Annotated in this window: 45 protein-coding genes and 5 tRNA genes (2 of these 50 only partly in view); 13 read left to right on the top strand and 37 right to left on the bottom strand. The window is 42.2% G+C overall.

Annotated features, from left to right (window positions below; genetic code table 11):
* A protein-coding gene (locus Q1A86_RS10795; RefSeq protein ID WP_299806350.1) for a uracil-xanthine permease family protein crosses the window boundary here: on the top strand, window positions 1-131 show its final stretch. It extends 1,126 nt beyond the left edge of the window; the window shows 131 of its 1,257 coding nt (coding positions 1,127-1,257); its start codon lies off the left edge, out of view; its stop codon occupies window positions 129-131.
* Between the two features lie 82 nt (window positions 132-213).
* On the opposite strand, the gene Q1A86_RS10790 is transcribed toward Q1A86_RS10795, so the two are convergent.
* Complete coding sequence (locus Q1A86_RS10790; RefSeq protein WP_299806348.1) at window positions 214-555, bottom strand: Grx4 family monothiol glutaredoxin; 342 nt, start codon at window positions 553-555, stop codon at window positions 214-216.
* A 225-nt stretch (window positions 556-780) separates the two neighbouring features.
* Here Q1A86_RS10790 and sodB point away from each other — a divergent pair, with 225 nt between their 5' ends.
* The 4 genes from sodB (at window position 781) to Q1A86_RS10770 (ending at window position 6,370) form a co-directional block, all read left to right on the top strand.
* Complete coding sequence (gene sodB, locus Q1A86_RS10785; protein WP_299806346.1) at window positions 781-1,365, top strand: superoxide dismutase [Fe]; 585 nt, start codon at window positions 781-783, stop codon at window positions 1,363-1,365.
* Between the two features lie 227 nt (window positions 1,366-1,592).
* Window positions 1,593-3,527 carry a PrkA family serine protein kinase gene (locus Q1A86_RS10780; RefSeq protein ID WP_299806344.1) on the top strand — a complete coding sequence of 645 codons (1,935 nt, stop codon included), beginning with the start codon at window positions 1,593-1,595 and terminating at the stop codon, window positions 3,525-3,527.
* A 50-nt stretch (window positions 3,528-3,577) separates the two neighbouring features.
* Window positions 3,578-4,846 carry a YeaH/YhbH family protein gene (locus Q1A86_RS10775; protein WP_299806342.1) on the top strand — a complete coding sequence of 423 codons (1,269 nt, stop codon included), beginning with the start codon at window positions 3,578-3,580 and terminating at the stop codon, window positions 4,844-4,846.
* A gap of 9 nt (window positions 4,847-4,855) precedes the next feature.
* Window positions 4,856-6,370: a SpoVR family protein gene (locus tag Q1A86_RS10770; RefSeq protein ID WP_299806340.1), complete on the top strand. Its 1,515-nt coding sequence runs from the start codon at window positions 4,856-4,858 to the stop codon at window positions 6,368-6,370.
* Between the two features lie 79 nt (window positions 6,371-6,449).
* Here Q1A86_RS10770 and rplY read toward each other — a convergent pair whose 3' ends face one another.
* The 11 genes from rplY to Q1A86_RS10715 form a co-directional block, all read right to left on the bottom strand.
* Window positions 6,450-6,737, bottom strand: coding sequence for a 50S ribosomal protein L25 (gene rplY / locus Q1A86_RS10765; RefSeq protein ID WP_299806338.1), 288 nt, complete (start codon window positions 6,735-6,737; stop codon window positions 6,450-6,452).
* Window positions 6,738-6,882: 145 nt separating this feature from the next.
* Complete coding sequence (locus tag Q1A86_RS10760) at window positions 6,883-7,434, bottom strand: DUF882 domain-containing protein (protein WP_299806336.1); 552 nt, start codon at window positions 7,432-7,434, stop codon at window positions 6,883-6,885.
* A 117-nt stretch (window positions 7,435-7,551) separates the two neighbouring features.
* Entirely contained in the window at window positions 7,552-8,805 is a 1,254-nt protein-coding gene (locus Q1A86_RS10755) for a L,D-transpeptidase family protein (RefSeq protein ID WP_299806334.1), read from the bottom strand.
* Window positions 8,806-9,081: 276 nt separating this feature from the next.
* Entirely contained in the window at window positions 9,082-9,654 is a 573-nt protein-coding gene (locus Q1A86_RS10750; protein WP_299806332.1) for a type II secretion system protein, read from the bottom strand.
* Between the two features lie 654 nt (window positions 9,655-10,308).
* Window positions 10,309-10,394: transfer RNA gene (locus tag Q1A86_RS10745), tRNA-Leu, on the bottom strand.
* Between the two features lie 82 nt (window positions 10,395-10,476).
* Window positions 10,477-10,550: transfer RNA gene (locus Q1A86_RS10740), tRNA-Cys, on the bottom strand.
* Between the two features lie 15 nt (window positions 10,551-10,565).
* Window positions 10,566-10,641: transfer RNA gene (locus tag Q1A86_RS10735), tRNA-Gly, on the bottom strand.
* Window positions 10,642-10,793: 152 nt separating this feature from the next.
* The gene (gene pgsA / locus Q1A86_RS10730; protein WP_299806330.1) at window positions 10,794-11,342 is read right to left on the bottom strand and encodes a CDP-diacylglycerol--glycerol-3-phosphate 3-phosphatidyltransferase; all 549 of its coding nucleotides are present in this window, start codon (window positions 11,340-11,342) and stop codon (window positions 10,794-10,796) included.
* A 47-nt stretch (window positions 11,343-11,389) separates the two neighbouring features.
* Window positions 11,390-13,219 carry an excinuclease ABC subunit UvrC gene (gene uvrC / locus Q1A86_RS10725; protein ID WP_299806328.1) on the bottom strand — a complete coding sequence of 610 codons (1,830 nt, stop codon included), beginning with the start codon at window positions 13,217-13,219 and terminating at the stop codon, window positions 11,390-11,392.
* 20 nt (window positions 13,220-13,239) lie between these two features.
* A complete protein-coding gene (gene uvrY, locus Q1A86_RS10720) occupies window positions 13,240-13,884 on the bottom strand; it encodes a UvrY/SirA/GacA family response regulator transcription factor (RefSeq protein WP_220769668.1) in 645 nt (214 codons plus the stop codon).
* Window positions 13,885-14,099: 215 nt separating this feature from the next.
* Window positions 14,100-14,190: transfer RNA gene (locus Q1A86_RS10715), tRNA-Ser, on the bottom strand.
* A 237-nt stretch (window positions 14,191-14,427) separates the two neighbouring features.
* Between Q1A86_RS10715 and Q1A86_RS10710 the strand changes: the two genes are divergently transcribed.
* Both Q1A86_RS10710 and fabA read left to right on the top strand, forming a co-directional pair.
* Window positions 14,428-16,140: a S16 family serine protease gene (locus Q1A86_RS10710; protein WP_299806324.1), complete on the top strand. Its 1,713-nt coding sequence runs from the start codon at window positions 14,428-14,430 to the stop codon at window positions 16,138-16,140.
* Window positions 16,141-16,207: 67 nt separating this feature from the next.
* On the top strand, window positions 16,208-16,723 hold the full coding sequence (gene fabA, locus Q1A86_RS10705; RefSeq protein WP_299806321.1) for a 3-hydroxyacyl-[acyl-carrier-protein] dehydratase FabA: 516 nt from the start codon (window positions 16,208-16,210) through the stop codon (window positions 16,721-16,723).
* Between the two features lie 134 nt (window positions 16,724-16,857).
* On the opposite strand, the gene rmf is transcribed toward fabA, so the two are convergent.
* The 5 genes from rmf to rlmKL all read right to left on the bottom strand — a co-directional run bounded on the left by rmf (window position 16,858) and on the right by rlmKL (window position 23,414).
* Window positions 16,858-17,034 carry a ribosome modulation factor gene (rmf, locus tag Q1A86_RS10700; RefSeq protein WP_012155190.1) on the bottom strand — a complete coding sequence of 59 codons (177 nt, stop codon included), beginning with the start codon at window positions 17,032-17,034 and terminating at the stop codon, window positions 16,858-16,860.
* A gap of 196 nt (window positions 17,035-17,230) precedes the next feature.
* The gene (locus tag Q1A86_RS10695) at window positions 17,231-19,102 is read right to left on the bottom strand and encodes a DUF3466 family protein (RefSeq protein ID WP_299806317.1); all 1,872 of its coding nucleotides are present in this window, start codon (window positions 19,100-19,102) and stop codon (window positions 17,231-17,233) included.
* Between the two features lie 29 nt (window positions 19,103-19,131).
* A complete protein-coding gene (locus tag Q1A86_RS10690; RefSeq protein ID WP_299806315.1) occupies window positions 19,132-21,051 on the bottom strand; it encodes an ABC transporter ATP-binding protein in 1,920 nt (639 codons plus the stop codon).
* 1 nt (window position 21,052) lies between these two features.
* Complete coding sequence (locus tag Q1A86_RS10685) at window positions 21,053-21,289, bottom strand: glutaredoxin family protein (protein WP_299806313.1); 237 nt, start codon at window positions 21,287-21,289, stop codon at window positions 21,053-21,055.
* Window positions 21,279-23,414, bottom strand: coding sequence for a bifunctional 23S rRNA (guanine(2069)-N(7))-methyltransferase RlmK/23S rRNA (guanine(2445)-N(2))-methyltransferase RlmL (gene rlmKL, locus Q1A86_RS10680; protein WP_299806310.1), 2,136 nt, complete (start codon window positions 23,412-23,414; stop codon window positions 21,279-21,281). The genes Q1A86_RS10685 and rlmKL overlap by 11 nt, the downstream gene beginning before the upstream one ends.
* A 269-nt stretch (window positions 23,415-23,683) precedes the next feature.
* On the opposite strand from rlmKL, the gene Q1A86_RS10675 reads away from it, so the two are divergent.
* Window positions 23,684-23,760, top strand: a tRNA-Met gene (locus tag Q1A86_RS10675).
* Between the two features lie 451 nt (window positions 23,761-24,211).
* Complete coding sequence (locus Q1A86_RS10670; RefSeq protein WP_299806308.1) at window positions 24,212-24,817, top strand: peptidylprolyl isomerase; 606 nt, start codon at window positions 24,212-24,214, stop codon at window positions 24,815-24,817.
* A gap of 725 nt (window positions 24,818-25,542) precedes the next feature.
* Here Q1A86_RS10670 and Q1A86_RS10665 read toward each other — a convergent pair.
* The 13 genes from Q1A86_RS10665 to Q1A86_RS10605 form a co-directional block, all read right to left on the bottom strand.
* A complete protein-coding gene (locus Q1A86_RS10665) occupies window positions 25,543-26,082 on the bottom strand; it encodes a cell division protein ZapC (protein ID WP_299806306.1) in 540 nt (179 codons plus the stop codon).
* Window positions 26,083-26,255: 173 nt separating this feature from the next.
* Window positions 26,256-27,275 (bottom strand): quinone-dependent dihydroorotate dehydrogenase, encoded by a 1,020-nt coding sequence (gene pyrD, locus Q1A86_RS10660; protein WP_299806304.1) that lies wholly within the window; start codon window positions 27,273-27,275, stop codon window positions 26,256-26,258.
* A 59-nt stretch (window positions 27,276-27,334) separates the two neighbouring features.
* On the bottom strand, window positions 27,335-32,179 hold the full coding sequence (locus tag Q1A86_RS10655; protein WP_299806302.1) for an NAD-glutamate dehydrogenase: 4,845 nt from the start codon (window positions 32,177-32,179) through the stop codon (window positions 27,335-27,337).
* Between the two features lie 261 nt (window positions 32,180-32,440).
* Window positions 32,441-34,744, bottom strand: a complete 2,304-nt coding sequence (locus Q1A86_RS10650) for an MMPL family transporter (protein ID WP_299806299.1) — start codon at window positions 34,742-34,744, stop codon at window positions 32,441-32,443.
* A 12-nt stretch (window positions 34,745-34,756) separates the two neighbouring features.
* Window positions 34,757-35,773 carry a YCF48-related protein gene (locus Q1A86_RS10645; protein ID WP_299806297.1) on the bottom strand — a complete coding sequence of 339 codons (1,017 nt, stop codon included), beginning with the start codon at window positions 35,771-35,773 and terminating at the stop codon, window positions 34,757-34,759.
* A 52-nt stretch (window positions 35,774-35,825) separates the two neighbouring features.
* Window positions 35,826-37,190 (bottom strand): DUF1329 domain-containing protein, encoded by a 1,365-nt coding sequence (locus tag Q1A86_RS10640; RefSeq protein ID WP_299806295.1) that lies wholly within the window; start codon window positions 37,188-37,190, stop codon window positions 35,826-35,828.
* A 19-nt stretch (window positions 37,191-37,209) separates the two neighbouring features.
* Complete coding sequence (locus Q1A86_RS10635) at window positions 37,210-39,258, bottom strand: DUF1302 domain-containing protein (protein ID WP_299806292.1); 2,049 nt, start codon at window positions 39,256-39,258, stop codon at window positions 37,210-37,212.
* Window positions 39,259-39,575: 317 nt separating this feature from the next.
* On the bottom strand, window positions 39,576-39,806 hold the full coding sequence (locus Q1A86_RS10630; protein ID WP_299806288.1) for a DUF2835 domain-containing protein: 231 nt from the start codon (window positions 39,804-39,806) through the stop codon (window positions 39,576-39,578).
* An 87-nt stretch (window positions 39,807-39,893) separates the two neighbouring features.
* Window positions 39,894-42,455 carry an aminopeptidase N gene (pepN, locus tag Q1A86_RS10625; protein ID WP_299806285.1) on the bottom strand — a complete coding sequence of 854 codons (2,562 nt, stop codon included), beginning with the start codon at window positions 42,453-42,455 and terminating at the stop codon, window positions 39,894-39,896.
* Between the two features lie 72 nt (window positions 42,456-42,527).
* Window positions 42,528-44,573 carry a carboxy terminal-processing peptidase gene (prc, locus tag Q1A86_RS10620; RefSeq protein ID WP_299806282.1) on the bottom strand — a complete coding sequence of 682 codons (2,046 nt, stop codon included), beginning with the start codon at window positions 44,571-44,573 and terminating at the stop codon, window positions 42,528-42,530.
* A 32-nt stretch (window positions 44,574-44,605) separates the two neighbouring features.
* Window positions 44,606-45,244, bottom strand: coding sequence for an RNA chaperone ProQ (proQ, locus tag Q1A86_RS10615; protein ID WP_299806279.1), 639 nt, complete (start codon window positions 45,242-45,244; stop codon window positions 44,606-44,608).
* Between the two features lie 288 nt (window positions 45,245-45,532).
* Window positions 45,533-45,991 (bottom strand): GAF domain-containing protein, encoded by a 459-nt coding sequence (locus Q1A86_RS10610; RefSeq protein ID WP_299806277.1) that lies wholly within the window; start codon window positions 45,989-45,991, stop codon window positions 45,533-45,535.
* An 84-nt stretch (window positions 45,992-46,075) separates the two neighbouring features.
* Window positions 46,076-46,366: a YebG family protein gene (locus Q1A86_RS10605; RefSeq protein WP_299806439.1), complete on the bottom strand. Its 291-nt coding sequence runs from the start codon at window positions 46,364-46,366 to the stop codon at window positions 46,076-46,078.
* 184 nt (window positions 46,367-46,550) lie between these two features.
* Here Q1A86_RS10605 and Q1A86_RS10600 point away from each other — a divergent pair, with 184 nt between their 5' ends.
* From Q1A86_RS10600 to Q1A86_RS10590, 3 genes are read left to right on the top strand one after another with little or no spacing between them, the layout of a single operon-like run.
* Window positions 46,551-47,180: a paraquat-inducible protein A gene (locus tag Q1A86_RS10600; RefSeq protein WP_299806275.1), complete on the top strand. Its 630-nt coding sequence runs from the start codon at window positions 46,551-46,553 to the stop codon at window positions 47,178-47,180.
* Window positions 47,170-47,811: a paraquat-inducible protein A gene (locus Q1A86_RS10595; RefSeq protein WP_299806273.1), complete on the top strand. Its 642-nt coding sequence runs from the start codon at window positions 47,170-47,172 to the stop codon at window positions 47,809-47,811. The genes Q1A86_RS10600 and Q1A86_RS10595 overlap by 11 nt, the downstream gene beginning before the upstream one ends.
* Window positions 47,789-50,419, top strand: a complete 2,631-nt coding sequence (locus Q1A86_RS10590; RefSeq protein WP_299806270.1) for an MlaD family protein — start codon at window positions 47,789-47,791, stop codon at window positions 50,417-50,419. The genes Q1A86_RS10595 and Q1A86_RS10590 overlap by 23 nt, the downstream gene beginning before the upstream one ends.
* A 125-nt stretch (window positions 50,420-50,544) precedes the next feature.
* Here the strand turns inward: Q1A86_RS10590 and Q1A86_RS10585 are convergent, their stop codons facing one another.
* Window positions 50,545-51,771, bottom strand: coding sequence for a nucleoside recognition domain-containing protein (locus tag Q1A86_RS10585; protein WP_299806268.1), 1,227 nt, complete (start codon window positions 51,769-51,771; stop codon window positions 50,545-50,547).
* Window positions 51,772-52,024: 253 nt separating this feature from the next.
* Here Q1A86_RS10585 and rsmF point away from each other — a divergent pair, with 253 nt between their 5' ends.
* Complete coding sequence (gene rsmF, locus Q1A86_RS10580; RefSeq protein WP_299806265.1) at window positions 52,025-53,482, top strand: 16S rRNA (cytosine(1407)-C(5))-methyltransferase RsmF; 1,458 nt, start codon at window positions 52,025-52,027, stop codon at window positions 53,480-53,482.
* A gap of 231 nt (window positions 53,483-53,713) precedes the next feature.
* Here the strand turns inward: rsmF and Q1A86_RS10575 are convergent, their stop codons facing one another.
* The 6 genes in view from Q1A86_RS10575 to pabC are tightly spaced (at most 45 nt apart) and all read right to left on the bottom strand, a layout consistent with a single transcriptional unit that may run on beyond the window.
* On the bottom strand, window positions 53,714-54,502 hold the full coding sequence (locus tag Q1A86_RS10575; RefSeq protein WP_299806262.1) for a TatD family hydrolase: 789 nt from the start codon (window positions 54,500-54,502) through the stop codon (window positions 53,714-53,716).
* Between the two features lie 45 nt (window positions 54,503-54,547).
* Complete coding sequence (locus Q1A86_RS10570) at window positions 54,548-54,874, bottom strand: PilZ domain-containing protein (RefSeq protein ID WP_299806260.1); 327 nt, start codon at window positions 54,872-54,874, stop codon at window positions 54,548-54,550.
* A 6-nt stretch (window positions 54,875-54,880) separates the two neighbouring features.
* Window positions 54,881-55,798 (bottom strand): DNA polymerase III subunit delta', encoded by a 918-nt coding sequence (gene holB, locus Q1A86_RS10565; RefSeq protein ID WP_299806258.1) that lies wholly within the window; start codon window positions 55,796-55,798, stop codon window positions 54,881-54,883.
* Between the two features lies 1 nt (window position 55,799).
* On the bottom strand, window positions 55,800-56,435 hold the full coding sequence (gene tmk / locus Q1A86_RS10560) for a dTMP kinase (RefSeq protein ID WP_299806256.1): 636 nt from the start codon (window positions 56,433-56,435) through the stop codon (window positions 55,800-55,802).
* Window positions 56,432-57,439 carry an endolytic transglycosylase MltG gene (gene mltG, locus Q1A86_RS10555; RefSeq protein WP_299806254.1) on the bottom strand — a complete coding sequence of 336 codons (1,008 nt, stop codon included), beginning with the start codon at window positions 57,437-57,439 and terminating at the stop codon, window positions 56,432-56,434. The genes tmk and mltG overlap by 4 nt, the downstream gene beginning before the upstream one ends.
* A protein-coding gene (pabC, locus tag Q1A86_RS10550; protein ID WP_299806251.1) for an aminodeoxychorismate lyase crosses the window boundary here: on the bottom strand, window positions 57,436-57,671 show its 3' end. It continues 667 nt past the right edge of the window; the window shows 236 of its 903 coding nt (coding positions 668-903); its start codon lies off the right edge, out of view; the stop codon is at window positions 57,436-57,438. Before pabC ends, mltG begins: the two co-directional genes overlap by 4 nt.

Raw genomic sequence — 57,671 nt, 5'->3', positions numbered from 1 at the left:
GTATTGGTTCATTCAGTCTAACGGGTATCAGCCTGTGCGGTATCCTAGCAATCGTAATGAACCTGCTGCTTCCTGATAACGCGGCCTCACATGAAAAGATTATCAGTGAGAAGATTAATCCTCCTTCATAATTGATAATCCCGACAAAAAAAGCCCCTATCGGTAAACCTATAGGGGCTTTTTATTCGCTAAAATTTATAACAAGAGAGAAGCTTACGCTTGATCCTCTTCAGTCTTAAATTTAGCAGCAGTTTCTTTGATAAGAGTTTGTAACTCACCCTTCTGGTACATTTCAGTCAGAATGTCACAGCCACCTATCAATTCACCTTCAACCCATAGTTGAGGAAACGTTGGCCAATTAGCATATTTTGGTAGCTCGGCACGGATATCTGGGTGCTGAAGGATATCAACGAAAGCAAATTGCTCTTCGCAGTTAATCATGATCTGCGCGACCTGAGATGAAAAACCACAGCTTGGTAACTTTGGTGAGCCCTTCATATAAACGATAATTGGATTTTCGGCAATTTGCTGCTTGATTTTTTCTACAGTTTCCATTTTTCATTCCTGATTAAAACATCATTACAATCGCCCCATTGTACGTCAGTATTTAGCAGAACAAAAACCTACTTTTTAAAGGGGTAATGAGTAATAGAAATAATCGATTAAGATAATCGCTCATTTTGAATAAACAATGATACACTTCACAAGTTTATTAGGTAAAATGTCTCGCAGTGAGCAAGAACGCACAAAATAACAAACCAGAGTTAACGGAGAAAACAAATGGCTTTTGAATTACCAGCATTACCTTACGCAAAGAACGCACTTGAGCCACACATCTCGGAAGAAACAATTAATTTTCATTACGGTAAGCATCACAACACATACGTTGTAAAGCTTAACGGTTTAGTTGAAGGTACTGAACTTGAGCAAAAGAGCCTAGAAGAGATCATCAAGACCTCTACTGGTGGTATCTTTAATAACGCAGCTCAAATCTGGAATCACACATTCTACTGGAACTGTCTATCACCAAATGGTGGCGGTGAAGCAACTGGTCCAGTAGCAGACGCAATCGTTGCTGCCTTTGGTTCATTTGAAGCATTCAAGGCACAGTTTACCGATGCAGCAGTCAACAACTTCGGTAGCGCTTGGACATGGCTTGTAAAAAATGCAGACGGCAGTGTTGCAATCGTGAACACTAGCAATGCAGCGACTCCGCTAACAGATGAAGGGGTTACACCTATCATGACTGTTGACGTATGGGAACACGCTTATTACATCGATTACCGTAACGTGCGCCCAGACTATCTAGCGCACTTCTGGGAATTAATTAACTGGGATTTTGTGAACGCAAATTTCACAGCTTAATCAGTTAATATCGTAGAAATTAAAAAGGAGCCTTGTGGCTCCTTTTTTATTACATATTTAAAATCCTCAGTTTCATCTCAACTGCAACTATTGCAAATGCAACTATTTCTTATTGTTTTTATTTAGTTTTTTACAACACAGCTCTCATTTAACGTCTAACATTAAAGGTAGGAGGTGAAGATTATTTACCTCCAATCTTACCAATTTTGCGTTTCAGGGGGCCGATTATGAGCATATTTGAGCATTACCAACAGCGCTATGAGAAGAAGCTTGATGAAGAGTATTCGTTAGAAGACTTCTTAGCAATCTGTAAAAAAGACAGAAGTGCATACGCTTCGGCGGCTGAGCGCTTATTAATGGCGATCGGTGAGCCCGAACTCGTCGATACGTCGAAAGATCCTGTTCTCAGTCGATTATTTTCCAACCGTCTTATCTCACGTTATCCTGCATTTAAAGATTTTTACGGTATGGAGGAAGCCATAGAGCAGATAGTCGCTTATCTTAAACACTCCGCTCAAGGCCTAGAAGAATCAAAGCAGATCCTTTATTTACTAGGACCAGTCGGTGGTGGTAAGTCATCTCTTGCTGAAAAACTCAAGGCATTAATGCAGAACGTCCCTATCTATGTGCTTACCGCCGATGGAGTTCGCAGCCCAGTTAACGACCATCCATTCTGCCTATTTAATATTGATGAAGATGGAGACATTCTAAAACAGGAATACAACATTCCTGACCGTTACCTCAAGACCATCATGTCACCCTGGGCAGTTAAGCGCCTGCATGAGTTTGGTGGTGATATTTCCAAGTTCAAAGTGGTCAAAGTATATCCTTCTATTCTCGATCAATTAGCGGTCGCAAAAACAGAACCTGGTGATGAAAATAACCAAGATATCTCTTCGTTAGTGGGTAAAGTCGATATTCGACAACTAGAGCACTTTGCCCAGCATGATGCCGACGCTTACTCCTATTCAGGTGCCTTGTGCCGTGCAAACCAAGGCATGATGGAATTCGTCGAGATGTTTAAAGCGCCTATTAAAGTATTACACCCTCTGTTAACCGCAACCCAGGAGGGGAATTATAATGGTACCGAGGGACTATCCGCTCTACCCTTTAGTGGTATTATTCTCGCTCACTCTAACGAGTCAGAGTGGACTACATTCAGAAATAACAAAACTAATGAAGCATTTTTAGACCGAGTCTACATCGTTAAAGTCCCTTATTGCCTCAGAATGTCTGAAGAAGTAAAAATTTACCAAAAGCTACTGGCAAATTCTGAGCTTGCCAATACCCCTTGTGCACCTGGCACATTAGAAACCTTGGCTCAATTTAGTGTGTTGTCTAGAGTCATCGCACCAGAAAACTCATCCATTTATTCCAAAATGCGGGTGTACGACGGTGAAAGCTTAAAAGATACCGATCCTAAGGCTAAATCCTACCAAGAGTACCGTGATTATGCGGGTGTAGATGAAGGCATGCAGGGCTTGTCTACTCGTTTTGCATTTAAGATCCTCTCAAGAGTATTTAATTTTGACCATACCGAGATTGCAGCGAACCCAGTTCATTTGTTTTATGTCTTAGAGCGTCAAATCGAACAGGAACAGTTCCCAAGCGAAATGGCTGAGCGATACCTTGAGTTTTTAAAAGGCTACCTCATCCCCAAGTATGTCGAATTTATTGGTAAAGAGATCCAAACGGCCTATTTAGAATCTTATTCTGAATATGGACAAAATATTTTTGACCGCTACGTTACCTATGCAGACTTCTGGATCCAAGATCAAGAGTACCGCGACCCAGAAACTGGTCAGCTTTTCGATAGAGCAGCTCTTAATTCAGAGTTAGAAAAAATTGAAAAACCCGCAGGGATCAGTAATCCAAAAGACTTCAGAAATGAAATAGTTAACTTTGTACTACGCGCTCGTGCAAATAACGAAGGAACAAACCCCTTATGGACAAGCTACGAGAAGCTCAGAACTGTCATCGAGAAGAAAATGTTCTCTAATACTGAAGATCTTTTACCTGTCATCTCTTTCAATGGCAAAACCTCTACAGACGATCAACGTAAACATGATGACTTTGTCAATCGTATGATGGAAAAAGGCTACACCCAAAAACAAGTAAGGCTACTTTCAGAATGGTATTTGAGAGTAAGAAAGTCTTCTTAAAAAGCCCAAAGGGGAGCTCCTCTCCCCTTCTTTTTGGCTAGGAGGTGCGCATGACAAGTTTCATTGATAGAAGGCTTAACTCTAAGGGCAAAAGTACCGTAAATAGACAGCGCTTTATTAACCGCTATAAAAAGCAGATAAAAAAAGCCGTTAGTGACGCCGTCACCCGTCGAAGTGTTACCGATGTCGATAAAGGTGAAAAAATCAGTATTCCGACAAGAGATATCAGCGAGCCCACTTTTCACCATGGTAATGGTGGTGTACGCGAACGCGTCCATCCTGGTAATGATAAGTTTGCTCGTGGAGACCAAATTGAACGCCCACCATCGGGTCAAGGCCAAGGTGCTGGCCAAGGTGAAGCTTCTGATTCCGGTGAAGGTCAAGATGACTTTGTGTTTCAAATCTCAAAAGATGAGTATTTAGAACTGCTATTTGAAGATCTAGAGCTCCCTAACCTCCAAAACAATCGCTTAAACAAATTGGTTGAGTATCAAGTGTATAGAGCTGGTTTCACCAATGATGGCGTGCCTGCCAATATTAATATTGTTCGCTCACTCCGTTCATCTCTTGCTCGTCGAACGGCGATGACCGCCACCAAGAAGGCAAATTTAAAAGCCCTTGAACAAGAGCTTTCACAACTTGAAAATACTCCTGGTTCACAAGCGGAGCGGATCTTGGCGCTCAAGGAGGAAATCGCCGATTTAAAACAGCGTATTAAAAAGGTACCGTTTATCGATACCTTCGATCTACGTTATAACAATTTCGCCAAACGTGAAGTCCCCTCAAGCCAGGCTGTTATGTTTTGCTTAATGGACGTATCTGGCTCTATGGATCAAGCAACTAAAGATATGGCAAAACGCTTCTATATTTTACTCTATCTATTTTTAACTAGAACCTACAAGAATCTAGAGGTTGTGTATATCCGCCATCATACACAAGCTAAAGAAGTTGATGAGCACGAGTTTTTCTACTCTCAAGAAACGGGTGGCACTATAGTATCGAGTGCTCTTAAATTAATGCATGAAATACAAAAGAAACGTTACCCAGAGAATGAATGGAATATTTATGCCGCTCAGGCATCAGATGGGGATAATTGGGCCGATGACTCGCCGTCTTGTCATGAGATCCTAGAAAAGCAGTTACTCCCAGTTGTTCGCTATTTTAGTTATATCGAGATCACTAACCGCGCCCATCAAACGCTTTGGCGGGAGTATGAAGATTTACAAAAGTCTCACAGCAATATTGCCGTACAACATATAAAACAAGCTGAAGACATATACCCTGTATTTAGAGAGTTATTTAAAAAGCAGGCTGTTTAGGGGGTGATTATGGATAATCTAAACAAGAGAACACCATTAGACGATGGCCCAGATTGGAACTTCGACTTATTACAGAGCTACCTAACCGAAATAGAGCGTGTCGCAGACTTTTATCGCTTAGATGCTTACCCTAATCAAATTGAAGTCATTACAGCAGAGCAGATGATGGATGCTTATGCAGGCATAGGTATGCCAATCGGCTACACCCATTGGTCTTTCGGTAAACGTTTTATTGAAACAGAACAAGGGTATAAGCGCGGCCAGATGGGATTAGCGTATGAAATTGTAATTAATTCAGATCCCTGTATTGCATACTTGATGGAAGAGAACACCATCACTATGCAAGCTCTAGTGATGGCCCATGCCAGCTTCGGCCATAATAGTTTTTTTAAAGGTAACTATCTATTCAAGACTTGGACCGATGCCAGCTCAATTATTGATTATCTCGTATTTGCCAGAAATTATATCAGTGAGTGCGAGGAGCTTTACGGGATTGATAAGGTTGAGAGTATTATCGACTCTTGTCATGCGCTCATGAGTTACGGCGTCGATCGATATAAGCGCCCCAGTGAGATCTCATTCAAAGAAGAGAAGATGCGCCAAAAGGACAGAGAGGCTTATCTTCAGAGTCAAGTGAATGAACTATGGCGTACGATTCCAGATCTCCCACAAGAGGAAGCACAGGAAGAAACGAAACACTTTCCATCAGAGCCACAGGAAAATATTCTGTACTTTATCGAAAAGAATGCGCCACTACTTGAACCTTGGCAGCGTGAGATTGTGCGCATAGTAAGGAAAATGGGTCAATACTTCTATCCGCAAAAACAAACTCAGGTAATGAATGAGGGGTGGGCAACTTTTTGGCACTACACCATCCTCAACCACCTTTATGATGAAGGGTTAGTGACAGACCGATTTATGCTTGAGTTCTTGCAAAGCCACACTAACGTTGTGGCGCAGCCTAGCTACAATAGCCCTCATTACAGTGGTATCAACCCTTATGCTTTGGGCTTTAATATGTTCGTTGATATTAGGCGGATCTGTGAAAACCCAACGGAAGAAGATAAGGAGTGGTTCCCGGAAATTGCCGGTAGTGATTGGCTCACGACACTACACTTTGCTATGGAAAACTTTAAAGATGAAAGTTTTATTAGTCAATATTTGTCACCGACTATCATAAGGCAATTTAAACTTTTCTCAGTCTTAGATGATGACAGAAAAAACCATATAAGTGTTTCGGCGATTCACGATGAAGAGGGATATAAAGAGATAAGACAAAAACTTTCCCAGCAGTACAACCTGTCAAACTTGGAACCTAATATTCAGGTACAGAATGTTGAAGTCACGGGTGATCGTTCTATTACTTTAAGATATGTTCCTAACGCTAGGATCCCTTTAGCAGACACTTGCCATGAAGTCGTTAAACATCTACATCGGCTATGGGGCTTTGATGTAAAGCTTGAACAAAGTGATGATAATAAGTCGCACATCATTGCATCTTGCCCAGAAAAACCCGATACCTAAGCGAAAACACTAAACCTGTTTTACCGCTGACATAAAAAAAGCGCCTAATTTAGGCGCTTTTATCAAATCAACTTAAAAATTAAGCGAATTTGAAGTCAACGTGTTCAATCATTGGCTTGAACGCGTGGCGTTGCATGTCTTGAACGCGAACTTTAACATCTTTACCTTCTAGAGCGATAGTTAGCTCAGAAGTGTAGAAATCTTGGTTCTCTTGAATGTTGATGATGTCTTTGTGATCAAAAACAATAGAGATAGCTTCTTTACCTGGACCATAGATAACGCCAGGAACTTTGCTCGCGTGACGTAGGCGGCGGCTCGAACCTTTCCCGATTTCAGTACGAACTTGTGCAGCGATAGTGTAAGACATATTTAACTCACTTAATAAGAATATATAAAATAAATAGTCACGATTTTCGACCAACCATGACTTGCCAAAAGCGGACGGATTCTAACACAGAACTTATCGAGGCACAAAGCTTATCACATCACCAACGATAACTTTGTTACTTAGACTATGACCAAGATCTTACTGGGCCTGTATCGATATGGATAAAACCAGATTTAGGGTAATAGCCGACGCCACCGAGCTTTAACTCCATTGCCGCTTCTCGTATATGAGCGAGCTTTACTCCTGGAAGGGCTAGATCTAATGCCATACCTTTCATATGATAACTTTTCTTCGCAACCCCATTACTTCGATTAGCAAGCATGGCATTAGTTTTAGGGGAACGATAACCAGATATGACGTGTAAGTCTTCTTTAAAGCTCAGCGACTCTGTTAATTGATAAGCAAAATCGAATAAGCGCTTATCCATAGGCGCAGCTTCATTTTGACGATGATCACGAAGTACCTGGCTAAAGTCGGTCAAAATTTCGCTTTGATAATTTCCATCTACCCAATAGCTTCCCTGCCCGCGTTCACCTGTATGGCGGTTATAAAAACCTAGACTCCTAACCCCTTTAGTTGAACGACTTGCTTGAGCTTTAGATGGCAACATAGAAAACATTGCGACGCCACCTAATCCTAATAATAACTGCCTACGCGAGGAACATACTACTGACACACTTACACCACTGACTACTTTTCCAACAACTGGCAGGCAAATTACCCCGTCAAATTAAAGAAAGCAAGTAACTAAGTTAAATTAGCGAAAACTACTTTATAAGTCGTTGATTTTTGCTTATCCCCGTGTATAAGCGTCTTCCTGCAATTGATAGATGTCGTTTCTATACTGTGCTTGGTTAGTGTCATCTATCCAAGCGGTCCAATAGACTAGATGGACGTTAAGCGACGACTCTAGGGCGAACCACTGAGTCCGCTTTCTATCCGCATGCCTATCGACCCATGTTTGCTTGTCTTTTACTAAATTTGCAGCCATCCAATTGGCTAAGCCTTTAACATTCTCAATTCTAATACAGCCTGAAGAAAGCGCCCTATTACTACGCTGAAACAATTTGGGATCTGAGGTATCATGCAGATAGACGCTAAAATCATTTGGGAAGTAAAACTTATACCTCCCTAACGTATTATTAGCTCCTGGCCGCTGCACGAACCTAAATGGAAATGGGCCTTTAGCTAAATCACTCCACTGCTCAGCAGTTCGCATCACTAAATTATTATTACGGTCAAACACATCAAAGTTACGTTGTGAGATGTAGTTACCATCTTTTCTCACCTGTGGCAATAGATCGTTATACATAATTTTTTTGGGTACACGCCAGCTGGGATTAATCACCACATTAGAAATTGAACTACTCAGTATGGGCGTAGGTCGATAAGGCTTACCGACTATCACTCTTGAAACTAATTCAACTTCACCATGATCGAACAACTCCATCTCAAAGGCAGGGATATTTATAACTAGAAAACGATCATCTCTGTGCGCCATGAATTCGGCTCGTTGAATAAAATTATTAGCAAGAATTGAGGCCCGCTGCTCAGGAGTAACATTTAACCACTTAAGTGTTTCTGGACCGATTATCGCATCAGGCTTAAGTCCATGACGCCTTTGAAAACGTTTAAGTGCATCGGCAATAGGTGGACTTAACTTATTTGAATCTGTTGCAGCACTGCTCGCATCTCCTAAAAGCCATAAACGCCTTAAAACATTTGGTATATTAGGATCACTCTCTCCAGGACGGATCAAGCGTTCGAATTTAATTTCCTGCCACCAATCTTGCTCAGCCAACCACTGTAAATGACGAACACGATTCTGCAGCTCTAGATAACCAGCCAATTGCGGTTCAATAGCCATGGCTCTTCTCAAAGGGTCTTTTTGCTGGGTTAACTCTAGACTTCGAATTGGAATGTTTCGATGCAGCCAAAAAGTGGTTATATCCGCCTCAATGCTCGACAACTCAGATGTTGATAAGTGATACTGAGATAATGATTGCTTGTATTGATTAAACTTCTCATCTGTATCGACCAGGGCCATCAGAGATACCTGCTGGTATAACATATTTTGTGCACGAGTTAGCCGCTCAGTAGCGTGACTTGCTAAGCAAACAAAACACAAACAAATGCAGCATATCAGACTACAAAAACGCATCCTGCCCCCTCTCAATATTTCTATTTCAAGTATGGCAAACAATTATGCTTTGTATATGACAGAGGAGATAATTAAATAGCTAAGGACTGGAGTAAGTCAAAGAGATAAGGTACAAAAAAGCTCCTTTCCTAAAGGAGCTTATTACTCAGATGGGGAGTGTTACTAACTACTACCACCGAGTATGCTTCTAACTATTTCAGTTTCACCCGAACCTGGATGATATTGTAACTGCCAGTTCTCACTGCCTTTAACAGGGTTATCAGCAATATAGTTATAGTAACAATAACCGTTAGGAAGACTGAGATCACCTCCTCGATACCAATAAACAATATCATTACCTTTTGCAAAAGCTTCATCAGACTCACTAACTAAATTATAGTCGTTATCGAGTAAGCCTTGCCAAACCTCCTTGCAATACGCACCTTGTAGCTTTGTACCATTATCGCTCTGTGAAGTATCTATCCCTAATGGGTATCCTGTCACTGAAGAGTCTAGCGTGCCATCACCATAACAGGCTAAATCCAATTGATAGCCACTCTTACCCGATGCCAGCCAGCAACTATGATAAAGTTTTACCCCGGAGCTGAAGCTTCCAAACGCGCTTTTAATCGTTGCGTCATGGGCATCTTGACTCAAATTGATAAATTTAGGCGCAGCAATAACGGCTAAAATTCCCAATACAATAATCACCACGACGAGCTCAATTAGAGTAAAACCTTTAGCAAGAACTTTCATTTCAAATACCACTGTAATGAGTTGAGCAATAACTGTGTTTACAATATACAGCTAGAGATATGTTTAGTCACTTGAGAATGTCCACTCTTGGACAGGAATCCCTTGTACTTATCTTTCAAGCATCAAAATTCAGACGTAAAAAAAGTATCCCTTGCGATTTTATCGTTAACGGCAGATACAAAAAAGCCCCTGCTTATGCAAGGGCCTTAATGATGTTACCCGTGGCCAGACTTGAACTGGCACGCCTTACTTTGTGAATAGTGTGAGGCATCTTTTATAAAAAGAAATCCATTGTGTTGATATCATAAACGTTAGATACAAAAAAGCCCCTGCTTATGCAAGGGCCTTAATGGTGGTACCCGTGGCCAGACTTAAGCTGGTTAGCTTGTTCAGCAAGGCATCTCTAAAAAAAGGAATCCATTGTGCTGCTATCAATGAACGTTAGATACAAAAAAGCCTCCACACGTTTTAGACGTAAAAAAACCAGCTCGATGGCTGGTTTATTTACTCTTCATAAGAAGATGGTACCCGTGGCCAGACTTGAGCTGACACGCCTATTTTATCAAGTGTGCGAGGGATTTCTTGCCCAGTTTAAATAAGGGCTCATATCAGAAACAAAAAAGCCTCCGCAATTTAATGCAGAGGCCTTAATGATGGTACCCGTGGCCAGACTTGAACTGGCACGCTTATTCAGCGAGGGATTTTAAATCCCTTGTGTCTACCGATTCCACCACACGGGCAAACTCTTTGACTTTGACGATACGCATTGTCGGTACCAATACTGCTTCTCTTTTCAGAAAAACTCATCAAATTCGCAATTTGTGGAGGCGCGACCCGGAGTCGAACCGAGATCGACGGATTTGCAATCCGCAGCATAGCCATTCTGCCATCGCGCCACATGTTCTATAAATTGGAGCGACATATCGGGTTCGAACCGATGACCTATACCTTGGCAAGGTATCGCTCTACCAACTGAGCTAATGTCGCATTTCAATCTATACCGTTTTCAAGTTCTTGCTTAATTCGCCTCCCCTTGACTACGGAATGGCATTCTACCGATTTACTTCGCAGAGTCAACGCTATATTTATCGATAAATGTCTGTTTGCCCACTTATTGATCTCATCGTTGTTTTTACGAGCTATTCGGCTGTTAAATCCTTCCACGCTGCCAAAATATAGCTCATCATTGACCAAAACGTCAGAACAGCTGCGATATAGAACAAACCAAAGGCAGCATAAGTTAAAAGCTCGTTTGGTTGCCAAATTAAACCTGTGATAGCCACCATCTGGGCCGCAGTCTTATACTTACCAATCCAAGAGACAGCAACCGCACCACGCTTACCAATTTCAGCCATCCACTCTCGCAGTGCCGAAATAACGATTTCACGACCAATCATGAAGAGCGCTGGAAGTGTTAGCCAAATATTGCTGTATTCAGAAATAAGTAAGACTAATGCCGTTGTTACCATAATCTTATCGGCAACGGGATCAAGAAAAGCGCCAAAACGTGTCGATTGCTTTAACTTTCGCGCGGCATAACCATCTAGTGCATCCGTAACGGCTGCAAGCCAAAAAACAAATGCAGCGGCAAAAGGAGACCAAGGTTCTGGTATATAAAAAAGTACAACAAAAACAGGAAGCAGGGCTAACCTGAAAAGTGTTAACGCAATAGGAATGTTAAACGGCATTTTAGAACCTAATATTCAAAAGCAGCGCCAATCTTGCCTTAATTTTGTTACCCTCGCAATGCATCATGTATCGTTTGTGCCATTTCTAAGCTAATACCTGGTACTTTTGCCAATTCAGATACACTTGCACCTTTAACTTCTTGCAATCCGCCTAAATATTGCAATAAAGCTTTACGACGTTTAGGTCCCACACCAGCTATCGACTCTAGAGTGGAGGTGTTACGTGTTTTCTGTCGTTTGTTTCTATGCCCAGTAATCGCAAAACGATGAGACTCATCGCGAATATGTTGGATGAGGTGTAAGGCCCCTGAATCGGCAGGCAGTGTAAATGACTCTTCATTTTCACCATAGATAAGTGTTTCGAGTCCAGGCTTACGCCCTTCTCCTTTCGCCACTCCTATTAATGTCGGTGCGTTGTCCAGCACCACAAATTTTTCATCCACCACTTTCTGAGCGATTCGTAACTGGCCGATGCCACCATCAATAAACAAAATATCGGGGATCTTCCCTTTCTCATTAATTTTGTCGAAACGTCTTGTTATAGCCTGTTTCATTGCAGCGTAATCATCACCTGGGGTGATCCCTGTAATATTATAGCGTCGATAGTCTGCTTTGCTTGGCCCTTCTCGATTAAACACCACACAAGATGCCACGGTACTTTCACCCATGGTATGGCTAATATCGAAACACTCCATCCGCTGGATTTTATTAGTCGACTCGATAGCTTCCTCTAACAATAAAAAACGCTGCTCGATAGTATTCTTATGCGAAAGGCGAGTATTAACCGCATTCGTTGCATTGGTTAAGGCTAAGCGTAAAAAACTTGCTCTTTCACCACGAACCTGAGTCTTAATCTCTACTTTCTTATTTTGTGCGGTTTGAATTGCATCAGCAAGCTCAGCTTGTTCCTCAAATGCATCGCTGATCAAGATCTCTTTCGGTGTGAGTCGTTGACTATCAGAATTAAGATAAAACTGCAGCATGAATGAACGAAGCACTTCGGACACTTCTGTATTGACTGGGACTTTTGGATAGTAGCTTCGACTACCAAATATTTTGCCCTCTCGAATAAACAATAGGTGAAAACAGGCAACACCAGACGCATAATAAGCTCCAATGACATCCATGTCTCCTGATGCATTCGATACTTCCTGTTGCTCTGATACCCGTCTTAGGGCGGTAATTTGATCGCGATATAGCCCAGCTTGTTCATAACGCATTTCACTGGCTGCTTGTTCCATTTTTTGTACAAGCACCGACATCACTTGCTGATTCTTACCTTTCAAGAACAATGTCGCGAGCCTTACCTGTTCTTGATAGTCTTCCTCAGACACTATGCCAACACAAGGCGCACTACACCTTCCTATCTGATACTGCAGACAAGGGCGTGAACGAGACTTATAGTAAAGGTCATCACATTGTCTAATCGGGAAAATTTTCTGCATAAGATGCAGACTTTCTCGCACCGCCCCGCCATTTGGATAAGGTCCAAAGTACAGCCCTTTATCGCGTTTGGGACCGCGGTGATACGCTAAACGAGGATGTTGATGGTTACTCAGAAGAATATATGGGTAAGATTTATCATCACGAAGCAGTACATTATATTTAGGCATGTACTGCTTGATGTAATCATTTTCTAGGATCAGCGCATCGGTTTCACTGTGTGTCACCGTGACATCGATATTTGCAATATGGGACACCAATGCCTGAGTCTTAACATTGGTTAAATTTTTACGAAAGTAGGATGAAAGCCGTTTCTTTAAATCTTTTGCTTTCCCCACATAAATGACAACATTTTTGTCATCGTACATCCGATATACACCGGGTGATGATGTTACTGTCTTTAAAAATTGATTGGCATTAAACTCATCAGACATAAAAGTTTGGGGCTAATTATTTAGAATTGTCCAGTATCTAACATTTTATACCGAATTGCTAAACGAGTCAGCTCTACATCTCCGCCTATGCCTAACTTAGCAAACAAACGGTAACGATAACTGTTGACGGTCTTAGGGCTCAAGTTCAACTGCTCAGAGATCTCACTCACTTTTTCACCATTAGTGATCATCAGCATGATCTGTAACTCTCTTTCTGATAACGATTTAAATGGATTATCTTCTGATTGATTGAATTGACTCAATGCCATCTGTTGAGCAATCTCAGGCGACAAATATCTTTGTCCATGAGCCACTTGTCTAATCGCTTGTAGCACTTCTGGAGAGGTGGCACCTTTGGTTAAATAACCCGATGCCCCTGCTTGCATAACTTTTGTAGGAAAAGGATCTTCAGTATGAATGGTTAGCACAATAATCTTAGCATGGGCCTGAAAACGTAAGATCTTACGTGTCGCCTCTAAACCACCAATGCCTGGCATATTCATGTCCATCAAAATCACGTCAGCTTCGTTTTTGCGGCACCACTGCACAGCAGTTTCGCCATCGCCAGCCTCACCCACGACTTTAATGCCTCGTTCATCTTCGAGGATCCGTCTAATTCCGGTTCTTACTAACTCATGGTCATCAACTAAATATACTGAGATCAAAGTCGCCTTACCTTTCGCCGCCAACTTAAAGCATGCTATTGCACAGACTTAAGTTGATAATGTTATAAAGGTTAATTTATCGCATCTAACTGCATATAGAAAGTAAAATATCCTAAGAATCAACATGATGGTTTATTGAGTATAATGAAGAAATTCAATAAGTTACGATGGGTAAAACGCAAAAAGGCAGCCGTGTAGGCTGCCTTTTCTAAATATGGCGGAGAGATAGGGATTTGAACCCTAGATGGGCTATAAACCCATGCCGGTTTTCAAGACCGGTGCATTCGACCACTCTGCCATCTCTCCGAACGCCATAAATATTATGCGTTTCCATTATTGATGTAAACCCATTTCACACAAAAATATCGTCCCACCCGCCTTAGTGACCAACTATTGGACAATAAGTACAGTCTTTAAACGACTAAAGCTGATTCACTAGCACATACTTAGTTACAACAGCCAAATACGTAGCAGATCGTTATCTGTCAAAGCCTGTCGAAAAATGTGCTAGTATCACCCTACTAAAAATAGACATACACTTTTATGAACTCAAATGTTATTCCTGCTTCGGCTCTTGTTCCAATTTTCAATATTCCAGCTGAACAGGCGTTCATCCCTAGCGAAAAAGCCGATTTACTGGGCCAAGAGCGCAGTCTAGATGCATTCCGATTACTCACTGCAACTGATAATCAGCACATGTATTTGGCTGATTATTTCGGTTGTAACAGAAAACGTATTATCGATGCATTGGTTAAGGAACAAGGTCAGTTTCCAACGCTAAGCTTAGCCCTCAATGAAGATAAAACCACCGCTTGGGTTGATCAGGGTACTGCCAACTTAACTGCGCAAATTGCGTCGAAAACTCACCAATATCAATACCTGTCAGGTTCAATACGAAAAGTCGATCTCATCGGACGTTATCACAGTGAAACTCAAACCTATGAGGCGGGTCTTCTGGCCAGCTGTCATTATCTGTTCATCTGTGCCGATTCCTTGTGGAAGAAAGAGAACCTTTGGGATCTACTACTTGAAATTCTCGACAAGCAAAGTTATCAGGTGCACTCGCAGTTACCGCCTTTGTCGTTAAAATGTAAAATCGTTCTCATTGGCTCGAGTAACCAATATGGCCATTGCTGGCTAGGTGAGCCGAGTTTTTCGCGTCACTTCCCACTGCTTGGGGAATTGATCAATGAGATGGATTTATCAGAGCATTCACCCGTTGACTACTGCCAATGGTTAGCCCGTATATTGAATGAACTCAATATAAGCTTAACCAGCTCGGCATTACTGTTATTACTACAATATAGCGCCAAGCTCGCCGATCATCAGCAACGCTTAAGCTTAATGGCAACGAACTTAGAACACTTGTTAGCCCAAGCTAAAGTCTATGCGCAGAGCTCTGAGATCTCGACTCAATCGCTATTACACAGTATTAGCATGACTAACCAACGACACAATGCTTCAGAGCGACTCTCTGAGCAGAACTTTGATGATCTATTTATCAACTTACCGACTCAAGATGAGATCGTTGGCCAGATAAACGGTTTAACCGTGATAGAAAACGCTGAATTTAGCTATGGAGAGCCTGCTCGAATTACAGCATCGGTTCACTATGGTGACGGTGAAGTTGCCGATATCGAACGCAAATCTGAGTTAGGCGGCAATATTCACGCTAAAGGAATGATGATCCTTTCAGCATGCCTTTACCGAATTTTTGGTAAAGATGCCCCACTCCATCTCAATGCCAACATAGTATTTGAGCAATCCTATCAAGAAATTGATGGCGATAGCGCTTCTCTTGCGGAATATTGCTGTTTGATTTCAGCTATTTCAGAAAAGCCAATCAAACAGAGTTTAGCTGCCACAGGCGCAATAGATCAATTTGGTAATGTGCAAGCCATTGGTGGCGTAAACGAAAAAATTGAAGGCTTCTTTAAACTGTGTAAGCGCCGAGGACTGACTGGACAACAAGGAGTCATTATTCCCGCCTCTAACATGCAACAGTTAAATTTGCATCAAGATGTCGTGGAAGCCATCAGAGCTGGCCAGTTCACTTTATATCAGGTTAAGCATATTGATGAAGCTGTCGAGATTTTAATGCAAACCCAGGCAGGCATCGCCGATGAGGACAACCAGTTCCCAGACGAAACACTATATGGCTTAGTGCAATCTCGTTTAGAAAACTTGGCTGGTTATCAGGAAGAAGAAAAGAGTCTTTTTGCAAGACTCGTCGATAAATTGAGATTTTCTAGCTGATCGGAGTTGTTTAGCGTACACGTGTTCGCTAACCTTGGCAGCTCAAATTGCTGGAGTATCAAAAATAATGAGTAACGCAAATAGTTTTACCAAAGAAGATCTTATTGCCTGTGGACTAGGCGAATTATTCGGACCTAATTCTCCGAGACTACCAAAAGACAACATGTTGATGATCGACCGCGTGCTAAAAATCAACTCGGATGGTGGTGAGTACGGTAAAGGTGAGATTGTTGCGGAACTCGATATTAATCCAGACCTATGGTTTTTTGACTGTCACTTCGCAGGTGACCCTGTTATGCCGGGCTGCTTAGGCCTTGATGCTATGTGGCAGTTAGTAGGGTTCTTCCTTGGTTGGGAAGGCGCTGAGGGCAAAGGAAGAGCACTTGGTGTAGGCGAAGTAAAATTTACTGGTCAAGTATTACCTGAGGCTAAAAAAGTCACCTACAAGCTGACAATTAAGCGTAAGGTTTACCGTAAATTAGTTATGGGTATTGCCGATGCCACGATGGAAGTCGATGGCCGTGAAATCTATAGTGCGAAAGATCTTAAGGTCGGTATTTTCACCGATACCACTAGCTTCTAATTGACACTCATTTTGCTAGCTTATGCCGCAATAAAATGCCCTCTTACATAGAGGGCAAAATTGTTTCTCAACGATTGTTTACTTCAAGATAATTCTTAGAATTAAGGTTACTGAGTCTTGTTTATCGAACAGTTTTACTTATTAAATAAACCGCTCAGCCGACCATCAATGCCTTCACGCCAACCTCCAAGCCATTGTGATTTTGAATCAAGTGTCGAATATGGACATATCTCCTTCGACCGGCCACCAATTCCAGCTTGAAAGCCTTTCGAAAAAGCTCTATCTAATCGATCTCTTTTTTGTCTTTTCATGCAAGCATCCTCTCTGAGATAACAAAAGAAGCTAACGCTTCACTTCCATAAATAATGCTTTTTAGACTAGAGATCAATCTATAAAAAACAGCAAACAGACGCTTAAATTTTAAGCTATTGAGAAATATTACAAATTTAATTCAAAAAAAATCGAGGCTGTTAGCCTCGATTCAATTCTTTTACATCATGGATAAATTTACTTAACTCGGCGTCTAAACCAGAGCAAAGGCAAAGCTAACAACCATGCAAAACTTGCAGCACCTTTACGCTCATAGTTGTCGTTACTGCCATCATCATCGATGACGGTACAAGCTTCTGCTCCAGAAGTGCTCGGCTGTAGTACGACCATACGTGGCAAGAATGATGTTACAGGCTCCCCATAACCGTTGAGTTCGAAGAATGGTAAACCATTATCACCAATGACGATATTTCCATCATCATCAAATTTGTATGAAGGCTTACGAATAAAGGCTGTACCCACAATCGTACCATCTTCATTGATACTGTTACCCTCGACAACGAGGATCTCACTCTTGTAAGTTAACGTTTTACCCGAACCATCTTGAACTTCGACTAAATTACGCTCCCATTGTCCCTCAGCATTTTGCTTATAACCTTTAGACTCACAAGTTAGCAAATCATTAACGTTATTGAACTCATTTGATGGTAGATCATACAAGAAAGCCGCTTTGGGACGTGGTTTCTCTTTATCATGGGTTGTTTCAATATAACCCACAACCTGTCCTTGGTTATTGATATCACGACCACGGCTACTTAAGTCAGAAATCCCGCCATAGAAATCGTTTGGTGTAACAAGCGCTGTTTCTGGATTGTTCGTATCGAAGTAGAAGAATTTGTCACGTCGGTAACCATCGATGTACTTATTATAACTACCGACTAAGATACCATTATCGTTGATATCATAAGCAATGGATGAATAGACATCTTTTGCTCTATCAACATCCACCCAGTGATATTTATATTCTTCAACCCCGTTTTCACCTAGCTCTTTTTTCCAATAGGCCGCATCGTAGTACAATCTATCTTTATCGCCTTTGCGATAAACATAAGAGCGACCCGCTACGACACCATCATCGTTAAGCCCAAGGCCCTGAGCGCTGTAAACGCTATCATTAGTCACTTCTAGCCCTAACGGCAACATAGTCGCTGTAGGAGTGTCATTTCCCGCTTCATATTGCCAAACATAGCCACGGATCTGGTACTGAATATCGCTAAAGCCATACTGATTTGGGAACTGAGCAGCCTGAATACAGATCTCTTGTGGTGCAGTGTCGCTGTCGTTGTCAACACAGGATTTTACGATATTGGCGCTGTTATCACTGATATCAATACTGGCATAACCAGTGACTAAACCACTCGTATTAACGGCCGAGGCACTAGAAAAACCACCGACGTTAATAGTCTGTTCACTTGACTCACCTTCCTTATAGATATACTCAGTATAAGGTGGCTTTAATGGGATTTCGGTATCGGTGCCAGACTTAACGAAGCCACGCTGCTCATATTCTCGGTAATACCAAAACTCTTGAGTATCACTGCTGCCATCGTAATCAACCGTCTGCTGAAGTGCCGTCATTGCCCCCACTTTTAAGCCAGCGTCATTGATATCATAAAAAAAGGTATCAACAGAATTGACCGTCGATTCATCTTCAGGAAACGTTGGCGCAGTGGTGCCATTAACGCTTTCAAAAGCTGGCATCCACTCATTACCCACAGAATTAAAAGTGAAGTTGTTAGCTATGATAGGAAGATTAACCGAGAAGTTAATTGTTTCGAAATCTGCGACCCCATCTTCAATGTCGATGATACCATCATCATCTTCTGACACAGTGAGCTTCTTTTTACCTTTAGCAGCACCAACCGCCTCATTATTAGCGTTAACGGCCATACCATAACCGTTACGGGTATTGTCAATGGTGCCATTTAAATTATAAGTATCTAAGTCGATGTTTATAATTTCATAAACAGGTGCGGCTTGCACACCTTGAAGTACGCTTAATACACCAACGGCTACTAATGATAGGGTTTTATCCAACTTAAACTTCATTAACTCGCTTCCTATTTCTTATTTTTAGCTTACTTCAATGATTCGAGCTCTTCCCATCGCTCAAAGCAACTTTCAAGCTGACTTTCCTTATCGGACAATGCTTTCAAGTTTTCATTCACTATTTTTTGCTCCTGAGCATAAAACTCTGGTGAGCTAACAACAGTTTGCAATGCTTCGATATCTTGCTCTAACTGTTCCATTAAGGCCGGTAAAGACTCTAACTCACGTTGCAATTTGTACGAAAGTTTTTTCTCGGCTTTCTTGACTACATTCGGTTTAACAGCAACAGGTTCACTCACCGGAGCTTGGACAGCGTTTGCGGCTTGAGGTTCCTCAGAGTAAAATCTTGCCCCTTGAGAAACGGCATCCTCGTAACCACCCACATACTCACTCCAGCCACCATTGCCGGTAAACCACCAACTACTGGTCACTGTATTGTCGATAAATGCACGGTCGTGGCTCACTAGCAATAGCGTACCTTTGTAATCTGCAAGCAGTGACTCTAACAACTCTAGGGTCTCAATATCAAGATCGTTAGTTGGCTCATCGAGAATAATCAGGTTTGCAGGTCTTAATAATAAGCGTGCTAACAACAGACGGTTCTTCTCACCACCAGACAATGCCTTCACCGGCGTTCTAGCGCGCATTGGAGAAAACAAAAAGTCCTGTAAATAACTCAAGATATGGCGATCTTGACCGTTGATGGTTACCGTTTTCTTACCTTCGCCAACGTTATCTTCAACCGTCTTTTCTGGATCTAGCGCTTCACGATATTGGTCAAAGTAGGCGATTTCAAGTTTTGTACCCACTTTTACGCTACCAGACTGCGCTTCTAACTGACCAATCAACAATTTGACAAGAGTCGATTTACCGCAGCCATTAGGACCAATCAGTGCGATACGATCACCACGCATTACCGTAGAACTAAAGTTCTTAACTAAGTTCTTCTCTGGTAAATTGTACTCAAGGTTTTCAATGTCAAACACTAACTTACCCGAACGCTCAGTATCGGCAACAGCCATCTTGGCGCCACCTTGGCGATTAAGACGCGCCATACGCTCTACACGTAAGTCTTTAAGCGCACGTACGCGGCCTTCGTTACGAGTACGTCGAGCTTTTACGCCTTGACGGATCCAAGCTTCTTCCTCGGCGAGCTTCTTATCGAAGTGAGCGTTTTGCTCGGCTTCAACACGAAGCCATTCCGCTTTACCATCTAGGTAAGCTTGATAGTTACCCGGCCAAGATGTCACCACACCACGGTCTAAATCAACGATTCGAGTCGCCATGCGCTGAATAAAACCACGGTCGTGACTGACAAACACGATAGCGCCGCGGTAACTCAATAGAAATTGTTCTAACCACTCAATTGTGTCGATATCTAAATGGTTGGTAGGCTCATCAAGTAGCAGAAGATCGGGATCGCTAACTAAAGAACGCGCCAAAGCCACTTTACGTTGCCAACCACCCGATAGTTCAGACAAAGGCGCATCGGCATCGAGGCCGAGTAGCTCACAGTTTTGATTAATGCGATTGTCTAACTGCCAGCCATTGAGGTGGTCAATATCTTCTTGCAAACGCTCCATCTGCTTAAGCATGCGCTCCATCTCATCAGGAGAAGCCGTGCCTATATCGTGAGAAAGCTGATGATAACGTTCCAGCTTTTCACCCACCTCTTTGAGTCCCGCTGCAATATACGCATACACAGTGCCCTGCTCAGCCTTTGGTGGATCCTGCTGTAATCGGCTCACTTTAACGTCGGTAGCGATGTTAAACTCACCTTCATCAAGTAACACGTCACCACTTAAGACTTTCATTAAGCTAGACTTACCAGCACCATTACGACCAACGATACAGACTCGTTCACCGGGTTCAATGGTAAAATCAGCATTTTGTAATAATGGGGTATAGCCATAGGCTAAAGAGCCGTTATTAATACGTACAAGACTCAACTTACGCTCCTAAAAATTCTTCTAATGCTTCGAGATCAAACGGCCAATTAAGTTCACTTTGACTGTCGACAATTTTGACGACCGGAATTCGAATGCCATATTGTTCAGCTAAGTTTTCATCATCACAGATATCCAAGGCATCATATTTGATACCACTCTGTATGAGTAACTCAGCTGCTAACTCACACAGATGACACGCATCTGTGTGATATAAAATAACCGAGGCGTTAGCCTGCATGGGTGATTAACCAAGTATTATGGATGTGTGGATTACGCTTGTAATCCAGCGGCAATGTTTGGTTATCGATGTTTTTAACCGACATACCTAGCGCTTCTAAATCTGCAATTTCCATCTTAAACTTACGTTTATTGTTAGAGAAGATGATTTCTCCACTAGGATTAAGCAACTTGAACACATCAGTCAACATAGCGACGTGATCGCGCTGCACGTCAAACGAGTCTTCCATACGCTTTGAGTTCGAGAAAGTCGGTGGATCGATGAAAATCAGGTCAAATCTATCGTGAGTTCGTTTCATCCACTGCAGGCAGTTAGCTTGGACGAACTGGTACTTATCACTATTTAAGCCGTTTAGTGCAAAGTTTTCTTTTGCCCAATCTATGTAAGTATTTGACATGTCGACAGTTGTTACTGAAGTCGCCCCACCTAATGCCGCATGTACTGATGCTGAACCAGTATAAGAGAACAAGTTACAAACACTGCGACCTTTAGATTTTTCACCAACAAGCTTACGCGTTAAACGGTGATCAAGGAACAGTCCAGTATCTAAGTATTCTTTAAGGTTTAATTTGAACTTAGCACCATATTCTGTGGTGATAAGTTCAAGTTTATTGGCAACTAACTTCTCATACTGATTGGTACCCTTCTTTCGTTCACGGGTTTTCAAAATAATATGGTTAGGATCGATGCCAATTGCACTAGGTAAAGAGATTAGAACGTCTGTAAGACGACGCTTAGTCACAGCTTCTGGTATTTGTGATGGCGCTGAGTATTCTTGAATAACCACATAGTCTAAATACTTATCAACGGCCACATTGTATTCAGGTAAGTCCGCATCATATAGTCGGTAACTATCGATACCCTCTTTCTTAGCCCACTTTTCTAACTGCTTAAAGTTCTTTTTAATACGGTTAGCAAACGGCACGGCAATATCACTGACATCTCCTTCAATTTTAATATTCGCAGGATCGACGCGACGTGTATTTTCAGCATGAACCGTATAAAGATTAAACGCACATTCAAGGGCGCCGTTATTCATCTTCATCTGCTTGTCAGCTTTTAGCTTTAATGCAGACAGCAGTTCAACATCACTATTTAAAATAGCAATGCTCCAACCGCCGAACTCAGCCTTAAACTTGTCACCTAACTGGTAATACAATTGCAGTAACGAAGTAACGTTACCTAGGCGCTCGCCGTATGGCGGGTTAGAGATCAAGAAGCCTGACTCTACTGGCACATCAATAGTTAATGCATTGCCAACACTGAAATCGATCAACTCAAGTACGCCTGCATTTTCAGCATTACGCTTTGCTAGCGCAACTAAGCGAGAGTCAATGTCTGAGCCAAAGAACTTAATTTCACAACGGGTTTTACCAATCGATGCACGGGCTTGAGCTTCATTTAATAGCTCTTGCCATACTTTCTTGTTATGCGGTAGCCAATGGTCAAAACCAAAGCGTTCACGGTGAATACCAGGCGCGATATCACAAGCCATCATGGCCGCTTCAATCAAAATAGTGCCACTACCACAGAAAGGGTCAAGTAAATCAACTTTATCTGCCTGCCAACCACTTCGAACAAGCATGTTTGCAGCTAAGTTTTCTTTTAGTGGCGCCTCACCCGTTGTAGAGCGATATCCACGCTTATGCAGCGCTGGACCGGAGAAATTAAAACCGATAGTGATCTCACCACGTCTAAAGTGTGCATCGATTCTAAAATCTGCATCCACTCTTTCTACGTTTGGACGGCTAAAGTCGTCATCACGAAAACGGTCAACAATCGCATCTTTAATTTTTAGCGCACCAAATTGAGTGTTTTTGATAAAACCACCCAAACCATGGAAATCGATGCTAAAAGTACTGCGATTTGAGAACTGCATTTGCCAGTCAATACCATAGGCAGCGTTATACAGTTGCTCGGGAGACTCACAAGGTCCTTTATAAATGACAAAAATGATTCTGCTCGCTAAACGCGACCACAGCGTTATACGATATCCAAGCTCCAACGGAGCAGAAAAATAGACCCCGGCAACACTTTCTTTAATTTCAGAAGCGCCTAGCTCGGCAAGCTCAAGTGATAACGCGTATTCATAGCCCCGTGGAGCTGCAGCAAAAAAATTTAACATTGATAGTCGACACACAGTAAAAATTAGTTAGACATTATACCTGCTAGCGGCAGCAAAAGATAAAAGTTATTGGTTTAAGCTTAATTAAAAACCAGTAATAGAGATTTAAGTACCAACAAATTGATAAGCGTGCAATAAACAGGCACCTAAACAATTAATAATAAAAGTTTCTTGCAATGTCTGTAAGCCATCGCTATAGTTCGCCACCTCTTCGGGACAGGCACAGACTTTACCTTAAGTTGTAGTGTTTTCGGAGATGCAAAATCGGACGCGGGATGGAGCAGTTTGGTAGCTCGTCGGGCTCATAACCCGAAGGTCGTTGGTTCAAATCCAGCTCCCGCAACCATTTTTTACGAATCAATGAAAATCAGTGTTATGTAGGCCAGCGAAAGCTGGTTTTTTTGTGCCGGAATTTTGCACTCTGGTTCCTTGATAGCACCAATAGCTAATTAAATTCAGGCTAGGATGGAGTAGTTTACCCGCTCATCGGGCTCAAGTTTTTATAAAGCTAGTTCCGTAGAAATCGTACGAAAGTCGCTGCCACTTCTTTCATTAAGAAGTATGACGAACCTTTAGAACACGCAACATTCCATCAAGTTTCAATGCGCGGCTTCAACTTAACAACATTTAACAGCTATCGAAAAAATCCTACCTAAACCTGCATCAGTTTGTATCCATTGCCACTGCCTTATTGCTCCACTGTTATAAAACGTTAAAATTGCCCGGCAACATAATAAAAACATAAAAACACACGCGGTTAACAACATTCTTGTTAACGCTATAACTGTGAGAACAAAATGAATAAAGCAACCCCTCTCCTACTCTGTATCACTTTGAGCGCTTGTGGTGGCAGCGATGCAGACAATAGTGAAATAACCCAACCTCCTATTCAAGCACCGGAATTACAAGCTGATATATGCTACCTGATGTCGACGACTATGGGTGATATAACACTAGCAATCGACTTGACCAATATGCCAATTACAGGTGAAAACTTTAAAAGTTATGCAGATGACAGCTTCTACACTGGAACTATATTTCATCGCACTATCAATAACTTCGTAATACAAGGTGGAGGCTTTACGAGTGGCTTAGTACACAAGCCCGCTAACGACCCCATCGTTAATGAGGCAGATGTTGGGATTAGTAATGAACGCGGTACAATTGCCATGGCTCGAACGAATGCACCAGATTCTGCAACCACTCAGTTTTTCATCAATGTCTTAGATAACCCGCAACTAGATTCAACAGACACTAACTTTGGCTACGCTGTTTTTGGCAAGGTGTTACAAGGTATGGACATAGTGGATCAGATAAGCATCGTCGATACAAATAGTAATGATGTTCCAAAAGTAGAAATCGTTATTAACTCACTCACAGAAACTAGCTGTGCAGTCAATTAACCATTTTATACTAGTGTCGTGCCTTAATTTTTAAGGTGCGACATAATTGCAATTAATACAAAATACAATCTACTCAAGGCATTTGCAGCAAACTCAATCAAGCCGAATGGATGAAGGAATAGTTATTCGGTTATGAATTAGTTCAATACAGAAATAGGTCGCAACATACTCCTATTTAAGACAAGTGATAGCACTTGCTATGCTAACGATCCCCCCCAGTTTTGACTATGCTCTTTACACGTTACGAACAGCATGGTTAATCCCGACATACAGAAGACATTTCCTACATTCCTATAGCTCAGGTGCAGTGAAGGTCATTAATTCAAGACTGAGTGAATTCAGTTGATACGGAGCGGTTAATTACCTTATCTTAAATCGCTCAGACTAACTCTTTATACTGATTGGTATAATACTGGTACCTTTTTATTTTGTTAAAAAGGCTCTTCTACTAGATGATATTAACGAGCAAGACGCTACCCACCAATAAACTGTTGTAATGGATTTCTACAGTTAAGTTATGAATCACTTTATCAAAAGTGTGTTTATTGATAGAGATGAGTGACAGGTATAGCGAATTAATTACGGGATAGATATACAAAAATTGAGTGAACAACGAGTGCTAAACATGTTCAGCCTTATAAATATATTTATATCGGAAGGTTAAACATGTTCTAAGAAGCATTGTTTAGACAACAAGGTCTACCAGGGTTTTATAAACTCAAATTTTATGCAGCATGGATCTGCTGCTGGGTCTGTGTTGAGAGTGGTGCTAACCTGTCATGCATCACTTTTATCGTTTCAAACTGCCCCAGTTTTTTTGAATCAGTTAATCGGCATTCTGCAGACATAATCATGACTAAGGATGCTTGTAAGCCCGACTCTATCACCATTGCAAGGACAGTGTGCTCATTTGTCGTCAATTGAAATAGTTTTCCGACCTCACTATAAACGCATTGATGAGAAGTATGGAAAAACCATGATTTGGGCATCTGAGGTTTTAATAAAAAATGAGCGGCAGTCGCATTTAATGCGATTTGAACTATTAACGCATCGTTCAAGGAAAGTGTTTTTGATAAACGATCAACCAAGTCTATATAAAACTTAGCGTGTTCTACACTAAACTCCATTGTGTCTTTGGCATCTGGTATTAGGGACTTTAATTTATAAGGTGACAAAAACTCCATGTCATCCCCTAATGAAACGCTTAAAACTCCATGCGTTTCACTATATCCCCACTGCCAATCCCTTTTTGGCATTAATAACATAACGTTTACCTTTATTTAGATACAAACCGATAATAGATGATTATTTCATCAATATCAAAATAAATTTTATTCGATATGATATTAAAATTATTAAATAAAAACGATCATTACGATCCTATTAAGATCCTAATGATCGTTTAATGATCTAAATAACAAGTTTAGATCGTTAGGGCTTATTTAATTCGGTATGCTTCTACGATATCTTTTATTAACTTCGGCCCCTGATAAATAAATCCAGAATAAATCTGTACCATTTCAGCACCAGCGTCTAACTTATCAAGTGCGTCTTCTGCACAGTTAATACCACCGACACCAATAATTGGGATCTGGCCTTTTAAACAATCAGCAAGCTGCTTAATAACTACTGTTGACAATGAATTCAATGGTTTACCACTTAGTCCACCAGCCTCATTTGCATTAAGTAAACCGCTTACGCCATCGCGAGTTAATGTTGTATTGGTTGCGATAGCCGCATCAAATTCACTTCGAATTAACGCGTCAGCAATTTTTTCAATCTCTTCACTAGATAAGTCTGGCGCAATTTTCAGAGCAATAGGCACGTACTTACCGTGTTTTTCAGCCAGTTCTTTTTGCTTCTGCTTTAGTGATCCAAGTAGATCATCTAATAGATCGCCATACTGAAGCGATCGTAGACCAGGTGTATTCGGAGATGAAATATTTACTGCGATATAGGCGGCGTATGGATAAACCTTGTCCATACAGATCAGGTAGTCGTCTTTACCCTGCTCTACTGGTGTGTCTTTATTCTTACCAATATTGACACCAACCATCGCATTTGACTTAACCGCTTTCAGGTTTGCAACTAAATTATCAACACCTTTGTTGTTGAACCCCATACGGTTAATAATTGCTTTCGCAGGCTTGAGTCTAAAACAACGCGGCTTATCATTACCTGGTTGAGGACGTGGTGTAACCGTCCCCACTTCAATATGACCGAAACCCATTGCATGGAATGCATCAATACATTCGCCTTCTTTATCCATGCCAGCAGCAAGACCCACTGGATTTGGAAAAGTCAGTCCCATGATGGTCACTGGGGCTGGCTTAATATTTTGCGCATAAAAGCAATTTAAAGGTGAATTACCAGTAGATTTTAAACTGCCGATAGCAAAATTATGGGCCAGTTCTGGATCCATCTGAAACATGAACTTTTGTGCGATTTTATAAAACATGTTTTCTCCTAGACCGAAAAAAGCCCCGGCAATTGCCAGGGCTGCTGATGTTAATCAGATTACTTTTGACCTTCACAATGAAGGATCAAAAGATTAAGTTCACGTAAGGCTACAGAGAACTTTGCAAACTCGTGGCTTTGCGAAGTCTTGAAGTCAGCTAGCATATGGAACCAACGTTCCAATAGGCTCTGATTCGACTCAATCCATTCTGAAATGATCTTATTCGCATCACAGGTTTCTGTACAAGTTCTCAACACGACAGAGCTAAGTGAACGCTGCTGCCAATCGAGCTCTTCTCTGAAGGCCGCTCTAGCCAGTGCTTGCCAATGGTTCGAAACAGGTTGCGCGCTAATCTGTTCAAGGAACCAATGTAAATCGACACTTGCGCCTAGCTTAAAGTAAGTTTCAGCGACTAACGGAACCGGCTTGCTTTCAAGATCACAGATTTGTGCGATATCCAATGCCGAGAATAAAGTACTGACATTTGCCACAACCATGGCAACATCTTCTGGTACCCCTTCTTTAATTAATGCATTCGATTCTGCGCGAATTCCTTCAACTTCATCATTCACCATGTATTGATGGACGCTTACTTTCAAGTCATCAAACACAGGCTTAAAGAACTCGATTGTCTGTTCAATATTCAAGTTACGATTACGATGGCGTAGGAACCAACGACTCGCACGGCGAATATTGCGACGTAACTGGTGCAACATTTCACACTGTACAACAGCAGGAATAACGCCATTCAAATCAGTAATAGACTTAGTTAAATCAGCTAAACCAAACACTTCGCGTGCCATAGTATAACAAATGGCAGCTTCCGCTACTGAGGCACCTGTCTCATCTTGCATACGTTGAACGAAATTAAGTCCCATATCATTGACCAATTCGTTGGCCAAAGAAGTTGCAATAATTTCACCACGTAGTGGATGAGACGCCATATTTTCGGTGTACTTCTCTTGTAATTGTTTAGGGAAGTATTCAATCAATAGCTGGCTTAAGAAGCTATCTTCAGTAATTTCTGATGTTAATAGCTGCTCTTTCAAAACCATCTTAGCGTAAGCAACTAGCACAGAAAGTTCTGGTCGTGTCAGAGATTTACCATTAACTAAACGGTCAGCTAATTCATCTTCGTTAGGTAAGAATTCCAGCGCTCTATCAAGCTTTCCTTCTTTCTCAAGATAATGAATGAATCTAACTTGCTCTTTAAGCTGCTCTGCCCCGCGAACCTGTGTAACTGAAATGGTTCTGGTTTGATCTTTACAGTCTTGAAGAACAATACGGCTCACTTCATCTGTCATCTCTTCAAGTAGGCGGTTACGTTGCTTAACCGTCATCTCACCGTCTGCGACTAACGAATTAAGTAAAATTTTAATGTTTACTTCGTTATCGGAACAATCAACACCACCCACGTTATCAACGAAGTCAGTGTTCATACGTCCGCCACTCGCACAGTATTCAATACGCCCAAGTTGGGTACAACCTAAGTTACCGCCTTCACCAATAATCTTGGCTTTAACTTCGTTGCCATTAACACGGATAGCGTCATTAGCGCGATCCCCAACTTCTGTATGTGATTCGCTCGTCGCCTTAACATAGGTACCAATACCGCCATTCCAGATCAGATCCACTTGCATCTTAAGCAGCTCTTTGAGCAACTCAAGCGGTGGCATAGAGGCTTTTTGACTTCCTAGCATCTTTTTCATTTCAGGTGACAATGGAATCGACTTAGCAGAGCGCAAGAAGATACCACCACCTTTAGAAATAAGTTCTTTGTTGTAGTCTTCCCAGCTAGAGCGTGGCAGTGCAAATAAGCGTTCGCGCTCTACATAACTGGTTGCTGCATCTGGATTTGGGTCGATGAATATATGCATGTGGTTAAATGCAGCGACTAATCGCGTATGTTTCGACAACAACATGCCATTACCGAATACATCACCAGCCATATCACCGACAGCTAAACAGGTAAAATCGGTAGTTTGGCAGTTAACGCCCATTTCACGGAAATGACGTTTAACTGATTCCCATGCTCCGCGTGCGGTAATGCCCATCTTCTTATGGTCATAACCGTTACTACCACCCGATGCGAATGCGTCCCCTAACCAGAAGTTATATTCGATAGCAATTTCGTTGGCGATATCAGAGAAGGTTGCCGTGCCTTTATCGGCAGCAACAACTAAATATGGGTCATCTTCATCGTGTCTCACCACATTTTCAGGAGCAATGACTTCACCATTGATGATGTTGTCACTGATATCGAGTAAACCACGAATAAATAAACGGTAGCATTCTTGTCCTTCGGCGAAGAAGGCCTCACGACCGCCATCTGTTGGCAGTTGCTTACAAACGAAACCACCTTTAGCACCGACAGGAACAATTACCGTATTCTTAACTTGCTGAGCCTTAACAAGACCTAAAACTTCGGTACGGAAATCTTCTCGTCTGTCTGACCAGCGCAAGCCACCACGGGCCACTTTGCCACCACGAAGGTGTACACCTTCAACACGTGGAGAATAAACAAAGATTTCATACTTCGGCAGTGGCTTTGGCATTTCAGGGATCAATTCAGGTTCAAACTTGAACGAGATATATGATTTTGGTAAGCCAGAATCTGCTACTTGATAGAAGTTAGTTCGATTCGTTGCATTAATTAAATCAAGGTAACGACGAATAATTCGGTCATCATCTAGGCTCGAAACATCATCAAGGCGAAGATCGATTTGTTCGATAAACTTGTTTAACGTACGAGTTTTCAACTTAGGGTTGAACTTGCGAATGTACATTTTAACAAGCAAGTCAGCAATTTGCGGATAGCTTGAGAAAGTTTCTTCAATATAGGCTTGGCTAAACGTAGAGTCTATTTGGCGCATATATTTAGCATATGCTCGAAGTACAGAAACTTCTCGACCAGTTAGACCTGTAGAGAGAACTAAACGGTTAAAACCATCATCTTCTAACTCTTTTTTCCAAACCTGAGACAATGCAGTTTGAAAGCGTTCTTGGCTGTCAGCAAGATCATCTGATGCCACATTCTGAGTGGTCATCAAGAAGTCTAGGATCCAATAAGTGGCACCATCGACTGTTTTAACTTCATAAGGTCTTTCATTAATCACTCTAAGACCGAAGTTTTCAAGCATTGGTAACACATCTGAAAGATGGATTGGTTCATCTTTATGGAATAACTTTAGACGTACCTTGTTATCGTTCAATGCCGTTTCTTGTGGCTGATAGAACAACATGCCAAGCTTGTGATCGTCGTCAAGTTCCTCTAGATGCTGAATATCAACTACTGATGAGCTTGGAAGCACATCTTCTTTATAGCTACGTGGAAATGCATCTACGTAACGCTTAATCAAGCTGTTACCTAACTCTTCACCTTGAGCACTGAAAACTGCACTAGCAAGTTTGTCTTCCCAAGAGCGAGCCGCTTCGGTCAAATTATTCTCAATCGCTGCCACATCGACGTCCATACTATTATTGTCAACTTTGATGATGTAATGCGTTCTAGCCAAAGTAGACTCTGAGAAATATGTGGTGAACTCCACATCTTCACTACTATTGAAATGCTGCGCAAGAATGCGCTGGGTGTCTTCACGTAACTTAGTGTTATATCTATCTTTTGATACATAAACTAAGCAAGAGAAGAATCTACCAAAGCCATCTTTACGAACAAACAATTTCAATTTGTCACGGTCTTGCATCTCAAGTACACCATGAGCGATTGATGCAAGCTGTTCAACACTCGCTTGGATCAACTCATCACGTGGTAAAGTCTCGAGAATATGCATTAACGCTTTATAGTCATGAGATCGCGGTGCTAGACCTGATCGGTCTAATACTCGTTGCACTTTTTGAGCAAGTAAAGGAATTTCACGAGGACTACGGTTATACAGATTAGAGGCATATAAACCGATGAATCTGTCTTCACCAATCACATTCCCTTGCTCATCGAAGCGTTTAACACCGATATAATCTACGTAAGCTGGGCGATGAACACGACTTTTCTCACTGCTCTTAGTTAACACTAAGAGGCTTTTATCAAGCGCCTCTTTACGTGCATTTTCTGAGAAGCTTGACAGTAAGAGACCAGTTTCAGTTTTGCTTTTACTTGACTTGGTCATCAGACCTAAGCTGGTCGATTTGTCGGCAACGAGTTCTAAGTCACCTTCCACTTTATGCAGGTCGTATCGGCGGTAGCCAAGTAAAGTGAGGTGGTGATCGTTTAAATAAGATAGGAAATTTCTAGCTTCATTGAGCTCTTCCTTTGTACCGGGATAAGGACGGTCCTCCAACTCGGCTATTGTATCACCAAGTTTTGTCGACATTGCTTCCCAGTCATTAACGGCAGCAGCGACATCGCCAATCACAGACTCAATCTCTACCGTTAGGGCTTTAATGTCGTCATCGCTACTTTGACGATCAATCTCAATTAAGAAAACGGCAACCTTGTCAGCATTTTGTTGTTCATCAGAACTATAACTAACATGCGTGACCACACCATCTTGACGCTCTATAACCATTGGTGTGTGCAGCATCATATGTGCCGTTATGCCCAAACGATTAATCGCCATGCCAACTGAATCGACCAAGAAAGGCATGTCTGGTTGGATAATTTCAATAATTGAGTGGCTTGATTGCCAGCCATGTTTAGACTGACTCGGGTTGAAGACTCTAATATGACCTTCCCCGACGGAGGTCTTATTCAGTGCGTTCCATTGACTCAAAACAGCGCCATAAAGATCACTGTCGTTACGCGCATTAAGATCGTCTTTAGACATGTGCGCATAGAGGCAAGTGGCAAACTGTTCTACTTGTTTAGCTTGTGAATTGGGTACTTTAGAGTGAATTAGGTTGACTACGTTTTCGAGCAGTACTGAAGGCATTGCATCTTTCAAGGCCATGTTGCTATTTCCTTAGGGGCTATGGCAGCGCTTTTTAATTTTTATGGATGCTTCTTAAACTGACCTGAGCCTATTTCTGTGACCTAGGTCATAGCGCGAAGTTTATTACTAAATCCCCTATATTTCGAGAACTATTTTAGTGGTACATCCTCATTGATATTAACCTCACACTGATTTTATTCACACTGTTGACATAACAACCGTATATAACGTGTTTTTATTCAAAAAAAAAGAGGAGCTAATGCTCCCCTTTCGTTGATTCTACTTGGGCTGCCGCCAAAACATGGCAGCTATGGCTGGTAGGATAATTATTGCACCCAACATATTTACCAAAAACATGAAGGTAAGCAAAATCCCCATGTCCATTTGGAACTTAAGTGCTGAGAAGAACCAAGTGCTCACACCAATCGCTAATGTAAGCCCCGTAAAGATCACTGCGCTACCACGTTCAACCAGTGCCTCATAATAAGCTTTTTGTACCGGCATTCCGTCTCGTAAACGTACAGCCATGGTCGATAAAATATAAATACCGTAATCAACACCAATACCCACACCGAGTGCAATCACAGGTAAAGTACTCACTGCGAGACCAATATCAAGCTGAGTCATTAACGCCTGAGCTAACGTCGAAACCACATAAAGGGGCAAAATTACCGCTATCGTTGCTCTTAGTGAACGGAAACTGATGAGACATAAAATAAACACAGCACCGTAAACATAAAGCATCATTGGAAGCTGTGCTTCAGCAACAGCTTCATTGGTTGCCGCCATAACACCAACTGGACCCGATGCTAACTTAAATTGGATTTGGTCGTTATCAAGCTGTTTTTGTAACTGATTAACTTTAGCAATAACCAATTCGATAGTTTCGGCTTTGTGATCTTTAAGGAACAAATAGACCGGCATCACAGAGCAATCACTATTTAGTAACCCCGATGTTGTCGGTACACGACCAACGGCCTGAACCAAGCTCGCTGTTGTGCGTGGCAATACACTCCACTTTGGATTGCCTTCATTAAAGCCTGAATTCACACGCTTTGCCACCGAAGCCAAACTCGCCGTTGCCTCGACTCCTGGCGTGTTACTGACCTGCCATTCAAAATCATCAATTTGCGTCAACACCGAGTGATAAGTACAGGCTTCCGGAAATGCTTCAACAATCACAGTCATCACATCGGTGGTAATAGAGAACTTATCAGTAATAAAGAAAGTGTCTTGATTATAACGAGAGTCTAAATGTAGCGCGGGGGCTCCACCTTGTAAGTCGCCTATTTTCATCTTATTCGCTTGTTGTAAACCAACCGCATAAAGCAATCCTGTCACCACCAATACCCAAATCGCGTACTTTGGCGTAGCGAAGTTAGAGAGCTTAAGCCAGATATTATTAACAGGGTTTGGCTTATTGTCTTTACGAGGCTCTACCGTTGTAAAAGAGATCACCAGAGGCAATAACACTAGGTTAGTTAAAATAATGACTGCTACACCCAGAGATGCAGAGATAGCAAGCTCTCTAATAATACCGATGTCGATGGCCAATAGCGTCATAAAACCTATGGTGTCAGATAACAGCGCAACACCACCAGGAATAAGCAGACTTCTAAATGCCAGTGCAGCAGCCGCTTTTGTCGTTTGTCCATCGGTGACCCGTCGCCTTACCGCGTTGATCATCTGTACACTGTGACTCACACCAATGGCGAACACCAAAAATGGAATAAGTATCGACATGGGGTCTAAGCCAAAACCAATAACAGTTAATAAACCTAACTGCCACACTACGGCTATCAAACTACATACTAACGGTAAAATTGTCAGCGCGACTGACTTAGAGAAGAAGTAAACCATTACCGCGGTCACTAAGATAGCGATAAGGAAAAACAGCAATACTCCTTTAGCACCGTCGGCAACATCTCCAGCCATCTTAGCAAAACCTATGATATGAATTTTTATCTCATCGGTTTCATATTGCTCACGCAACTGCTCTTCTAACTGCGCAGCAAACGCCAACGTATCAAGGGCCTCTCCCGTTTGTGGATCAAAGTCCATTAACTGTGCACTGACCATTGCCGCCGAATAGTCTTCAGCTATCAAACGGCCAACAATACCTGCTTTTTCGATATTGCCTCGAACGGTTTTTAAGCCTTGCTCAGTAGTAGAAAAATCCGCGGGGATAACTGGACCGCCAGCAAAACCGTCTTCAACAACTTCAGTAAAGCGAGTCGATGGTGAGAAAAGTGATTTAACTTGGGCCCTGTCTACGCCAGGAATAAAAAACAGCTGATCATGTACATTTTTGAGTGCATCAAAGAAGTTCGGATTAAAAATATTACCGCTAGTATCTTCTACTGCCACCATGATGCTGTTCGCACCACCAAACTGTTTCTGGTGCTTTAGGTAAGTTTGCATGTAGCTGTGGTTAAGCGGGATATTTTTAACAAAGGCGGCATCCATTTTCAGGTTACTCGCTTGGATCCCAAGAAAGATTGTCGTTACCGCAAACAAGAATATGACGAAAGCTCTATGACGGAATAGATAAGATTCGAATCCATTAACTAATTTATCTAACATAGTAAGGTCCTATTATTTTTTTTCTAATTTGATGAGACCTTTATTGCCTGCAACCCATAAGTTTCCTTCTGAGTCTTTGGCAATAGCGACTAGGTTTTCACCCTGTCGCTGCTCTACAAGTTGGCTTTCACCTGTGGCAGAAATATCGATAATAACGCCGGCATTTCCGACTAATCTCAATGCGCCCTCTTTGATTCCGATCCCTGCATTAATAGTTGAATCTGTGGGGAGGCTAACCTTTTTCCAATTTATTAAACTCAGATCCGACTTAAAAACATTCCCTCTAAGTCCCATTACAAAAGCGGTTTCATCGATAACAACCGCATTAAATAAAGAGCCTTCATACATAAAATCTTGTTTTAGCCAGTTCTGACCTTGATCTGTCGAAGTGGCAAGCAAACCAAGCTCCCCCACCATAATGAGAGTGCCATCAGTTGCTTCAATAATACGGTTAAAATGCGGTAGTAAAGTGCTTCGCTCTGAGAGGTAAAGGGCTTCATCTTCAGCCTTTAATTCTTCCAAATACTCGACATCTTCTTCAAACAGTAGCTCTTGATGGTATTCACTATTCCATGTCTTCCCCCCATCATGGGTGCGGTAAAATAGACCATAGGCACCAACCGCGACCCCATGCTGCGGAGTAAAGAAAAGGATGTCTAATAAAGGCTTTTCAATTTCTTCTGACTGCATTTGCACTGACCAAGTCTGACCACCATCTTTTGTATGAAGGATGGTGGCGTCATGACCTACAGCCCAACCTAGAGCAGGTGTGACAAAAAAGAGCTTAGTGAGTAAGGCTTGTGTTGGGGTATTAACCTGTTTCCAGGAATCTTGATAAATGAATGCGTGTCCTCGCTCACCAACGGCAACCAAGGATTGTTGATTATTTACGATATCTAAAACTAATGAGTTTGCAGCAAGAGGCTGAATTTGTTGTTCGAATATGTTCTCTTGTGCCAGTACAGGTAATGACTGAAAAAGACTAAATATACTCAATGTTGAGATAAATCGAAGCATGCTAAACGACATACAGACTTCCTTAAAAAAATAGTGAGGGGCCTGAGCCCCTCAACAAGCTGGTTTAACGAATACCTGCACGGCGTAATGCGGCTGGAGTAAAGTTTGCTTCACTCAATTTTGCATCGAAGTCATACATACGGCCTTCATTATCGAGTCCCATCGCAATATAACGACGTGATTGAAGATCATGGAAAACTTCCAACGTACTCCACTGTGTAGGGACTTCGTAGTAGTTCAAACCATGAGCTATCGCGACTCGATAAAGCTCATCGCGGTTATCGTAGAGATCGGCGACAGACACCTGCCAGGAATCTTCATCAATGTAGAAAGTACGTGCCTTATAGATATGACGCATGCCCTCTTTTAGCGTTGCTTTGACGACCCAGACACGATGCTTTTCATAACGAACATATTCTGGATTGATATGGCCTGGAGTGATGATCTGCTCATACTCAAGCTTATCAGAGTGCAGCTTGTAGTCGTTGTAAGGAATGTAGAGCTCTTGCTTACCGACTAACTCCCAGTTATAACGTACTGGTGAGCCGTTAAACATATCAAAGTCATCAGTAGTTCTTAGGCCGTCAGATACGGTACCAGGGGTGTCAAATGCCACGTTTGGCGCTTTACGTACGCGGCGCTGCCCTGTGTTATAAGTCCATGCTTGACGTGGTAACTTCTCTTGATCCATCGTCTCTTTAACTAACAAGGCTGTACCCGCTAGACGTGCTGGCTGAGTAACAACCTGCTTAAAGAAGAACAAAGTGTTGTCTTTACTAAGCTTGTCTAGTGTCATCTCAGGGCGAGAATATTGGAAACGGAGTTCTTCAGTGGTTTCAACTAAGGTATAGCTACCACCCGCAGTCGGTGCAGCTTGACTACGTGAGGTCTTAATGTCCACGCCACGGAAACGTAGCACATGGTTCCAAATCACCTCTAGACCATTTTCAGGCATAGGAAATGGAATACCAATTGACGCACCTTTGATACCATTACCGCCATCGATCAGTTCCGCACGAGTCGCGTTCTCTTTCGTTGCGTCGTAAACAAACTGAGGCACTGAAGCTGAGCGGCGTGTTTGGTAAACATTCATCTTGAATGTTTCTGGATATAGCTCAAATAATTTGATCTGCCCATCTGATAAATACTCTTTGTATTGATCTTTATTGGCATTGGTAATGGTAAATTCAATTTTATCGCTAGGAAACGGATCAGGATGATGCATCCCTTTACTGTAACCCGCTACAGGCTCAGTAATACCGCCATCCCATGCAGGAATAGAACCATCTGCGTTGGCGGCTTTTTCACCACCAAGTGGGGTTAACTCAGTACCTAATTTCGCTGCATCTGCTTCAGAAACCTTAGCCAAAGCACTTGGTGCGCTTAAAGCTATCATCACTGCTACAGGCAACATCGCAAGTTTATTCATTGTTATTGTCCTTGTGATTTTAGATTGAATATTTAATGTTAAACGACACGTAATCTCGATCAGCCATCGCATTGGTCGTTCCTACTCCACCGAAGAAAGTGTTATAAGAAAGATCTGCGCCCCAACGACTCTGATAATCGAAATTAATGCCTACAGCCACTGACTTCTTGCCTTCAGTAAACAAGAACATAGGATCGGGTGTAATACCATCAACGTCATGAGAGAAAATGACTCGAGGTGCAATGTTCACACCGCCCCATACGTTGTTATAGTCAGCTTTAGCGACTAAACGGTAACCCCAAGCAAAATCGGTTGGGAATGGGTTAGTTTCAGGACCGTTATGCACAGCTTCGATAATACCTGGCATATCAGGGTTACCGCCCGAACGAGAAGTGCCTGGACCGTTGAGTCTCAACTCATCATGACTTGGCATATCGTGGATCCAAACGCCGCCGATTTCAGCTAGCATAATCAGGTTATCGGTACCTAATGTCGGTCCAAATAGGTGAGTAAAGGTCGTCTGGGCCTGAGTAGTATCTAGACGGATAAAGCCTTCTGCATATTCACCAGGACCATAGTTTTCAACTTGTGAAATCCCGTCAAACTCTGGGTTCAACCCCGCATTAGCAAGCTGCTGTGGCATTGCTGCAAATAGTAATTCAACATCATCAATCTGTAACGGTTCATCCAGTCTGTGGGCAATTTCACCCGCGACAGAAGTGTCACCGACTAACGTATTAAAACTAAAGCCCATCAATTGAATATCTTCAGGATAAACAATCTGCGCCTTAGAGAAGGTCTCTAGTGCTAACAGATCTTCGCGAGTCATGGCCTCGCCAGATTGCGCTTTGCCACCAAGACGTTGTAAATCGCGGGCTATTGCATCTTCGTTAAAGTTTGCTGTAGTACCACTGATCAGCGGACGACGACTATGGTAGTTCATGTAGTACAAACCAAACTCAGTCTCACCCAATTGAGGCGCATAATAGCCAAGTTTTACACCCCATTGTCCGTCATCGCTTGCTGAAGCATCATCTTCAACCAAGGTTGCTTTCGTAGGATAAGCCAATGCCAATCTAGCAAGATCTTTTGAATCAACCTGACCAGATCCAACCATCCCCACAAGGGTATTGTATTCGGACAATAAGAAATCGAGATTCATATCTGGATTAGAGTTAAAACCTAACTGAGCGTTTTGGTTATAACCACCGTAACCGGCAAAATCATTTGTTGAGAAAATCGATCCCGGGGTTGGAACCCAAACAGGCTCCCAATCGTATTGATAAAAACCTTCAACCGATAAGTTATCGGTCACCCCAAATGATGCCCACACCATACCTTGTGGCCTAAAGGCTTCTTTAAGTTCAGCACCTGGAGCATTAAGAATATTCAAATCGACTGGATTAATCACACCAATACCGTGTGCAATCAAGGTGCTTTCTCCCCAAGAGACTACCTGATTACCTACACGGATTGAGAGCGGATTTGCACCATCGTTAAAATCGAAATCGGCATAGACAAAGGCATCCAATAAACGGATGTCCTTACACTGTACTTCCGATGCCTTGCTATCAGCGCAAGGGTCAAACTCTTGCCCTGTTAGCGGATCATTAAAACCGAAATCACCATCGTTAAGTTTACGATCATAGAAATACATACCACGTGCAAACAAACCAAAGTTTTGGTATTTCAATGATAACTCGTGAAGACCTTTGACGATTTCAGATGTGGTATCACCCTGAGAGTACAATAAATTACTTAAATCGCCGTTGCTTGAGTAAGAGCCCGGTTGCGCCCAGATCTCAGCCGAACTGTATTTAGTATCGCTAAAAGCTGAGTAGCCAGACCAATCAAAACGTGGGTGGTTTACCTTACCAATTTGATTGTCCCAATCTCTGCCTTCAACGCGCCAGCTTGCACCAGCAGTCCAAGTCGAGTCAAATGTACCTTCTACCTCACCCCAATTGAATGAGACTGCATTGGCATGGTTTGTCATGCCAAAACCGAGCGCCGCAACTATCCCCAAAGCGAGCGCCGACTTATTTAAGCCGTTTTTAACCTTTTTCATTTTAGCTTCTCTCCGTAACCTGCTGGATTCTATTGTTATAGGAATTGATAGCCAACATTCTGTTAACTTACAGGTGACACCATTGTTACAGCATTTATACGAAGTGAGCAAGGATGAAATTTAGAAAATCTTCAAAAGATTTCGTCACTTAAGGGGAGGATTATAGGATTATTTTAGTGCTGTATTTAAATCAGCAATAGGTAAACTTAGATATGATGGCTTAGTAGGTCATTTGTTATGTGATTACAATGACCTAGAGCACCAAGTTTAGGGTATGGGTTGATGTTTAAAGCAATCGACCGTTTGAAGTAATTACTCTAAACCTTAGTTAGACTGATCAGGTTACCCTGATAATCCACGACCATATTAAAATAGGCTTTGATACCGATACTGGTTAAGAATGGTCTAAAGTGACGAGCATTGATCCACAGGGTTCGCCCCTTAATATCGACCACTTCGACCTTATTAACCTCACCACGATAGTAAGGTAGAAATTCTTGATAACTGATGTTCAGCGGAAATTGAAAAATCTGATGGGATGATGCCAAGGCTAAGTCTCATAAAAAAATGGATCTCAATTTTACACTCATAAATGACGATGAGTAAGAATGAGATCCATTATATTCAATTACATTTTAAGCTAATGCTTTTGTCACTTTCTCGTATAAATCTTTAGATAAATCTTCAACTGCAAGAATACGTTGCAGTTCGGCTTTCATCAGTTCCTGTCTATGAATGTCAAACTTCTTAAACTGAATTAATGGCGTAATAATTCGCGCGGCTACTTGCGGATTAAGAATATTAAGTTTAATAATCGCATCGGTTAGGAACCTGTAGCCCGCTCCATCGTTACGATGAAATTCAAATGTATTTCCCGCAGCAAACGCCCCAATAAGGGAGCGAACTCTATTTGGATTATTAAAGCTAAATGCATCATGCTCAAACAGTGACAACAAGGTATTAATACAATCTGCACTATTAAGAGAAGCATGCAGTACAAGCCATTTATCCATCACTAGTGGTGTTTTAGCCCATTGGCTCTCAAACTGCGCCATTAACTCATCACGGATCGCTGATGACTCACAATTTAGTGCTGTTAAAGCCCCCAAACTATCTGTCATATTTTGTGCTGATTCAAACTGAGTCTTAGCAAGAGTGCCGTAGCTTTGCTCTATTTTAAGTAACAAACTTAAACACACATTTTTAAGCGCACGAGAGGATGCATCATCAACATTCTGTAGGTCTCGCACCATAGCTAAGAGTTCATCTTCACAACCAGAAGCAATTTCAAGCACGACAAATTCTCTAGCAAGAGCAAGATTATCTAGATCAACAGAAGCTTTCTGCTCAATCAAAGCGTTAGCACTCGTTAAGGACAAAATCTCTGCCATCAGTGCCCTATCCAACTCCTGAGATAGAATCACGCCTTTGAATGCATCTAATATCCTAGGGTCAATGTACATAGCTTGTTTGCTTTGTAAATTGGCGATGTTTTGCCACACAGATTGACTAAACAGTGAAACAGATGCTTCCCACTTCGCAACCTCACTGCTTCCGAAACGCATGATATGGATCAATTGTTCAACGCTGTAGTTGAAGTTTAATTTAACTGGCGCAGAAAAATTCTGTAGTAACGAGGGAATAGGTTTTTGTTTAAGCCCTTCAAAAGTGAAGACTTGCTTTGCATCAGTAAAGTCCAGCACCTTGTTAAAAACTGATTGCCCTTCAGCATCAACAAGCTCGACATCAAATGGAATATGTAATGGCAACTTTTCAGTCTTGTCTGCTGTCCCTGGCGTCATTTGAGATAACGTCAACTGATACACATTAGCCTGTTCATCATAGTGTTCTTCAACGTCAACTTGAGGTGTGCCTGCTTGACTATACCAACGTCTAAATTGAGTTAAATCAACCTCACTCGCATCTTCCATCGCGGCTACGAAATCATCGCAAGTCACAGCTTGACCATCATGACGTTTAAAATACAACTTCATACCTTTCTGGAAAGCCTGCTCTCCAAGTAGGGTATGCATCATTCTAATCACTTCGGCGCCTTTGTTATACACAGTAACCGTGTAGAAGTTATTCATTTCGATAACCGATTCGGGCCTAATTGGATGGGCCATCGGACCAGAATCCTCCGCGAACTGCTGGTTTTTCATGACCTTAATAGCATGAATACGATTGACGGCACGAGAACCTAGATCAGAACTAAACTCCTGATCTCTAAATACAGTCAAGCCCTCTTTTAGACTCAGTTGGAACCAGTCACGGCAAGTAACTCGATTACCCGTCCAATTATGGAAGTATTCATGTCCCACAACAGATTCGATCCCATGGTAGTCGTCATCGGTTGCAGAGGCTTTATCGGCTAGGACAAATTTGGTATTGAATACATTGAGTCCCTTGTTTTCCATCGCTCCCATATTGAAAAAATCAACTGCAACTATCATGTAGATATCAAGGTCATACTCAAGATCAAAGCGGCTTTCATCCCAAGCCATCGACTTCTTAAGCGAGGCCATTGCGTGATGAGCCTTGTTCAAGTTTCCTTTGTCTACAAAGACCTGCAACTTAACCTCTCGATTACTACAGGTTATAAACTTATCTTCAAGCAGATCAAAATCACCAGCAACTAGTGCGAACAGGTAAGCAGGTTTCGGAAATGGATCGTGCCACTTAGCAAAGTGCAGACCATTGTCTAATTCGCCACTCTCAATTAAGTTGCCATTGCTAAGTAAATAAGGAAAAGCTGCTTTATCGGCTTCGATACGGACGGTATAAACAGCTAATACATCCGGTCTATCTAAGAAATAAGTGATACGTCTAAAACCTTCTGCCTCACACTGAGTACAGTAGGCCCCATCTGACATATATAAGCCTTCGAGGCTAGAGTTAGCTTCAGGATCGAGCTGAGTAACGATCTGTAATTCAAAGTCGTCGAGGTTCGTACCAACAACCAATTCACCTGCTGATTGTTTAAAATCAGCCGCAGTTCCATTAATTTTTACCTTAAGTACCGTTAGCTCATCACCCACCAATACAAGCGAGTCATTATGGTTACCTTGACGAATAACTTTACTGGTAGCGACAACTTGGGTCTGCTTTTCTGCAAGAGTGAAATCTAAGTCGATATGGGAAATTTGAAACTTGGGCTTTTGGTAGTCTTTGAGGAATTTGGCTTGTGGCTGGGACATGAATAAACCTCTTCTTATAAAATTTGAATTAAAAAAAACGCGCTTTAAGCGCGTTTTCTTATTGACTCTATACTACTTCTTTTGATTTTTAGCTAATTTTTCAATATCCGCTAAATCCAAAGTAATGTATGCGGTTTCATCTAAGAATGCATCAGCAACTTCGACGTCATCTGGAATATCATCTAATGATTTAACTTTTGCTTGGCCTTCATTTACAAGCCTTTCATTAGCACGGTCTAATTGCTTCTTGTCATTTTCTTCACGCTCGGCTAAACGCTCACTCTTGACTAACGAAACAGTTTTATCATCATGATTTGCTTTAAACTCAGCGATATCTTGAAAAATATAGCCAAATTCAACATCAGATTTAATTCTATCTTTGTGTTTACCTTCTAAGCTAACGACAAGCTGCGGATAAATTTCGCCAAGCGTACCGTACTGCGCAACAGGAACTTTATCCCAAGGTAATGCGTTATCTTCTTCAGCTTCACCGTATTCGCCAGGCTCTAACGCGCTTGGGAATGGAATGTCGGGTGTCACACCTTTAAGCTGAGTACTACCACCATTGATACGGTAGAATTTTGCAATCGTATACTGTACGTGACCAATAGGTTTTTCGTACATGTCATAGATGCGGCCTAAGCTCTTGTGCTGCTGAACCGTGCCTTTACCGAAAGTCGATTCACCGACAATAAGCGCTCGATCATAATCTTGTAGTGCAGCAGCAAAAATCTCTGAAGCAGAAGCACTGTATCTATCGACCATTACAGTCAATGGGCCATCATAAGTAACACGACCGTCATTATCACGGTTTTGCGATACTCGACCATTAGCATCACGAATTTGTACCACAGGACCTTGTTCTATAAACAAACCTGTTAACAATGTCGCTTCCGTCAAGGCTCCACCGCCGTTTCCACGAAGATCGATAATAATGCCTTCAACTTTCGCTTCTTTTAATTCTGCTAGCTCTTTAGAAACATCTTTAGACAGATCCATGTAAAAACCTGGGATCTGAATAACGCCGACCTTACGATTGGCGTATGGTCCATCTGTAGGCTCAACCACTTTAGAAGTTGCAGCTCGATCTTCTAGACGGATCTTGTCTCGAACAATGGTCAGCTCGAATGTCTTCGCGCTTGTACCACCTTTCTTAGGTAAAATTTCTAGGACAACTTTACTGCCTTTAGGGCCTTTGATCAGCTCTACTACATCGTCTAAACGCCAACCTATAACGTCAACAATCTCTTCGCCTTCTTGACCTACACCTACAATTCTGTCTTCCGGTGACAGCTTCTCACTTGTGGCCGCGGGGCCGCCAGCAACGAGACTCTTGATCACGGTATAATCATCATCAACTTGAAGCACTGCGCCAATGCCTTCAAGGCTTAAGTTCATTTCCATCTGGAAACGTTCAGCATTACGTGGCGAAAGATAACTAGTATGAGGCTCTACGGTGCGAGCAAAGGCATTCATCACACCTTGAAATACATCTTCACTGTGTGTCTGACTCAGACGTTTGATGGCATTGTTATAGCGCTTCTCTAGGACTTTAACGATCTCGTCCCAGTTTTTTCCTGTAAGAGAAAGGTTTAGCGCATCATATTTAACGCGTTGTCGCCAAAGTTCATTTAATTCAGCTTCGGTTTTTGGCCAACTCGCATCTTCTCTGTCGTACTCGTACTTATCACCTGGAACATCAAATGCCATCTCGTCATCAAGCAGCGACAAAGCATAGGCAAAACGTTCGTAACGGCGCTTTTGCACCAGTTCATACATCGCATAAGCTTGGTTTAAATCACCACTTTTCAACATGTCGTCAAATTGAGTCGAGTAAGGTTTAAAGCTGTCGACATCTGATTGCAACAATACATTCTTACGGTAATCTAACTGCTTTAGATAACGTTCGAATACTTGTTGTGAGAATGCATTATCCATGTCGAAACGATGATAATGGGAACGAGTAAATAGTCCAGTAACTCGCTTACTGGCTACCTTATGCTGCGGTTCCTGCTTTAGAGCGGGTAACTCGCTGAATTGAATAGTTGGGCTAACAGCCCACGCCGAGAATCCGACAAAAATACCGGCAATGGATACAGCCAGAGAAAGTTTTCGCATCAACAAGTCACTCCTTTAGTGCTCTTAAGCCATTACAGCAGTATGTGTTCAGCTCTAACTTTAATCGTTAAACCAGAGTCTAACTGAACTTGAACATCTTCTTTCTTGATGTCCAAAATCACACCAGCAACTGGTGCTTTACCTAATTTGACATTAACGCGCTGGTTTGGTTTCAATTCAGTTAAAACCGCAGGCGTTAAATTTTCTGCCACAACAGGCTCTTTTGCAGGTTTGCTGCTTTGAGCTGGTTTTGGACGCTTCGCAACAGGCTTCTTAGCTGGCTTCTTAGCCGCTTTAGCAGCAGGGTTTGCACTCTTAGCCTGCGCCATTCTCTTAGCCTTTGCTTTATCTTGGCTCTCTTTTAGTGTAGCTGCCGCGTGGTCAATGTGCTCTTGTTCTAGCTCACCACAAGCATTGCCATCTAAATCGATACGCTGTGCGCCAGCTTTAACGCACTTAAGATAACGCCAGCTGCTGGTGTATCTTCTTAACGCGATTCTGAGCTGAGTTTTACTGACTTTAGAATCATCAGCTAACCTTTCCGCTAAATCTTGAAACAATCCAATTTTTAATGGCTTAGTTTCGCCTTCAGCTATAAAGCACAAAGGAAATGTTTCATACAAATACGCAAGAATAGCGTTGGTATCGGTCAACTTTTCTGTTGATTCCATCTTTACTTCCACAGTTTTAAAAAAGGGACACCGCCGACAAGCTCAATCGCTCGAATCAACTTAAGTGTCGTTTATATTTGTCTGATCTAGGCACAAACCACAAATGAAAAATTGTTAACATCTGTTTTTAGCCCCTAAAACCAAACCTACCTTAGCAACTACAAATCACAAACTCCATGTATTCATAAGTCGAATATAATTGTGTCTGCTTTTTTCATTACTCAAACCGCTTATTATAGAGAGGCTTCAAATGATTGCGACCTACAATTAGCGATAATTGGTCGCAGATTAACCAATTAGGCAAATTTCGAGACTTTTTACCAAAGTTTCGACGCCCTGTTGATCAATTTCACTGAATCTGGATAACGATGGGCTATCAATATCCAGTACCCCGATAACCTTTCCGTTTTGACGTAAAGGCACAACCAACTCAGAATTACTCGCACTATCACAAGCGATGTGCCCTTCAAATTGATGAACATCATCGATTCGCTGGCTAGAATTAGTTGCTACGGCAGTTCCACAAACACCTTTACCGATTGGGATCCTAGAGCAAGCGACCTTCCCTTGAAAAGGGCCGAGAACCAATTCATCATTTTTCACTAAATAAAACCCCACCCAATTTAGATCGGTAAGATTATCATTTAATAGTGCTGAAAAGTTTGCTAATGCTGCTATCTGATCATTTTCACCATCCAGCAAGGCCAGCACCTGACGATTCAGAGTGTCATAAAAAGCGTTTCCCATTAATATTCCCTAACAGTTTGCTCTAAAAATAAGAATGTAATCACAGCATTTTAACAACAAACCAATTCGTTTTAACACGCTATTTTATTTGGGCTCTTTGTTTTCAGATTTTTTGACCGCTTTTTTAGGCGTGATCTTTTTTTCTACAGAACCACCTTTAAGTAATACCTGAAGGTCATCCTTATTTTGAGCAAGAAAGAAGCTCAACTTCTCAACATCTTTCTCTTCTAAGTCTAAATCACTCTTACTTAAGAACGGAATTAGGTTGTCAGCGATATCTAGCATCTTATCGTAGGCATCAGCCTCCTTCTTCGATGTAAAAGTCATCTTTTCAACCCCTTCTCTAACGACAACAAATTGAGTTACAACGGCCATATCTAACCCCACACTGTTTTTATATACAGTGAAGAGTCTCATACATTCAACTTCTTATGCAAGTTTTCTCTATTATCTGATAAACTTATTTACTTAATGGCTCTGTATTTTCAATCGCATACGTGAAAAAATCATCTTTTACGTCTGATTAACGCATATTTCGTACACTTGGATATTGAAACGAATGGGAAAGGAAGCTGTAGATAGCAGTATTACTTTGTGTCGCTCTTGTGATTTAGTCATTAGAAAACGAGCACTGCCGACAGGCGTTCGTGCCATATGTCCACGATGCCACACTGCACTATACGATACGCCATATTGCTCAATTAACGGCATGTTAGCCTTATGCTTAACTGCCATTTTCTTTTTTGCCCCTGCTAATTTATTCCCCGTATTAGAACTTGAGTTCTTAGGCAGTATCAGAACCACTACAGTGACAGAGGGTGCCTTAGCAGTCTATCATCAAGGCTATTGGTTAGTGGGTATAGCAGTATTAACCTCTGCCGTCATAGCTCCGGGCATGTTACTCCTTTCTATCTTGATGCAAATCTTAATCATAAAGTATGGACTTAACTCCCCTTCCTTAAGAACTGCCCTAAAGCATTCTCTAAAGATTCAGGGCATACTGACTCAGCTCACTATGTTGGAAATTTTTGTTATTAGTTTCTTAGTCGCTGCTTTTAACTTAGCCGATTTTGCCACAGTCTCTTTTGGTTTCGGCACTTTCTGTTTTACTATGTTGTTTATAATGACATTATTTTTAATGCGCGAGTATGACTTAGAACATATGTGGAGTTATCTAGATGAACGATAATCAATCGGCGACATTAGGCCAAGATATCGGTCTCACATCTTGTGCAACATGCCACAAAATTACCTGTGCAAAATCAACTCATTGTAGTCGCTGTAATGCCCCTCTAACCATCAGAGACTATTCAAGTGTCCAAAAAAGTTGGGCCCTGCTAATTACTGCGACTATTTTGTTGATCCCCGCCAATGTCTATCCAATTTCAACACTGACAAATCAGGGCCGAGTCACTCAAGATACTATCTTTTCTGGCATCACTCACCTCGTCAAAACAGACATGATCCCCATCGCAATTATTCTGTTTGTCGCCAGTATTTTAGTACCCATTCTTAAGATTGTTGGATTAACGATATATTTATCGGCAATAAGTTTTAAATTACCTATCTCTAAAAAGAAGCTTATGACAGGCTTTCATATTATTGAATGGATAGGACGTTGGTCTATGCTCGATCTTTTCGTTATCTCACTCACGGTTGCTGTCGTTAATATGGGCCAGTTATTAGACGCTAAGCCGGCGCCTGCTGCTACAGCTTTCGCCTTAGTTATTTTACTCACGCAGTTAGCTGCAAAAGTCATAGATACCCGTTTACTCTGGGATAGATTGGAAGCCAAAGATGACTCAAGTACAAACACCTAAAATCGTAAAGAAAAAATTATTTTCACCGATTTGGTTACTCCCTATTATCGCACTGGCATTAGGTGCTTGGCTCGGTGTAAAAAGCATACGAGAATCTGGTGTCGAGGTCACGATTCACTTCCCTAGCGCCACAGGAATGGACATAGGTAAGACACTGGTTAAATATCAGGGACTGACTGTAGGTAAAGTCGTCGATATGAGTATCGATAAAGATCTTAAAGGCGTAGATGTCAGCGTCATGATGGACTACCGAGCAGGACCATTTGTTAATGAAGGCACTAAGTTTTGGTTAGTAAAACCTAAAGCTACCATTACGGGTGTTGAGGGATTAGATACCCTCTTTTCAGGCAACTATATTAGTATCTTACCCGGTGAAGGAGATTCAAGATCTTTTTTTGAGGCAGAAACCACAGCCCCTGTCATCACGCCAGGTGTCGAGGGACTCATTGTTCATATCACAACCAAGAAACTAGGTTCATTAGATGTGGGCTCTCCAGTATTTTACCGACAGATCCCAGTCGGGCAAGTCGTAGGCTACCACCTTGAAGGCTCGGATCAAATTTTGGTTACAGCCTTTATTCAGCAGCAATATGCCGAGCTAGTAAAGGTTAACTCTCAGTTTTGGAATGTATCAGGGATCAGTATCGATGCATCTCTATCTGGCATAAAAGTCAGCAGTGAGAGTCTAGCATCCATTCTTGCTGGCGGGATCAGTTTCAGTTCAGATGATGGTTCAGTACCTGCAGAGAATAAACACGAGTTCACCCTATATGATAATCAAGATGACGCTTTAGGCGGAGTCATGTTTACTCTCAAAGCCAGCGGTGATGAAGCAGTTTCTCAAAACACGCCTATCGTCTATAGAGGGATCCAAATTGGCCAGGTAACCCAGAAAACTCTTAGTGAACATGGTATTTCATTATCAGCGAAAATCGATGGGGCCTACCAAGAGCTACTTACCGCAACCGCAGATTTCTGGTTAGAAGGTGCTGACATTTCGCTTTCAGGGATCAAGCATCCTGAACGGTTAATCACTGGCAGCGTGATTAACTTCATACCTGGTACTGGTGCTGCTAAACAGGAGTACACTTTACTCACACAGGCTCCAGAGCCGAAAAACATCAGTAAGTTATTGCTGACATTACATTCAGAGTCTAATCCAGGCGTGAGTGCAGGCGCTGAAATTCGATATAAACAGATAAAAATTGGACAGGTTTTATCGAGTGAGCTCAACTCAACTTTAACTCAAGTCGAATATCAGATAGAAATTGAACCAGACTTTATTGGCTTAGTTAGCACAAATAGCCATTTTGTCGCAGAGTCTGCTTTAGCAATTGATGCAAGCCTAGATGGTGTTAGGGTCAAGACTCGAGACTTAAATACCTTAGCCAGCGGAGCATTAAGCCTAGTCAGGGGCTCAAGTAAAGCCATAGCGACGAGCGAAAGTGCATTACGCGTGTTTGCAAATAGCGACGAAGCCAAAAAATATTACGCCAGCTACAACCTCATTAAGAAGACTCTTCTCAGTCAAGATGCAGCAGATTTAGCTGCAGGTTCGCCTATCTATTATAAGAAGATGCAAATTGGTCAGGTAACGGGTGTTCAGTGGCAAGCGTCAGATAATAATTTTGTCATCGACATGACCATCGAGCGTGCATTTACAAGCTTATTAAATGATAAAACTGTATTTTGGCGAAACAGCGCTGTATCCATAAATGCGAGTTTGTCCGGCGTTGAAGTTGAAGTTGCTCCGTTAAAAGCAGCCTTAAAAGGTGGGATCAGTCTAGGGCTTATCGAAGGTAAGCAGACTGCTAACAGTCGTTATCTTTATGATTCTCGATTCCTCGCCTTAAGTCAGGCTAAACCTATCAGCCTGACCTTCCCTGCAAGTGTTAAGTTAGCACCGAAAGCGCCCATTCGTTATCTTGGGCACAAGGTTGGTGAAGTCGACTCTGTCACTCTAACTCAAGATCTAAAACAGTTAAGCGTTACCGCTTACCTCTATGGTGAGTATGCCGCTAATTTTAACCAGCAAGATGCCAGTTACTCGATTATCGACGCTGATATCTCTTTAGCTGGCATTAAGGCGCCTGAAACCCTAATTACCGGTCCATATATAGAAGTTTTCCCAGGACAAAGTGCTATAAAAGCAACCACGTTTATCGGACAAATAGAGAAGCCGTTCCATAATGTAGATAACGCTCTAACATTTAAATTGAGCAAACCTAATTTAGGATCTATCAAAGTAGGAACTGCAATTTTCTTTAGAGGTGTAAATATTGGTCAAGTCGACAGTTACCAACTCTCTAAACAAGGTACAGGCATCATTATAAACGCCCATGTTAAGAGCAAGTACAAACACTTGATCAATCAATCTAGCGTGTTTTGGGATCTATCAGGTGTGAAGGTTGACCTTGGGCTATTTTCAGGGGCTCAGATTGAAACGGGCTCTTTAGAAACCATACTTGCAGGTGGTATAGGTGTTGCAACTGAAGAAACAACCCAGTCAACAAACATCATAATGAAGCAGCACACATTTGCCCTTAAACCTGAAGTAGACAGCAAGTGGCTTAGTTGGACCCCCGTGCAAAAGGCCCAGCCAGAATAACTACATCGATAGTTAACTTGCCATCAAACGAGGCTATTCTTTATAAATAAAAACGAGGCTTTGGCCTCGTTTTTATTTCCCGCTAAACTTCCAGTTTGTCATTCGTAACTTATGTTCCGTACCAATTAACCATAAAACTGATAACACACAGCTATTGCCGCGATGATCCCCGCTAAATCAGCAAATAAACCACAAGCCAAGGCGTGCCTTCCATTTCGGATCCCTACCGCACCAAAATATACCGCTAACACATAAAAGGTTGTCTCGGTGCTGCCCTGTAAAATCGCCGCTAAGCGCCCGGCAAACGAGTCAACACCGTAATGCTGCATGGTCTCAAGCATCATGGCTCTGGCGCCTGAGCCACTAAATGGCTTCATAATTGCTGTTGGCATAGCATCGACAAAGCGGATATCTCCGCCCGCAAACGCCACTAAGCCAGCTATTAACTGTAAAAGGTAATCTAATGCCCCTGAAGCTCTTAACAGTGCGATTGCCAGCAACATAGCGAGTAAATACGGGATCAATTTTATCGACTGTGCAAATCCCTCCTTCGCGCCTTCGATAAATTCATCATACACAGCCACCTTTCTCATGCCCGCTACCAGAACGAAACTAAAGATCAATAACAGCAATATACCGTTACCAAGACCTGTACTTACCTCACCTATCGCAGATACCGTTAAAGTACTCAAATAAAAGACGAGCCCTATAATCGACGATAAAATAATGCCTGCATAACCTAGTACCACAGCATTCATAAGTGACAATCTTTGCACTAAAGCCACTATAGTTAAGCCTGCGAGTGTAGAGGCCGTAGTGGCAAGTAATATGGGTAAGAAGATGTCAGCAGGCGCTGCCGCCCCTTGCTGCGCACGGTATAAGAAAACCGTGACAGGTACTAAGGTAATTGAAGAGGTATTTAATACCAGAAACAAAATCTGCGCATTGGTCGCCACACTCTTATTGGGGTTTAAGCTTTGCAAATCTTGCATTGCCTTGAGACCTAGAGGTGTGGCCGCATTGTCTAGGCCTAACATGTTCGCGGTAAGGTTCATTGTTACGCTACCAAAGGCAGGATGTCCCCTAGGCACCTCAGGCATCAGCTTAGACAGTAATGGCTCAAACATCTTTGAAAAGACGGCAACGACACCGGCCTTTTCACCGACACGCATCAGCCCCATCCACAGCGATAACACGCCAATTAATCCCAACGCAATTTCCGCCGCCAATTTTGAGCTCGAAAAAATGGCGTCAACGCTCTCTGAAAGTACTTGAGTATGGCCCGCCAGCAATTGCGCAAAAATTGCGAACAAAGCCGTTGCAAAAAAACCAAACCAGATCTTATTTAGCACTCAAGTTTCCTCTAATCATCTATTAAAACCAATCTCATTTAATTTATTGCTAAGCAACTCATTTTAGAGGAGCTCCTTTCACATCGCGAAAATCAATATGCCTCAGGGTTATGCGATATTGAATGAAATGGCCAGTACAGTCATTTCCCGCCTTGAGGTGTGTCACTTCTCGACATGCTAGATCCTGCATTTTGCAGTGACTTGTCTATAAACCTGTTATAATCCCGATACTTTACCGCATTATCTTCGACATATGGCTCATTTTAATCAGAATTTTCTCGATAGCATCGAACGCGATCTCCCTTCTCACCTTTCTATGGAAGACTTTATCGCCTATAGCAATAAACCGTTACGACTTTCTATTCGAGTTAATACACTCAAAATTAGTAGCGATGACTTTGTCGATTTGATGACGCAGAAAGGCTGGCATTTCGATTCTATTCCTTGGTGCAAAGACGGCTTTTGGGTGACGCTTACTCAAGAGCTCCAGTTAGGAAATACCATCGAGCATTTGCAGGGCTTATTCTACATCCAAGAAGCTAGCTCCATGCTGCCGCCTACGGCACTGTTTGAGCCACTAGAGACTACAAAAATTAGCGATAATATTTCCGCTAACTTTGACGAAAATACAATCGTGCTCGACATGGCCTCTGCGCCCGGCTCAAAAACCACCCAAATTGCAGCTCTGATGCAAAACCAAGGGCTATTAATCGCCAATGAATACTCAGCTAGCCGAGTAAAAGTCTTGCACGCCAATGTGGCAAGAATGGGGGTGGCTAACTGCGCATTAACCCATTTTGATGCACGGGTTTTCGGTGAGTACATGTTCGAGACATTCGATTCGATTCTTCTCGACGCTCCCTGCAGTGGCGAGGGCACCATACGTAAAGATCCCGACGCGCTAAAAAATTGGGACAATAATGATGACAAGGGCATTGTCGACACCCAAAAAGCACTCATTGAGTCAGCTTTTCTAGCGTTAAAAGTAGGCGGCAGCCTTGTTTACTCGACCTGTGCGTTAAGCCGACAAGAAAACCAAGATGTGTGTCACCATCTAAAATCTCTCTATGGTGATGCCGTTGAATTTGGCTCTTTGGCGACACTTTTCCCACAGGCAGAAAAAGCCTGTACCCAAGAGGGCTTTCTACACGTATGGCCTCAGATCTACGACAGTGAAGGTTTCTTCGTGGCAAAAATTCACAAAACCTCAGCAGTAGAACGCCAGCAGCCTGAGCCGAAAAAACAGAAGAACTTCCCTTTTTCATTGGCAAAACCTAAGCAAGTTGAAGAGTTAGCACAATACTTTAAAGACAGCTTTTCCATTACCCTTCCCGATAATGCTCAGGTGATGGTGCGCGATTTAGAGTTTTGGCTATTTCCATATCCGGTTATGCCATTAATCGGTAAGATGCGTTACCAACGAATTGGAATTAAACTTGCAGATGCATTGAAGAAAGGCTACAAGGTCCGCCATGAAGCTGTATTAGCCTTATCAGCACCAACGCGTTTCGAACTCAGTGATGAGCAAGCGAAAGACTTTTTAATGGGCCGAGACATCAGCCTAGTTGAAAAAGTTAAACCTCAAGGGGAAGTTATCGTGAGCTATGCTAATAACCCGCTTGGCGTCGCTAAGCACTTGGGCAATAAATTAAAGAACAACCTTCCAAGAGACTTAGTTAAAGACAAGATTGCGCTGTATTCACATAAATAGTTACATTTGGGTGGGAATTCTAAAAAAATAACCACCCACAAAACCTAAAGCTGGTCTACACTCTATATCATTAGTCTTTAGCGATGATGTGATTAAACCTTTTTTACCCGTAGGGTAACAACAGTAGCGCACGGCTCCTAGTGAGCCATTCCCCTAGACCCAGAACAATCGGAATAGTTTTGGGTCTTTTTTTGTCTGAAATTTACAATAGCAATCAGAGGGGCAAAACAATTAGCGGCCAGCCAACCTTGCAGCATCTTTAAATAGATTAAAGAAGTTATCAGTTGTGTACTGTGCTAATTCTGGATACTTCTCCCCTCTTAACTCCGCCACAAATTCAGCCACATCGCGTACAAAAGCGGGTTGGTTTTCTTTGCCGCGATGAGGAACTGGCGCTAAGTAGGGTGAGTCAGTCTCAACCAGTAATCTATCTTTCGGTACTTTCCTTATCACGTTGCGCAGATCGCCCGCATTTTTAAAAGTTACAATACCCGAAACCGAAATATAGAAACCTAAATCTATTGCAGCCTTTGCCATTTCCCAGTCTTCAGTAAAACAGTGCAGCACACCACCTACGGTGTCCGCTTTACCACGCTTCAAAAAATTTATAGTATCTTCACGAGCATCACGAGTATGGATAATAAGTGGCTTATTGACTTTAACTGCGAGGTCGATCTGCTGCTCAAAGCATTGCTGTTGCAATGCTTTCGTTTCATTGGCATAGAAATAGTCTAAACCCGTCTCACCGATTGCAACGACCTTCTCATCTCGAGCAAATTGCTCAACTTCTTGAATATTTAAGCCATCTTGTACATCTAAAGGGTGTACACCCGCAGATAGGAACACTTCATCGAATGCTGCCATTTTCTGCTTCATATCGATAAAGCCTTGCTGTCTTACGTTAACACAAAGAAAGTAAGCGATATCCAGTGCTTTCGCAGCGGATATAACCTCTTGAAGTGAAGCCTGATCGGGGGCAATTTTTAAACGGTCTAAGTGACAATGTGAATCGATAAGCACGGTGGAAGTCCAACAAACTACAAAAAGGACAGCAAGTCTACCCAGCTACATAGTGCAGGTCAAATCGCCGGAGGCAAGCTCACGGGAAAGCAGTTGCTCGATCTGATGTTTGTGGAAGTCAGGTTCAGTTAAAATCTTCACTCCAATTCCAGCAGGCCGCCCGCCAGATGCTCCAAGTGGGTTAATCCAGATCACCGAGCCTTTAAAATCGTGGACTTGAGTCGTGTCTGGCAACTGATAAGAAATCATTATCTCTTGGCCAAGAGCGAACCTTTGAGTACAGCTCACAAACATACCTATAGGCTTGATGAACGGCATATAAGCTCGATAGAGTTGCTGCAAAGATTCGAATTTGACAACAAGATTAGTCATAGATCCCTATTGGCTGGTTATCTGATTATACTCAATGGTTAACCCGTCAAATAATGCTAACGTATTGACCGTTGGCATCACAGATAAGCGAGTTTCTAACTGCATCACTTTCGCTGCAAAATTAGCAATTTTGACCCGAGTGAGTGGATTATTACCTTGCTGTTTAACTAAAGCACGATGCAGCACTAAATATAAAACTTTAAGAGCATCTGAAACTTGCTTTTCATTAACATTTGTTAAACTAGCACACAGATGACCTGACGACAAACTTTGCGTCCAGCCTTTTCTATATTCTATCAATGCTTTATATCGCTCAGTTTCAATCGCAGATAACACTGCCATAGGCCCGCCAACAACAGGTAAACACCAAGATGGATCACCTTCAGAGGTTAGCTGCTCTTTAAGCCACTGCTTAACTTGATTTTTATCTGGTAGTTCAACACGTAACCTTTGGCAGCGGCTACTAATAGTGGCGATTAAGCGACTAGGTGCATTAGCCTGTAAAAGCAAAATGGTATCCTTGCCTGGCTCTTCGAGTGTCTTAAGCAAAGCGTTGGCTGATGCCTGATTTAATCGTTCGCTATTTAAAATGACCGCGACACGTCTACCACCTTGTTGAGACGTGGTCGTCAGCTTTTGACAAAGCTCACGGATCTGATCGACCTTAATCTGTGCACCATCGGCTTCTACTCGGTAGAGATCTGGATGATTATTAGCTTCAACCAGTTGGCAAGCCTTACAAAAACCACAGGCACCACCGTGTCCAAGCTGATGGCAAAGCGACATTTTGGCTAATTCAAGTACTAATAACTCTCCCCCATAGCCCGAATCCATGCCCACAAGATAGGCATGACCAACTCTAGCGGTCTTAATTTGCTCAGAAAAGCTATCTAGGGTGGTTTGCAGCCAAGGAAGCGCCTTCATATTACCAACTCTGCTCTTGAAGAATCGCAATGATATCTTTATGCACTTCAGCCATACTCTGGCTGGCATCGACAATTTTAATAGACTCATCGGTATCGGCGAACGACAAGAAGGTGGCTCGAGTACGATTAAAGAACTCAATCTCTTGCTGCTCAATACGATCCAGTTCGCCACGGCGAGCCGCACGCTCAAGACCAAGCTTAGGGTCGATATCCAGATAAAGAGTTAAGTCAGGCTTAAAGCCTTTTAGGGTTGCATCGCTAATCGCTGAAACAAGTGGCATCAAGTTTCGGCCGCCTCCTTGGTAGGCTAGCGAAGACAAGTTGTGTCTATCACCTAACACCCAATCACCGTTAGCTAAAGCTGGTTTAATCACGTTAGCAACGAGCTGGGCTCTCGCCGCATAAAAGAGTAGGCATTCGGCTTCGTCGCATAAAGGGTCTGAATCATTAGCAATTTTCACCAAATCGCGCATCTGCTCGGCGAGCGGTGTCCCGCCTGGTTCACGGGTACAAATTGGCGCTTTACCTGTATGCTTTTCTATAAAGTCTCTAACAAGGGCTATCGCGCTTGACTTACCTGCACCTTCAAGCCCTTCAATAACAATAAACTTGGCTGCTTTAACTGGTGTATTCATCGATTTCTCTGATATTTGTTCACTGCACGATTATGTTCGTTCAATGTTCTTGAAAAGACATGGCTACCATCATTTCGTGAAACGAAATAAATATAATCAACATCCGAAGGATGTGCGGCGGCTTGTATTGCAGCTAGGCTCGGCGCTGCAATCGGGGTCGGAGGTAGTCCATTGATCCGGTAGGTATTAAAGGCTGTCGTTTCACGAAGATCTTTGCGCGTAATATTGCCTTTATAATTATCACCCATGCCATAGATCACCGTAGGATCCGTTTGCAGGCGCATGCCTTTACGGAGTCGGTTAACAAAAACCGCCGCAATCCAAGGACGCTCACTCGCTTTCCCCGTCTCTTTTTCAATAATTGACGCTAGAATAAGTAGCTCATAAGCAGACTTTAACGGTAAATCTTTTTGACGCCCCTGCCAGGCTTTCTCCAGCTCAAGCTGCATCTTAAGATAACTTTTATTCAGCAATGCCCTATCGCTGCTCCCTGCTATATAGTGATAAGTATCGGGAAAGAATTTCCCCTCAGGCAGTCCCGATTCATCACCATTAGCTCGTAATACTTGATCAAAAACATTTTCATCTTGAGTGAGTCTTTGTTGCTGACTTAGCACCTGACGCCACTCTTTAACGGTTTGCCCTTCTAGAAGAGTCACTCCAAAAGATTTCTCTTTACCGCTAATAATTTTGTCGAGCAAACTGTTAACCGTATCTGTTGGCTCTACTTCATACAAGCCTGAACGAATATTGGCCAGTTCAGGCTTAAGTCGTACTAACCACTTAAGCTTCCAGCCCTCATCGATTAATTCCTCAGACTCTAAAACAGCAATAAACTGATTAAAGCTGGTGCCACGCTTGATATTTAGCTCCTGTGATGCAGATAAATCTATCGGCTGCTCACCATAGGTTAGCAAAGTGTTATATCCCCAATAGGCGCCTACAGCACCTAAAGTTAATAGTGTAAAAAGTGTCGCGAAAAGACCTATTATTGCTTTTTTCATAATGTCAGACTGAGTTGTTCTCTTATCTTTGAAGTCCAAGGTGCTCGGCTATAACGCATATCTGCGATGGCCAAAACATCGACAAGCCCAAATAGGCTATTGGTCATAAAAACATGTTTAGCGGTGTTTAGCATGCTGTAATGGAAGTCGGTGACCTCGACTCTGTACCCCATCTGTAATAGTTGATGCATAACTTGCTCACGCATCATGCCTGCAACCCCTGCAAAACTCT

Source organism: uncultured Shewanella sp., assembly GCF_947497935.1.
Taxonomy (GTDB): Bacteria; Pseudomonadota; Gammaproteobacteria; order Enterobacterales; family Shewanellaceae; genus Shewanella.
This window is presented reverse-complemented; position numbering and strand designations above follow the sequence as displayed.

Excerpts from the sequence above, each read along its gene's own strand:
- Q1A86_RS10790 (WP_299806348.1), bottom strand. The coding sequence starts at position 555 with ATGGAAACTGTAGAAAAAATCAAGCAGCAAATTGCCGAAAATCCAATT.
- sodB (WP_299806346.1), top strand. The coding sequence starts at position 781 with ATGGCTTTTGAATTACCAGCATTACCTTACGCAAAGAACGCACTTGAG.
- Q1A86_RS10780 (WP_299806344.1), top strand. The coding sequence starts at position 1,593 with ATGAGCATATTTGAGCATTACCAACAGCGCTATGAGAAGAAGCTTGAT.
- Q1A86_RS10775 (WP_299806342.1), top strand. The coding sequence starts at position 3,578 with ATGACAAGTTTCATTGATAGAAGGCTTAACTCTAAGGGCAAAAGTACC.
- Q1A86_RS10770 (WP_299806340.1), top strand. The coding sequence starts at position 4,856 with ATGGATAATCTAAACAAGAGAACACCATTAGACGATGGCCCAGATTGG.
- rplY (WP_299806338.1), bottom strand. The coding sequence starts at position 6,737 with ATGTCTTACACTATCGCTGCACAAGTTCGTACTGAAATCGGGAAAGGT.
- Q1A86_RS10755 (WP_299806334.1), bottom strand. The coding sequence starts at position 8,805 with ATGGCCCTGGTCGATACAGATGAGAAGTTTAATCAATACAAGCAATCA.
- Q1A86_RS10750 (WP_299806332.1), bottom strand. The coding sequence starts at position 9,654 with ATGAAAGTTCTTGCTAAAGGTTTTACTCTAATTGAGCTCGTCGTGGTG.
- pgsA (WP_299806330.1), bottom strand. The coding sequence starts at position 11,342 with ATGCCGTTTAACATTCCTATTGCGTTAACACTTTTCAGGTTAGCCCTG.
- uvrC (WP_299806328.1), bottom strand. The coding sequence starts at position 13,219 with ATGTCTGATGAGTTTAATGCCAATCAATTTTTAAAGACAGTAACATCA.
- Q1A86_RS10710 (WP_299806324.1), top strand. The coding sequence starts at position 14,428 with ATGAACTCAAATGTTATTCCTGCTTCGGCTCTTGTTCCAATTTTCAAT.
- fabA (WP_299806321.1), top strand. The coding sequence starts at position 16,208 with ATGAGTAACGCAAATAGTTTTACCAAAGAAGATCTTATTGCCTGTGGA.
- rmf (WP_012155190.1), bottom strand. The coding sequence starts at position 17,034 with ATGAAAAGACAAAAAAGAGATCGATTAGATAGAGCTTTTTCGAAAGGC.
- Q1A86_RS10695 (WP_299806317.1), bottom strand. The coding sequence starts at position 19,102 with ATGAAGTTTAAGTTGGATAAAACCCTATCATTAGTAGCCGTTGGTGTA.
- Q1A86_RS10685 (WP_299806313.1), bottom strand. The coding sequence starts at position 21,289 with ATGCAGGCTAACGCCTCGGTTATTTTATATCACACAGATGCGTGTCAT.
- rlmKL (WP_299806310.1), bottom strand. The coding sequence starts at position 23,414 with ATGTTAAATTTTTTTGCTGCAGCTCCACGGGGCTATGAATACGCGTTA.
- Q1A86_RS10670 (WP_299806308.1), top strand. The coding sequence starts at position 24,212 with ATGAATAAAGCAACCCCTCTCCTACTCTGTATCACTTTGAGCGCTTGT.
- Q1A86_RS10665 (WP_299806306.1), bottom strand. The coding sequence starts at position 26,082 with ATGTTATTAATGCCAAAAAGGGATTGGCAGTGGGGATATAGTGAAACG.
- pyrD (WP_299806304.1), bottom strand. The coding sequence starts at position 27,275 with ATGTTTTATAAAATCGCACAAAAGTTCATGTTTCAGATGGATCCAGAA.
- Q1A86_RS10655 (WP_299806302.1), bottom strand. The coding sequence starts at position 32,179 with ATGGCCTTGAAAGATGCAATGCCTTCAGTACTGCTCGAAAACGTAGTC.
- Q1A86_RS10650 (WP_299806299.1), bottom strand. The coding sequence starts at position 34,744 with ATGTTAGATAAATTAGTTAATGGATTCGAATCTTATCTATTCCGTCAT.
- Q1A86_RS10645 (WP_299806297.1), bottom strand. The coding sequence starts at position 35,773 with ATGTCGTTTAGCATGCTTCGATTTATCTCAACATTGAGTATATTTAGT.
- Q1A86_RS10640 (WP_299806295.1), bottom strand. The coding sequence starts at position 37,190 with ATGAATAAACTTGCGATGTTGCCTGTAGCAGTGATGATAGCTTTAAGC.
- Q1A86_RS10635 (WP_299806292.1), bottom strand. The coding sequence starts at position 39,258 with ATGAAAAAGGTTAAAAACGGCTTAAATAAGTCGGCGCTCGCTTTGGGG.
- pepN (WP_299806285.1), bottom strand. The coding sequence starts at position 42,455 with ATGTCCCAGCCACAAGCCAAATTCCTCAAAGACTACCAAAAGCCCAAG.
- prc (WP_299806282.1), bottom strand. The coding sequence starts at position 44,573 with ATGCGAAAACTTTCTCTGGCTGTATCCATTGCCGGTATTTTTGTCGGA.
- proQ (WP_299806279.1), bottom strand. The coding sequence starts at position 45,244 with ATGGAATCAACAGAAAAGTTGACCGATACCAACGCTATTCTTGCGTAT.
- Q1A86_RS10610 (WP_299806277.1), bottom strand. The coding sequence starts at position 45,991 with ATGGGAAACGCTTTTTATGACACTCTGAATCGTCAGGTGCTGGCCTTG.
- Q1A86_RS10605 (WP_299806439.1), bottom strand. The coding sequence starts at position 46,366 with ATGGCCGTTGTAACTCAATTTGTTGTCGTTAGAGAAGGGGTTGAAAAG.
- Q1A86_RS10600 (WP_299806275.1), top strand. The coding sequence starts at position 46,551 with ATGGGAAAGGAAGCTGTAGATAGCAGTATTACTTTGTGTCGCTCTTGT.
- Q1A86_RS10595 (WP_299806273.1), top strand. The coding sequence starts at position 47,170 with ATGAACGATAATCAATCGGCGACATTAGGCCAAGATATCGGTCTCACA.
- Q1A86_RS10590 (WP_299806270.1), top strand. The coding sequence starts at position 47,789 with ATGACTCAAGTACAAACACCTAAAATCGTAAAGAAAAAATTATTTTCA.
- rsmF (WP_299806265.1), top strand. The coding sequence starts at position 52,025 with ATGGCTCATTTTAATCAGAATTTTCTCGATAGCATCGAACGCGATCTC.
- Q1A86_RS10570 (WP_299806260.1), bottom strand. The coding sequence starts at position 54,874 with ATGACTAATCTTGTTGTCAAATTCGAATCTTTGCAGCAACTCTATCGA.
- holB (WP_299806258.1), bottom strand. The coding sequence starts at position 55,798 with ATGAAGGCGCTTCCTTGGCTGCAAACCACCCTAGATAGCTTTTCTGAG.
- tmk (WP_299806256.1), bottom strand. The coding sequence starts at position 56,435 with ATGAATACACCAGTTAAAGCAGCCAAGTTTATTGTTATTGAAGGGCTT.
- mltG (WP_299806254.1), bottom strand. The coding sequence starts at position 57,439 with ATGAAAAAAGCAATAATAGGTCTTTTCGCGACACTTTTTACACTATTA.